Below are 44,543 nucleotides of genomic sequence, written 5' to 3'. Positions count from 1 at the left end.
CGCCCCGCCGCACCCCGCTCGAAGCACCGCCGCACCGGCGCCCGCCCGGACCTGACATAACGTGCCTTGTCGCTGAAAGCCGGGCACACATCACCTCCCCGCCCCCCCGTCGTCGCCCGGGCACGGCCGGACCGCCCGACCTCAACCCGGCTTCGTCGCGGTGACCAACCGGGTCGCGGCCCACGGCCCGCCGTACCACATCCGCCAACCCAGGCTGCGCCAACTCACCTCGGCCCAGCCGATTTCGCGTAACTGGGTGGCATGCCCCCGGATCCCCCACAGATCGGCGATCGCCAGCCGGCCACCGGGACGCAGCACCCGCGCGGCCTCGGTGAGCGCCTGGCGGCGCCCGTCGGCGCTCGCAATGTTGTGGATCGCCAGATTGGACACCACGACGTCGACGCTGGCGTCGGCCAGCGGCAGGGCGGTCATGTCGCCGGTGCGCACCTCGACTCGCTCGGCCACACCCTCGAGTGCGGCATTGGCCAGGGTGGCGGCCGCGGAGTTGCCCGTTTGGTCGGCCTGCCACAGGTCGACGCCGATCACCCGGCCGTCGGGCAGCCGCTTGGCCGCGGCGCACAGCACCGCACCGCGTCCGCAGCCCATGTCGAGCACCGTTTCGCTACCGCGCAGCCGCAGGCCGTCGAGGATGCGTTCCCAGACCGCGAACTTGCCGGCCCGGGTGGCGTGCCAGTACAGCCCGACCTGGGCGAGGATGCCGGCGTCGAGCACGATTGCCGCCACGGCAGCCCAGTGCGGTCCGCGGGCCAAGGCGAAGCCGGCGTAGATCGCCAGCGCAGCGCAGCCGAGCCCCAAGACGGCGAGCTGCCCGCCGAGCGGCACCCGGTGAAACGATCCGTCGATTCCGTAGTCGCCCCGACGCGTCGCCGACTCAGCCACGCTTAACCTCCTCATCGCCGAACCGGATGCCCATGTCGCGTGCGGTCTGGATCGAATCGCAGTCCGGCGGAACGGTTTTCTGCCGGCTGATGGCTTCAGCCAGCGGCACATAGTCCACCGTCGGCGGGTTGAGCGCCACCATCACCCCGCTGTGTCCCTCATCGAGGGCACGCACCGCAGCGGCCCCGAACCGTAGCCCCAGCAGTCGGTCCAGTGACGTCGGCGATCCGCCGCGCAGCAGGTGACCGAGCACCACCGCACGCGATTCCCGCCCGGTCAGCGCCTCGAGTTCGGCGGCCACCTTGGCGCCGATCCCGCCCAGCCGCTCGGCCTGACCCACCGCCTTGGCCGCCACCGTGCGCTGCCCGCCCACCGGTGTGGCGCCCTCGGCGACGCAGACGATCGAATACGTCGAACCGCGTTGTGCGCGTTGGTTGATCAGCTCGGCGACCGGTTCGAGGCGGTACGGGATCTCCGGGATCAAGATGGCGTGCACCCCGGAGGCCATGCCGGCGTGCAGGGCGATCCAGCCGGCGTAGCGGCCCATCACCTCCACCACGATGATCCGGCTGTGCGACGTGGCGGTGGAGAACAGCCGGTCGATGCACTCCGAAGCGAACCCGACGGCGCTGTCGAAACCGAACGTCGACGCGGTGCGGTCCAGGTCGTTGTCGATGGTCTTGGGCACCCCGACCAGCCGCAGCCCGGCCTTGTGCAGGTGGTTGCCGATCGTCAGGGACCCGTCGCCGCCGACGGTGACCAGCGCGTCGATCCCGCGGTCGGCGAGGCGCCCGAGCAGCTCCTCGGTGCGGTCGACCTCGGCCCAGGTGCCGTCGGCCTGCTGCACCGGGTAGGCGATCGGGTTGCCGCGATTGGTGCTGCCCAGGATGGTGCCGCCCTGATGGATGATGCCGCGCACCCGGTCGCGGGTCAGCTCGATCAGCCCGCCGTCGGGGTAGTCGTCGCTCAGCAGCATCCCGTTGAAGCCGTCGCGGATGCCGACGACGTCCCAGCCGCGGTTGCGGGCGGCCAAGGTGGTGGCGTAGATGACGGCGTTGAGGCCCGGAGCGTCGCCACCGCCGGTGCTGATCGCGATGCGTTTGATGCCGGAGGACACCTCGCCTAGCCTACGAGGCCGCACTGTCGGGGTGGCGGTTTATGGTGGCCGCGATGGGATTGCACCTGCACCGGGCCGAACGCACCGACGCCCTCGTCGTCGGATTGGGCGCGCTGCTGGCGACGCCGCCGGCGGACCCGTTCACCCAGGAACTGGTGCTGGTGCCGGCCCGCGGAGTGGAGCGCTGGCTGTCCCAGCGGTTGTCGCATGTGCTCGGCGCCGGTTGCGGCGGCGACGGAGTCTGCGCCGGGGTCCAGTTTCGCAACCCCGGGTCGTTGATCGCCGAGATCACCGGAACCGCCGAGGATGATCCGTGGTCACCGGAGGCGATGAGCTGGCCGCTGCTGTCGGTGATCGACGCCAGCCTCGACGAGCCCTGGTGTGCCACGCTGGCAACCCATCTGGGTCATTTCCACACCGGTGAGGACGCACAGGTGCGGCGCGGCCGCCGCTACGCGGTCGCCCGGCGGCTGGCCGGGCTGTTCGCCTCCTACGCCCGCGAGCGGCCCGGCATGCTGGCCGACTGGCTCGACGGCGGATCCGGTGACGGCGCCGGCGGGCAACTGGACTCCGATCTGGCCTGGCAGCCGCCGCTGTGGCGGGCGCTGGCCGCAGCGGTTCCGGCCGAACCCCCGCACCTGCGGCATCGCCAGGCCGTCGATCGGCTGCACAAGGCGGCGGCCGGGCTGCCGGCTCGGCTGTCGCTGTTCGGGCATACCCGGTTGTCGTACACCGACATCGAGTTGTTGGACGCGTTGGCCACCCACCACGAGCTGCATCTGTGGCTGCCGCATCCCTCCGATGTGCTGTGGCGGGCGCTGAGCGGGGTGCATGGCTCGGTACCGCGCGCCACCGACCAAAGCCGGCACCGCGCCCACCATCCGCTGCTGCAGACCCTGGGCCGCGATCTGCGCGAGCTGCAGCGCGCCCTGCCCGCAACCCCGGCCAGCGATCAATACCATGGCGCTGCACACCAATCCGACACGCTGCTGGGGTGGCTGCAGGCCGACATCGCCGCCAACGCGGTACGCCCGGACGGGCGCTCGGTAACACCAACGGACCGGTCGGTTCAGGTGCACGCCTGCCACGGCCCGGCTCGCCAGGTCGACGTGCTGCGCGAGGTGCTGCTCGGCCTGCTCGAAGACGACCCGACACTGCAACCGCGCGACATCGTAGTGATGTGCCCGGACATCGAAAGCTATGCGCCGCTGATCGTCGCCGGCTTCGGCCTCGGTGAGCTGGTCGGCGACAACCATCCGGCGCACCTGCTGCGAGTGCAGTTGGCCGACCGAGCACTCACCCAGACCAACCCGCTGCTGGGGGTCGCCGAGCAGCTGCTGGATATCGCCGACAGCCGCGCCACCGCCAGCGCGGTGCTCAATGTGGCGCAGGCCGCGCCGGTGCGGGCGCGGTTCACGTTCACCGACGACGACCTGGAGGACATCACCGCGTGGGTGCAGGAAGCCAACGTGCGGTGGAGTTTCGACGCGGCGCACCGGGAGCCGTACGGCCTCAACAGCATTCAGCACAACACCTGGCGATTCGGGTTGGACCGGATCCTGACCGGGGTGGTGATGTCCCAAGACTCCCGGGCGTGGCTGGGTACTGCGCTACCGCTCGATGATGTCGGCAGCAATCGGGTGGAGCTGGCCGGGCGGCTCGCCGAGTTCGTCGACCGGCTGCAGACGGCCGCCGACACGCTCAGCGGGGCGCGGCCGCTCTCCGAATGGATCACCGCCCTGATCGACGGGGTGACCGCCCTGACCCGGGTCGGCATCGACGACGGCTGGCAGGTCGGCCAGCTGCAGCGGGAGCTGTCGGAGGTGGTGGTCGAGGCAGGTTCGCACGCCGGCACCGCGCTGCAGCTCTCCGACGTGCGGGCCCTGCTCGCCGGGCGCCTGGCCGGCCGGCCCACCCGGGCGAACTTCCGCACCGGCGGGCTGACGGTGTGCACCATGGTGCCGATGCGTTCGGTGCCACATCGGGTGGTGTGTCTGGTCGGTCTCGACGACGGGGTGTTTCCCCGTGTCGATCACATCGACGGCGACGACGTGCTGTGCCGCCGCCCGCTGACCGGGGAACGCGACGTCCGTGCCCAAGACCGGCAACTGCTGCTCGATGCGGTGTGTGCGGCCACCGAGACACTGGTCATCACCTACGCCGGCGCCGACGAGAGCACCGGCAAGGTGCGCCCGCCGGCGGTGCCGCTCGCCGAGCTGCTCGACGCGCTCGACGCGACCACGCCTGAGCCGGTTCGCGACCACGTCGTGGTGCGGCACCCGTTGCAGCCCTTCGACATCCGTAACGTCCAGCCGGGCGAGCTGGGTGTACCCGGTCAGCCGTTCACGTTCGACCCGACGGCGCTGACCGCCGCCGAGGCCGCCGCCGGGAAACGCACCGACCCCACTGACACCTTCGCCGCGGTGCTGCCGCCGCCCCCGGCTTCCGACGTCGAACTCGATGAGCTGACGCGCTTCTTCAAGGATCCGGTCAAGGGCTACTTTCGGGCCTTGGACTACACCCTGCCGTGGGACGTCGAGGGGGTGGAGGACGCCATGCCCGTCGAGATCGACAGCCTCAAGCAGTGGACGGTCGGCGACCGGATGCTCGCCGACATGCTCGCCGGCATGCACCCTGACGACGCCGCGAACGCCGAATGGCGGCGCGGCACCCTGCCGCCCGGCCGGCTCGGCATGCGCACCGCCTGCGAGATCCGCGACCTGTCCCGCGCGCTCGCCGAGGCCGCGTTCGGTCACCGCGTCGGGGACCCGCAGGCCTACGATGTCGACGTCGACCTCCCGGGCCGGCGGCTGACCGGCACCGTGTCCGGGGTCTATCGCGGCCGCACCGTCACGGTGGTCTATTCGCGGCTGGCCGCAAAACATGTGCTGGCGTCCTGGATTCCGTTGCTGGCACTGGCCGCCCAACACCCCGGTACCCAATGGAGCGCGGTGTGCATCGGCCGGGGGGTGGGCCGCAACCACATCCGGCAGCGGCTTCTCGTCGCGCCCCCGGAGCCGGCCGCGGTGCTCGCTGCTCTGGTGGCGATCTACGACGCCGGCCGGCGCGAGCCATTACCGCTACCGCTGGCCACATCGTGCGCCTGGGCGTCGGCCCGGCGCGAGAACGAGGACCCGCTCGAGGCGGCCCGGCAGGTCTGGGGCGGCAAGTTCGGGGAGTGCACCGATGCCGCCCACATCAAGGTGTGGGGTCCGAACACCCCGCTGGACACGCTGCTCGGCGTCCCCCGCCCGGGCGAGGAGGTCACCGGGGAGGGCACCCGGTTGGGGGCGCTGGCGGTGCGGCTGTGGGCGCCGCTGCTCAGCGCGGAGGTGCTCTCGTGACGAATCGCTTCGATCTGTTGGGGCCGCTGCCCACCGCGCGGTCCACCGTGGTGCTGGAAGCCAGCGCCGGCACCGGCAAGACGTTCACCCTGGCCGGCCTGGTCACCCGCTATCTGGCCGAGGGCGTGGCGACGGTGGATCAGCTGCTGCTGATCACCTTCGGCCGGGTGGCCAGCCGGGAATTGCGCGAGCGGGTCCGCGACCAGATCGCTGACGCCCTGGCAGTGCTGGAGAGCCGCCGCGAGCCCACCAACGACCTGGAGTCGCACCTGCTGGACACCGGCGACGCGGCGCAGCGCTGCCTCCGATTGCGGGACGCGCTGGCCGATTTCGACGCCGCCACGATCGTGACCATCCACCAGTTCTGCGCGATGGTGCTGAAATCGCTGGGGGTCGCCGGTGACACCGCCTCATCGGCGACCCTGGTGGAAAGCCTCACCGATCTGGTCACCGAGATCGTCGACGATTACTACCTGGCCCATTTCGGCAACGACGAGAACCCCCCGCCGCTGACCCGCAAAGAAGCAATCGAGCTGGCCACCCAGGTCGTCGAAGATCCCGCCGCGCAACTGCGCCCCGCCGGCCCCGACCCGCGGTCCGAGGCGGGGGTTCGGCTGGCGTTCGCCGAGGCGGTGCTCGACGAGCTGGCGCACCGCAAGCGCCGGCGGGGCATCCTCGGCTACAACGATCTGCTGACCCGGCTGGCCGAAGCCCTGCAGCGCACCGGCTCCGACGCCGCGGACCGGATGCGCCGGCGCTGGCAGATCGTGATGGTCGACGAGTTCCAGGACACCGACCCGGTGCAGTGGCAGGTGATCGACCGGGCCTTCACCGGCCATTCCACGCTGGTACTGATCGGTGACCCCAAGCAGGCCATCTACGGCTTCCGCGGCGGCGACATCTACACCTACCTGGCCGCCGTCCGCGCCGCCGACCAGCGCACCCTGGCCACCAACTACCGCAGCGACAAGGTGCTCGTCGACAGCCTGCAGACCGTGCTGGCCGGCGCGCAGTTGGGCCACCCCGAGATCACCGTGCCGCCGGTCGAGGCCCACCGTGGCGGGCATCGCTTGAGCGGGGCGCCGCGCAACGCCCCGTTCCGGCTGCGGGTCGTCAAGCGGCCCACCCTGGGCCGGCAGGGCCTCGACAGCCTGCTGATCGGCCCACTGCGCAACCACATCCCGGCTGACCTGGCCGCCGACATCGGCGCCCTGCTGAACTCCGGCGCCCGCTATGACGACCGGCCGGTGCGCGCCGGGGACATCGCGGTCCTCGTCGAGCAGCACCAGGATGCGGCGTTGTGCCGCGACGCGCTGACCAAGCTCGGCATCCCGGTCGTCTACACCGGCGACACCGACGTGTTCGCCTCCCGGGCCGCCGAGGACTGGCTGTGCCTGCTGGAGGCGTTCGACCAGCCGGGCCGCACCGGGCTGGTCCGCGCGGCGGCCTGCACGATGTTCTTCGGCGAGACCGCCGAATCCCTGGCCCGCGGCGGTGACCAGCTCACCGACCGGGTCACCCAAACGCTGCGCGAGTGGGCCGACCACGTCCGGTTACGCGGCGTCGCCGCGGTGTTGGAGGCCGCCCAGCTCGCCGGGATGGGACGGCGGGTGCTCAGCCAGCGCGGCGGTGAGCGGCACATGACGGATCTGGCGCACATCGGTCAGCTGCTGCACGAAACTGCGCACGCCGATCGGCTCGGCCTGCCGGCGCTGCGGGACTGGCTGCGCCGCCAGCGTGAAGACCGCACCGGCGCCACCGAGCGCAACCGCCGCCTGGACAGTGACGCCGGTGCCGTGCAGATCATGACGGTGTTCGCCGCCAAGGGCCTGCAGTTCCCGATCGTCTACCTGCCCTTCATGTTTCGCCGCCACATCGGCGACAAGGGCAACCTGCTCTACCACGAAGTCGGGGCCGACGGCGCCGAGGTGCGCTGCCTGCACATCGGCGGCCGGCCGGACGCGCAGGTCAAAGAACTGCACCGGCTGGAAGAAGCGCTCGACCACATCCGCATCACCTATGTCGCGTTGACCCGGGCCCAGTCCCAGGTGATCGCCTGGTGGGCACCGGCCGGCGACGAGATCAACGGCGGTCTGTCGCGGTTGCTGCGCGGCCGGGCGCCGGGGCAGGCCGAGGTGCCCGACCGGTGCGCGGCGCGGATCTCCGACGACGACGCCGAGGTGATCTTTCAGAGCTGGCAGGCCGTGGGTGGGCCGGTGGTGGAGGAGTCGGTGATCGGGCCGCCGACGCCGGCGGTGCCCCGCGAGGTGCCCGGTGAACTGGCGGTCCGCCACTTCCACCGCCACATCGACACCGGGTGGCGGCGTACCTCCTATTCGGCGCTGATCCGCGGCGCCGATGAGGCCCGAACTGACGCCGGGGTGCACAGTGAGCCCGAGGCCCACACCCGCGACGACGAATCCGAAGACGTCACCGTCCTGCAGGCGGCCGCCGACACCGGCGTCGAGCTGCGCTCGCCGATGGCGGATCTGCCCGGCGGCACGACGTTCGGGTCGCTCGTGCACGCGGTGCTGGAGACCGCCGACCCGTTCGCCGGGGATCTGGCCGCTGAGCTGACACAACGGGTGCGGGTCCACGAACCGTGGTGGCCGATCGGAGTCGACGCCGAGGTGCTGGCGACGGCGCTGGTGCCGCTGCACGACACCCCGCTCGGGCCGCTGGCCGACGGCCTGACGCTGCGACAGATCGGAACGGCGGATCGGTTGCGGGAGTTGGATTTCGAGATCCCGTTGGCCGGTGGCGACTCCCCTGGGGCGGCGCCGCAGGTGCGGGTCGCCGATGTGGGGGCGTTGCTGCGCGAGCACCTGGCCCCCGAGGATCCGTTCGCCGGCTACGCCGATCGGCTGGAATCCGATGCCCTCGGTGGCCAGTCGCTGCGGGGGTATCTGTCCGGGTCGCTGGACGTGGTGCTGCGCCTGCCGGATCAGCGCTATCTGGTGGTCGACTACAAGACCAACAACCTGGGCGAGACGGCCGCCGACTACAGCTTTCCCCGGATGGCCGAGGCGATGCTGCACTCGGATTATCCGTTGCAGGCATTGCTGTATACCGCCGTGCTGCACCGGTTTTTGCGGTGGCGCCAGCCGGGCTATGACCCGCAGCGGCATCTGGGCGGGGTGCTGTATCTGTTCGTGCGCGGCATGTGCGGACCCGACACCCCGATTCTCGCTCGCCATCCCGCCGGGGTGTTCAGCTGGCAGCCGCCGGCCGCGCTGGTGATCGCCCTGTCGGACCTGCTGCATCAGGGAGTGGCCGCATGAGCCTGACCATCGATGATCCGTGGTCCTGCCGGGTGGCCCTCACTGCGACCGGCCTGCTGCGCGAGTTCAACGAGGCCGGCGTGCTCGACGCCGCGGATGTGCACACCGCCCGTCGGGTGTGCGCACTGGGCGGCGAGGCCGACGAAACCGTCGCGCTCGCAGTTGCATTGGCGGTGCGGGCGTTGCGCACCGGGTCGGTCTGCGTGGAGTTGGCCACGGTGGCGGCCGGCATCGACCTGCCGGAGCTGGCGTGGCCGGATCCGGTGACGTGGCTGGCAGCGGTGCGGAACAGCACTCTGGTGACCAAGCAGGTGCTGCGGCTGTACGCCGACCGGCTGCTGTATCTGGACCGGTATTGGCGCGAGGAGGAGCAGGTCTGCGCTGACCTGCTGGCGCTGTCCACGCCGCACGCCGAGCCGGCCGAGCCGGCGGCGTTCGCGCGGTTGTTCCCGCCGCAGTTCCGCGAACAACGCGGCGCCGCCGAGATCGCACTGACCCAGGCCGTCACGGTGCTGACCGGTGGCCCGGGCACCGGCAAGACCACCACGGTGGCCCGGCTGCTGGCGTTGCTGGCCGAGCAGGCCGAGGTGTCCGGACGCCCGGGTCTGCGGATCGCGCTGGCCGCACCGACGGGCAAGGCCGCGGCCCGGCTGACCGAGGCGGTCGCCGGGGAGGTGGCCGGGCTCGCCGAAGTGGACCGGGCCCGGCTGGCGGGGTTGCAGGCCAGCACCCTGCACTCGCTGCTGGGTGCGCGGCCGGGAAACGGGGCGCGGTTCAAGCACAATCGCGGCAACCGGCTGCCGCACGATGTGATCGTGGTCGACGAGACGTCGATGGTGTCGCTGACGATGATGGCCCGGTTGCTGGAGGCGGTGCGGCCGACCGCCCGGCTGATCCTGGTGGGCGACCCCGACCAGCTGGCGTCGGTGGAGGCCGGGGCGGTGCTGGCCGACCTGGTGGACGGTCTGGCCGCGCGGCCGGGCACCCGGGTGGCGACGTTGCTGACCGCGCACCGCTACAAGAAGCCGATCGGTGAGCTGGCGGCGGCAATCCGCGCCGGTGACGGCGACACGGTGATCTCGCTGCTGCGTTCCGGCGACGAGCACCGGGAATGGATCGACGCGGCAAGTCCGGCAGCGCTGGCCGATGCGTTGGCGGCGATCGCGGTGCCGCACGCTGTGCGGGTGCGCCAGGCGGCGCTGCTCGGCGACGCCCGCGAGGCGTTGCGCAATCTCGATGAGCACCGGCTGCTGTGCGCGCACCGCGACGGCCCGCACGGGGCGAATCACTGGAACCGTCAGCTGCGGCGCTGGGTCTCCGAGCAGACCGGGGATCCGGTGTGGGCGGATTGGTATGCCGGGCGGCCGCTGCTGATCACCGCCAACGACTACGGGCTGGGCGTGCGCAACGGCGACACCGGGGTGGTGGTGGCGCGCAATGAAGGGCTGCGCGCGGTGATCGCGACGGCGTCGGGCCCGGTGGATTTCGCCACCGGCCGGCTCTCCGACGTCGACAGCATGTATGCGATGACCATCCACAAGAGCCAGGGCAGCGAGGCGGACGTGGTGACCGTGCTGATGCCGCCGGTTGAGTCGCGGCTGCTGACCCGCGAGCTGTTCTACACCGCGGTGACCCGCGCCAAGCACAAGGTGCGGGTGGTCGGGTCCGAGGAGGAGATCCGGGCCGCGCTGGATCGCCGGGCGATGCGGGCGTCCGGGCTGGCCTTGCGGCTGCGGGAGGCCTGAGCTCGGCCTCGTACTGCGCGGCCGGCGCCGTTGGCCTGCCGACCGTATCCCCGGGCCGGTAGTTGCCCGCGATGTGTCACACCCCCGGATTACCGTCGCGAGCATGGGGAAACGCAGACAGTCCAACAGCGACGGAGCGGGGCTGGTCATCCTGGTGCTCATCGCGGTGCTGTGGTGGCTGCGCTGGATCATCCTCACCGCGGCGGTGATCGCCCTGGTGGTTGTTCTCGCGCGATGGTCGGTGCGCCTTTACCACGCGCACCGTAGCGCCGAGCGGGCCCGGTTGCGCGAGATCCGGCAGCGCGCCGACATTCAGAACGCGCAGGTGTTGCGCGGTGATCCGCACGGGTTCTACGGGCGCTATCCGCTGCCGGATCCGGAGTTGATTCCGCGCTGGTACCGGGCCGGGTAAGCGACGTCGCCGGCGGCGAACCATCAGGGCAGTCGCCCGCCTATCAGCGACAAATCTCGCTCCAGCCGCAACTTGTCGCTCATAGCCGGGCAACTCCCCCATCCCCCAAGCCGCCACGGCCGGGCCCACCCATACCCCACACTGGACCCATGACGGAATCCGGCGATACCCGGGTCGCGGTCTACCTCGACTTCGACAACATCGTGATCTCGCGCTACGACCAGCTCAACGGCCGCAGCTCTTTTCAGAAGGACAAGGCCAAGGGCCTCGACCAGCACCCGGACCGCCTCGCCCGGGCCACCGTCGATGTCGGGGCGATCATCGACTTCGCGTCGTCGTTCGGCACGCTGGTGCTCACCCGCGCCTACGCCGACTGGTCGGCCGAGGTCAACACCGGCTACCGCGAGCAACTGGTCGCCCGGGCGGTGGATCTGGTGCAGCTGTTCCCGGCCGCGGCCTACGGCAAGAACGGTGCCGATATCCGGTTAGCCGTCGACGCGGTCGAGGACATGTTCCGGCTGCCCGACCTGACGCATGTGGTGATCGTCGCCGGCGACTCCGACTACATTCCGCTGGCGCAGCGCTGTAAACGGTTGGGCCGCTATGTGGTCGGGATCGGGGTCGCCGGATCGACCAGCCGCGCACTGGCCGCGGCGTGCGACGACTTCGTCAACTACGACGCCCTGCCCGGGGTGCCGGCCGTCGAACCGGCGCGGCGCCGCACCGCCACAACGCAAGCCGACGAGCCGGCCCAGCACGACCCCCAGGCCGCCGCCACCCGGCTGCTGACCCGCGCGTTGCAGTTCGGCCTGGAAAAGGACGACGTCGAGTGGCTGCACAACTCGGCGGTCAAGGCGCAGATGAAGCGGATGGACCCGTCGTTCAGCGAAAAGTCGTTGGGCTTCAAGTCGTTCAGTGATTTTCTGCGGTCGCGCAGCGATCTGGTGGAGCTCGACGAGAGTTCGACGACGCGGATGGTGCGGCTGCGCGGATGAGGCCGGCTACCCCTCCGCGGCCACCAGGGACCGCAGCTGCACGTCGGGGTTGTCGCGTTGGAATCCCTGCAGCCGCCAACTGTTGGAGAACAGGGCCAGGTGCACACCGTCGGTGCGGGTCATGACTTCCGCCAACGACTGCCTGCCGACGAAGTCGACGTCGGCGGCGTCCACAATTCGCGCGACCTGATACGGCAGCGACTCCAACTCGATCGGCGCGCCGATCTCGGTGGCCATCCGGTGGGCAGCCACCTCGAACTGCATCGGTCCGACGGCGGCGAGCACCGGCGCCTGGTCGCCGCGGCGATCGGAGCGCAGCACCTGAACGACGCCCTCCTGATCCAACTGCTCGATGCCCCGACGGAATTGCTTGTGTTTGCTGGGATCGGCGTTGCGTGCCACCGCGAAGTGCTCGGGCGAGAAGCTCGGTATCGGCGGATACTGCACGGGTACATCGCAATACAGTGTGTCGCCCGGGCGTAGGGCGGCGGCGTTGGCCAGTCCGATCACATCACCGGGCCAGGCGGTGTCCAGCGTGGAACGCTGCTGGCCGAACACCGACTGGGCATACTTGGTGACAAAGGGCTTGCCGGTCGCGGCATGGGTGAGGACATCGCCGCGTTCGAAACTTCCCGAGTACACCCGCGCGAAAGCGATGCGATCGCGGTGGGCGGAGTCCATTCCGGCCTGCACCTTGAACACGAAGGCACTGAACGGCGCGTCGGTGGGGCGCCGGATGCCGGCGTCGTCGAGCGCCCCGCTGGGCGGCGGCGCCAACTCGGCGAGCACGTCGAGCAGCTGATTCACCCCGAAGTTCAACGCCGCCGAGGTGAACAGCACCGGCGAGGCGGTGCAGTCGAGGAACTGCTCGCGATCGAAGTCGGAGCCGTCGGCGCTCAGCAGCTCGCACTCTTCGACTGCGGTATCCCAGTCAGCGCCGGCCGCGTCGTGCGCGTCGGCGGCGGTGATGTGCTCTTCGGGTGCCGCTGTGGCGCCACCGGCGGTGCGGGTGAACCGGATGAAGTTCCCGGTTCTGCGGTCGAGCACCCCTTTGAAGTCCCCAGCGATGCCGACCGGCCAGGTCAGCGGGGTGGGGCGCAGCCCGATGCGGGTCGCGATCTCGTCCATCAGTTCCAGGGCATGCCGGCCGGGGCGGTCCCACTTGTTGATCACGGTGATGATCGGAATCCGACGGTGGCGGCATACCTGAAAGAGCTTGAGTGTTTGCGGCTCAAGACCTTTCGCGGCGTCGATGAGCATGACCGCGGAGTCGACGGCGGTCAACACCCGGTAGGTGTCTTCGGAGAAGTCCGCGTGGCCGGGGGTGTCGAGCAGGTTGATGACGCAGTCCTGCCCGCGCGCGGTGCGGTACGGGAACTGCAGGGCGGTCGACGTGATGGAGATGCCGCGGGCCTTCTCCATCTCCATCCAGTCCGACACGGTGGCGCGACGTCCGGCTTTACCGTGGACCGCGCCGGCTTCGGTGATGGCCTTGGCATGCAGCACCAGCGCCTCGGTCAAGGTGGATTTGCCGGCGTCGGGATGGCTGATGACGGCGAAGGTTCGGCGGCGGCCTGCTTCGAATTTCAGGGCGGTGTCGGTCATGGCGCCAGCGAGTGTATTGGGGATTGGCGCACCGTCAATACAGTGGCCCGCCGCCGAACAGTTCGCGGTGTGAGTCGGGCTGGTTGCCTTCGATGTCGGTGACGTGGTACTCCAGCGCGGCCTCGGCGGTGATCAGCGTGTGTCCGCTGCGGGCCGCGACATCGGGGTCACCCGCCAGCGCGACGATGACCCGGCCGATGAATTCCGGGGTCTCGGCGTTGGCGAGCGGGAAGCCCTGGAAGTTGTCCAGCCCCTTATCCATGAAGCCCTGCATCACTTCGTTTTTCACCAGCCCCGGCCACAGCGACACCGCGCTCACCCCGGTGCCGGCCAGTTCCACGGCCATGTCGGCGGCCATTTTGTCCAGCCCGGCCTTGGACATGCCGTAGAGCACCGAGTGCAGGTGGCCGCGGGTGCCGAACGACGAGATGTTGGCGATCAGGCCGCTGCCCCGGGCCACCATCAGCTGCGCGGCGTGCACCGCGGCGACGTAGTGGGCGCGCAGCCCCACCCCGATCAGGGTGTCCCAGTCGGACAGTGGCCGCTGCCAGAACTTCTCGGTGAACCCGGCGAACCCTTTGGGCGCGGCCCAGACATTGTTGACCAACAGGTCCAGCCGGCCGTCCTGCTCGGCGGCGATGCGGGTGAACAGCGCGGCGATCTGGGCGTCGTCGCGGTGGTCACACTGCGCCGCGATGCCATGGCCACCACGCTCGGTGACCAGCCGGGCCGTCTCGTCCAGCGGGCCCTCCCCCCGCGCGGTGACGTAGACCGTCCAGCCATCGGAGCCCAGCGCCAGGGCGATGCCCTTGCCGACGCTGCGGCTGGCTCCGGTGACCAGGGCGATGCGTGCGTCGGGCATCTCAGGCCTCCACCGCGGCGTCACCGAGTGGGCGCACCATCGACCACAGCTGGCGGAAATGGGAGCGTGACATTTTCCAGTCCCCGTCTTCGATGACGTACTCGTCGTCGTACTCGCCGGTGAGCAGCCGCTCGGTGCGCTCAATCAGGTTGAGCTGGCGGAACTTCAGCGTCCAACGTCCGGTTGCCCGACCGGGTCCGGTGATGGTGATCTCGGGGTGCATCCCGTGGTGCATGTCCAAGATGACGTGTTTGCCGTCCACGGTGTGCAGCGCGATGCGGCGGAATACCTCGGCCATCTGGTCGGCGTCGGTGAACCCGCCCAGCGGGCCGTAGTCGACATCGGCGCCCTCGGCGATGAAGCAGGCCCGGAAGGTGTCGGGATCCTTGGCGTCGCAGGCCCGGAGATAGCGGTGCTTGAGAGCCTTGATCGCCTCGATCTGCTCGAGGGCGGCCAGCCGGTCTTCGATGCTCACCGCTCGACCCTACGGTTTTGTCGGTGGCCGGTGAGAGGGTGGGCGCAACTGAGCAGAAGGAGCCCGCGATGCGCACGACCTTGCTGGCCGCACTGGCCGTGTTCGGGCTGGGCCTGGCGATGCCAGCGGCCGCGGTGGCCGAGGGCCCGCAGCCGCCGTGCGCGGCGTTCGACACCTGCCGCTATATGCCCAACCCTTGGTATGACGGCCCGCTGATGCCGACCTGGAATCTGCCGGGCATCTACGGTGGCCGCACCACGCTGCCGGTGATGTGTGATCCGGGGACGTATTCGTGCCGGACCTATGTTCCGGGGACGCGGTAGCTTCGGTTCAGATCGCCACGAAGCCAAGCAGTTCGGCCCTCGCCTGCCGCACGGGCCGCCGGGCGTCGGTGCAGTTCTTCGGGAACCCCAAGAAGTAGCCGGCCACCACGACGTCGCCGTCTTGCAACTGGTCGATCAGTGCTTGGTGGACGTGCCGTTCGGAGGGCTGGCGAATCGCGGGTTCTCAGACAGGGGGACGGGCACGCCGATGAGCGTGCCACGTCTGGTGACTATGACTGCTGCTGTTTGGACGATTCAGCAAATTCGGCCGGCGAAGAACGCCGACGAGACCAGGCCGACGCACAATGCCGCCGTCGGCTGCCCCATCAGGCCGGCGCCGATGGTCGCGGTGGCCGCGGTGATACCCAAGGCGCTCAAGAAAGCCGTCATGACCGTCCTCCTGTGGTCTATGTCACACTGAATGATCGACCGTGGTCTACACCACATCATACCTCTAAGGAAAATGCCAGCGCTGTCCCATTCAGCGGAAAGGCGCGGCGATTCAGCGGAGGTCGCCGATCTGCACCTTCAGGCCATGCCGGGGCTGCAGTGCCGCGTAGCCTCCGGCGCGTATGCGCTGGTCAGGAAGGTGCAGCCGGGTTCTGGTCAGCAGCCTGGCCAGCATCACCGTCAGCTCGGCCGTCGCGAAGGCCGAGCCGATGCAGCGATGCGTTCCGCCGCCAAACGGCAGGAACTCATACGGGGCGGGCCGGCGATACCCCGGGGAGGCCGGATCCCAGCGGCTCGGCTCGAAGCGCAGCGGGTCGGCCCACAGCTCGGGGAGTCGATGGGTGACATACGGGCTGAACACCAAGGTGCGCCCGGCGCGGATGCGGCGGCCGGCGAACGACAACTCGCAGGTGACCTTGCGGGCGGAGACCACCGCCGGCGGGTAGAGCCGCAGTGTTTCGTGCACGACGCCGTTGAGATAGGTCAGGTTCTTCAGGTCGGCGGCGTCGGGGGCGCGGCCGTGCAGAACATCGCGGACCTCGGTGGCGGCGGTCTCCCACACCCCGCGAGTGCTCAGCAGCGCATACACCGCCCAACCCATTGCGGCACTGGTGGTTTCATAGCCGGCGGCGATCAGCGACACGATCTGGTCGCGGATCTCGTCGTCACGCAATGCCTCGCCGTCCTCGGTGCGCCCGCCGACGAGGGCGGCCAGCACGTTGTCGTCGGCGCTGGGATCGGTTCGGGCGCGCGCGATCTCGGCGTAGATCAGCTGATCGACGCGGGCCCGGGCGGCCATGGCGCGCCGCCAGCCCGGGGAGCGCAGCCGTTGTTCGGCCTTGAGCACCTGGGGTAGCCGATGAGTGAGGTCCATCAGCGGCTGCAGGTGGTCGCCCAGCAAGTCGGCGTGGCCGGCCATCCGCTGGCCGAACAGGGACTCAATGGCGCTGCGCCGGATCGCCGAGCGCAGCTGGGCCGAGATGTCGATGGTTCGGCCGGGCCGCCAGGTGTCGATGACGGCATCGGCGTTGGCCGCCATGATCTGCAGGTAGGCCGCGAGGTGCCGGTGATGAAACGCTGGTTGCACTACGCTGCGGCGACGCCGGTGGTCGGCTCCGTCGCTGACGATCAGCGCGGTGGGGCCGTCCACGGGCACCAGCACTTGGAAGGCCTCCCACCAGTTGAAGGCGTCGGAGTTGGCGAAGACGAACTTGTTGGCCTGCGCACCGAAGAGGTAGACGTAGCCGTGCCGGCCTACGCCGGCGTCGACCATCGGGCCGCGGCGGCGGTGCAACGCCAGCAGCGCATCGCCGGGTCGGTAGCGTACGGGGTGGGTCATGTGCGCCTCAGGGTAGCGGGTTACTCGTCTGCCGCTTGGTGGATTCCGGTGGGTCGCCGGCCTTTCCGACGGTGCCGGTGGTTCGCAATTGGATGGCGCCGGCACTATCGCCTGGTTATGGGACCTGCACGTAGTTCTCGGGCCGGATCCAGCGCTCCCCGACCAGCGGTAGGCGGTCAGCGCGCCGCCCTTCGCAGCACTGAAGTCCACGCAAGCGGTGCGCTCGGTGAAGTTGTCGCCGGGTGCCGGCGAACCCTGTCGCCAATAGTGGCCGTAGAACACCGGGACGGGTCTGCTCGAGATTCTGGCGGCGCCCTACCGCTTCGCAGTCGCAGTCCCACCGTTCCGGATTCGGATGCGTCGGCGCAGCGCCCTTGGAAGCGGTGCCGTCCAATCCAGTTCGGCAGCGGTCGCCTGCAGCTTCGCCAGTTCCAATTCCGCCATGATCAGCACCCCTGTGCGTCGTAGTAGCGAAAGTGAGTCCCGAATTCTAGCGCGTGACGGCCAGGCCCCTTCCTTCCAGCTCGACGCGGCCATCATCATGTACCGCAACGATTTTCACCGGGATCACCGGCTGGCCGGGTTCACGAGACTTCTTCGCCTGGATCCAGTGGATCAACTGTCCGGATGCGTAGGATCCGCAGGCTTGCCGTGATGACATAGCAGCACTCCCGAGCTGTCGGGCCCCGTGCTGATAGTGGCGCTCTTGCCGGCACCGGTTGGTGCGGGCCGCGTCGTCATCCGAGCCACCCACGAGCGTGGGGTTGGCGTGCCGTCAAGTCGGAGCTTGGCGATGGCATCTCATGACGCACGGTCAGGATGGCGCGCGGCGCCGACAGGTCGGGGCCGGTTGTGGACGGCTTCCCCACCCCCGAAACCGGCGTACGCTGCCACCATGCAGCCTGACGACCTCGAGCCGCGCGTCACCGCGCTGGAGGGCCAGGTGCGCAACCTGCGCGAAGAGGTGCGGGCCACCAAAATCGACGTCGCCGCTCTTCGGGACCTCGCCAGTGCGGTCGCCCGCGACGTCAGTGCGATGCGCGGTTTCCGCCGGGCGACGACCGCGAGCATCAACGCCCTGCGCGAGGACATGGTCGACATGCGAGGCGAGATCGTCGACATGCGAGGCGAGATGTCGAGCATGCGCCAGGAGATGCGCACCAAGTTCGACTTGGCCGCGGCCGGACAGCAGCGCATCGTCGCGCTGCTTCAGCAGGTCCTCGGCACGCCAGGCGGCGGTACCGCCCCGGCCTGAGGCGCGACCTCTGGCTGTAGCTAGCGCCCAGCGGTGCTGCCGGCCGGCGCGCTCCCGGAGCGCATCGCGGCGCCGGGCGGTGAGGGCCTGCTGTTCTTCGACCCGCAGCGCCGGGACGTAGCCGGCGAATGCCAGCGTGGCCACGGATGGCGATCATGACGGCCCAGCCGGTCGATCCAGCCAGCAACCGCAGCTCTGCCATTTGGCGAAGGCACACAGCAGATCCACTCGGTCGGCGCTGGCCAGCTCGGCGGCCAGTGTGGGCTCGTCGAGGCGGGTGATCTTGCCGGGGGTCAGTACGGTGTAGCGCCGCCCCATCGGTGACGGCCTCCGGCAACACCGCGAGGATGCGCTGTGTCATTGCGGCACGGTCCTCGACGGTGCGGGCCGACCGCAGTGAGCGATCGATGAGCGGCTCCGGATAGCCGGTGATGGCCCGGGCCTGCTCGGCGCCATCGACGGTGGCGAAGTCGGGGTGCACGTCGGCACGGTGTTCAAGCTGGCGTGTGCAGGTGCTCGGCGAGCAAAGATTCACAGACGCCGAGGTCCATGGCCCCCAGGGCAGCCGATAAGGCCGACGCTGCCTACACGCGCTCGACGGCTCCCGGCTCGAACCGCATCGCCCGAGCACCGTTGGCGCGCAACGACAGCCACCATGGCCCATCGGGGTGACGTTGCACCTGTCTCTCGATGGCCTCCCATCGCGACACCAGACGCACCAGCTGCTCCCAAGCGGACCGCTCACCCAAACCATGCAGGTGCACCGCCTTGAGCTTGTGTGTCACTGCAAGCCCTGCCTCGGCGGGTCGGGTTCGCAGCCGTCGGTCGCTGGTGATCACTGCCCAGCCGCGATCACCCACCACCGGTATCCATTCGGTGTCGAGAATTCCGGCGGGCAGCAACTCCTCGACCGGCGCGAAGCTGAAGACCGCGGTGTCGCGGCGAACGCCGACAATGCCCTTGGCCATACGAAGCAGATTCTCGTCGATGACAAACCGAACATCGTCCAGGGTCGTCATCGGAAACCGGCCCTACGCCGCTGCCAGCCTGTGCTTCTCGGCGTAGGTGATCGCCGCGCGCACCTGCGCCAGGCTCAGTCCGTAGTCGGCGGCCAAGTCTTCGGGCCGGTCCCCATTGAGAGCCATTCCGGCGATGGTTGCTACCGATACGCGACGGCCAACGAACGTTGGCTGTCCGCTGAACCGGCCGGGGCTGATGATGATGCCGGGGAATTCCAGGTCGGGCGTCAACTCGGCGACGAATTTCTCGCCTGCATCATCGTCCGCCAATGTCGCATGGTCGATCACCGATTTACCCGCAGCGCCCAGCAGCATCTGTCGAGTGCGCACCACCATCCGCGATTCATCGGCAGCGGTCTCGTCGTACGGGCGCCGCGGCTCGAATGCATCAATGTCGGCGACCTCGGCGGGCATGGTCAGGTCCCGGTATTGCACGGTGAGGTACGGGCGCAGGTAAGCGAGCGGGTAGCGCACTCGGTACAGCTGTCGCAGACTGTCAACCGCTGCCCTCAACCGCGGTGTGGGTACGTCCTGTTCGCGGTACTCCGCCAGGATGCGGGTCTCAACAAGCTCGCCCCATGTCACCCATTCGGTATCGCGGGCCGACTCCCGCAGAATCGGGTCATAGGACCGACCACTGCGTCGATAGCCGTTTATCCACCGCCGCGCCGTCCCCGCGTTGAGCCCGACAAGCCGGTCTACCTCGGCGTAGAGGTAGACCTCGCGATCAAGCATCGAGGCGGCCGGCATGGACGACAGCATGACACATGCGTACCGGATAACACCGACACATTTCAGCGGGCCGCGGCGGGTGTCGGTGACTTCCGCTTGGGGCCGGAAACTCGCTGCGAAAAATCGGTGTCGCTTCCACGTGATATCGGGATCGTCATCAGCGTTAACGCCCATGCAGCGCCGCCCTCAAACCCCAGGGCGACCACCTGACCGGTCCAGTCAAAGCGTCCAGCGGTTGGTCACATCGACGCCCGCGATTGGTCGACCACTCTGCTCCGGGCAGCCTCGATCTCGCCGTAGCGACGAGCGGCGGTCGTCCCGAACGCCAGGATCCCGTCGTCGACTTCACCGAACACCCGAGAGGCAGCATCCGCCAGGCGATCTTTACGGCGTCCGTCTGGAAGCCGCGCGATGCCGTACTCGATCTCGCGAGGGTGATCGCCGTGGTGTGCAGGCGCCCCACCGTGTCGGCCCACGCAAGGACGCTCGGATTCGGCTCATCTCGCATCATCTCCGCGTCGACGCCTGCGTCGATGACGATTACGGCAACCGTGCCGCACGCGGTATCTCGGATCGCAGTGGAATGTCGAGGTCAATACCGCCGGCCGTGGTGAAAAGCCTCCCGGATTATCAGTCGAGCGGCAACGTCATTATCCAAGCCATGCACACTGATTGCTGCCATCTCAGACGCCATTTCGCAGATTCCGAGCCTTCAGCGGCGTGCACGTCGGCACGCTGATGTCGGTGCTTCGGCAACCGCGGACAACGCCAGCGCGGTCATGTTCGGAGTACCGGCCACCTCCAAGGGGGCCGAAGCGGGCCTGCCGACCGCATCCCGCCCTCCTCCGGTGCATGCTTACACGCCCGCTAGCAGCGGATGCGCCTGGTCGTAGGCGGCCAGGTGGACGATGCGCCAGAACTCGCCATCGATCGAGCGGACCGGTTCCGGCAGCGCGATCCCGCTGAGGTGCAGCGAACGCCGATCGGCCGCGAGCGTCACCACGGAGGCCGACTCGCGGGCCACGTCGAGGTGCGCGCACTCGACCTTGACGGCGAAGTCGCGGGCCCGCTGTCCGGACGTCGCCGCCTCCGGCGCGCGGTCGGCGTCGAAGCGAGCCGCCTCGAGGATGCCGGTCCAGCGCTTGGCGAGCGCGTTGGGCGTTGCCAGCAGCTCCATACCTAGCACCCGGCCGCCTATGCCGATGATCACGCCGCGCTGGCCTGCCAGCGGCTTGGCCGGAAGCGGCCGCTCGGTGCGCCGACTGCGTTCGCGGGCAACACGATCGAGGTGGTCGGCGAAGGAACTGGTAGCCGTCCTAACGTTCGTTTCATAGCGGGAGGCGATCCCGTGCCATACCTCGTGCTGGGGATCGTCGCCCCGGCGACAGGCGCGGTCACGGGCGGCCCGAAGCGAGGCGGAGACCCGCCGGCCGGCGGCACGGTGGCCGCGGTTGCCGCTGGACTCCCAGCGGCCCTGTTCTACGCAGAGCGCCGCGAGATTCGTTGTCTCATGCGGGCCGAGGATGGTCGAGCGGGCGATCATCCTTGTCTGCCAACCACCTTCGAGCAGATCGCCTTCGAGCAGAACGACCGGCTTGTCGCCGGAGTTGATCGCGGCCAGCGAATTCACCTGTCCGCCACCGTCGTGTTCGGCGACGTCCAGGGCGCCCAGGTCCCATTCGAGGCCGGTGGCGGCGCCGCCGTCGGCCCACACCGGAAAGAGCGTCAGGGCGCCGTACTGGGCGCCCCTGCCCACGTGAAGAAGGGGAAGGGTCGGGTTTGCAGTTGGGCTCATCATGTCTCCTATGCTTTACGCATATATATTTCGGTGCTGTCAGCATAGCTAAACTGAGCGACGTGCGCATCTGAAGCTTTGCCAGTGGCATAACGGTTGGTACTTTGGGGCTATGAGAGAACGCGCCCGGCCCTACCCCAGCGGGGGCAACTCCCGCCGCCGGGGTGACGCGGGCGTCGGCGAGAGGATCAAGCGCCGGCGCGAAGAGCTCGGCATGGACCGCAACGCGCTCGCAGAAGCGGCAGGCATCTCCTACCCCTACATCTCGCAGCTCGAGACCGGATACCGCAACGCCTCGCACCCCAAGCAGCTCGCCATCGCCAGCGCACTCGGTGTCGGCCTCGATGACCTGTTCGCCACCGAAGAGCTACGCGACTCGCTACCGAGCAGCAAACCCGACGCCGGCGGGGCCGCCCTGGCCACGACAGTCGGCCTGTCCGCCTCGGCGCGGCCGACACTGAGCGAAGTTGTCGCCATCGCCGTGAACGCGATCGAGAATTTGCCGCGCGGGGTGCGCCTGGATGCGCTCAATCAGATCCAGCGCCGCGTCATGGACTCGTTGACCGGCAGTCGTATCGAGCGGCTGGCGCCCCACGAGGTGTTCGTCTTCGGGTCGAACGCGCACGGAATGCACGACGGCGGGGCCGCCCGCGACGCCTTCCAGAAGTTCGGTGCGGTCTGGGGCGAGGGGCACGGCCACCACGGCCAGTCCTATGCCATCGACACCATGAGCGGCTTTGCCACCCTCGCCGCCGAAGTGGACACCTTCTTGGACTATGCGCGAGCCCACCCCGAGTTGCGCTTTCAGGTCACACCGATCGGAACCGGCATCGCCGGCTACCGCATCGACCAGATCGCGCCACTTTTTGCCGACAGACCCGAAAACGTGGTCCTGCCTGTGGAGTTCAGCTCGTGGCTGGAGAACGAGTCGACATGACTGATCCGATTGACCTGAAAGAGTTCAACGGCTGGGTGCCGTTCGCGAAGCTACCGGACGCGGACGTGCCGACACAGCCAGGCGTCTACATTGTCCTGCGGCCGAGTGACGAAGCCCCGAGTTTCCCGGGGCGTGTCGCCTGCGGGGCATTTCAAGGGAAAGGACCCGACTGTCCCGGTCACTGAGTTGGCTGCGCTGTGGGTGCCCGACGAACGGATCGTATACATCGGCAAGGCCAATCTCGGCGGCGACGGCAATCGCCACCTGCGCAAGAGGCTCGACGAGTTCCGCAAGTTCGGCGCCGGCGTGCCGATCGGTCACTCAGGCGGCAAGCGCATCTGGCAACTCGCCGATCACGATGAACTGCTCGTCGGCTGGCGAGTCACCGATGACGCGGACGCGGCGAACACCGAGACGAAAATGCTCGCTGACTTCCGCGCCCACTACGGGCGCCTTCCGTTCGCGAACATGCGCGGCTGAGTGCAGGAACAGCCACTGTACTGAAACATCGAATTACGTTCGGTCAAAAGACGTTTGAAGCGACCTAGTCACCCTCTCGCGGCGCTCCCGGGCGTGCCCGCGGGAACGTCTCGACTAAGAGCGCTGCCAGTTGGCGTGCGATCTCTTCATCGATCTGGATCGACTGACTGCTCTTCGGCGCCGATGCCCGGTTGTCTGAGCCGAACGTGCTCAGGTGGAGCAACTGACGCCCATCTTCATCGTCCAGAACCTGGAAGTAGCAATCGACCTCAGAGCTGTGCGGTCTTACATCTTGCGTCCCGCGTTCCAACTTGCGCACCCTTGCCATGCGGCAATGTTAAATCAACGGTTCCGGCCGACGTCGATGTGCTGCAAGCTGGCTCAACTCCGTACTGCTGCATGCAAATCGATCTCGACGGCCGGTCCGCCTCGCATGGCATCTTCCCGAGGCAGCATTCATCTTGAACGTATGCGCTGATCCGCTCAATTCTCGTCGGAATGTTTCTCCAGCTTCTCGGCGACCAATTTGGCAGCGGTGCGCGACAGCCGGGTGGCCGCATCTGCAGTCCACTTGGTTGCCTTCAATGCGCGCTTACGCGCCGCCGCCTTGGTTTCCGCGCTCAACAGCGGTCGCTTCACCTCCGCCGCGTTCTCCGCCGGCGGCAAGGTCGGTCCCTTCAATACAGCATCGGAGGCTTCCTTCGCCTCCACATACCCGGCCTGGATGGATGTCACTCGGTCCTCGATCACGAAGCTATCAATCTTGTCCTTTGAATTCGCTTGCGCGGTAGCCTGCTCCAGCCTGTCCAGCGCCATCTGGCGGCGTTGCGCCGACTCGGCGCGCGCTCGTTCTCGTTTCGCCGCGGCGGCTTGCTCTCGGGCCGGCTGCTCCAGGTGGTTCGACAGGGTTTCGGCGCTGGTAGCGGTTCGAGCCAATGCGGCCTCCACCTGCTGCAGGTAGGTGCGAATCTCCTGCTGCCTGCGGTGCGCCGCCTCCAGCGCAGCGCGGTCGTCTGGGCCGCAGTCAATCTCGAGGTCTCGAATCGCTGCCGTCAGCTCCGCGCTCGTGACCGCGTGGGTAGCCGCAGAGTAGACGAGCTGCTCCAGCGGCATGTCACCGAAAATTCCTGTCTGGTACGCGGTCCCGCCGCGCATCGCTCGCGCCGAGCTATAGATGCGGCGCATAGCTTTCTTGATGTGCCGTGGGGCGTCGGCGTAGCTCGCTTCGCAGATAACGTAGCCGGTCTGGCGACGCAGGGCTTCGGCACGATCCCAGAGGCAGACCGCCAGCGCGGCAATCCCGAGCAGCAAGGCGGCATCAGCTACAAACAGCAGTAGCAATTGCGGCATGACGCCGATGATGCTCACCACCGCGATGTTGACCCCCGCGATTACCGCCACCAGCGCCGGGCAACCCCACTTCAACAGCATGGTGAGGTGCCGGGCCGGATCCTCGCCACCGGGGTCGACGGCACGACGGCGGAATCGCTGAACCAGATAGATCGCAACGGCGCCGAGGCCTAACCAGGTCAACCAATCATCCACAGAATCTTTCCTCCCGTAACCGGCTGACGGCCTGAATTTGTCACTGCCGGATTTGCCTTATGCGTTCCGGTGGCTCAACGGCAAAGATGAATCCACGGCGCCGAGGACCGCAGCCAACGTGCCACTGTCGACGTCGCCCAGCTGGAAAACGCTGAAGCCCTCTGCGCCTAGCGATGTATCCCGTTCGTCGTCCCGTCCATCGACGACGACAACTTTCTCCCGCCGCCACACGGCTTCGATGGGCCAGTAGTGCTCGCCCAGCTCGACGCCGACCTCAGGCTCCGGCTTGCCCTGGGTCGCCAGTTCTGCGAGCAACGCTTCCAGTCGATCCGGGGCAAGGTCGAGCGCGACCCCCCATTCGTCACTCATGCCGCTCCGTAGCCCATCGATGCCCAAAGACTCAAGAATCTGCAGCGCTCCCGATCGCGACAGCTTGTCGTGATAGCGCCCGTTCCGGTAGGACCGCAGGCAGCCGTAGCAAGAGGTTTCGGGCCCGCAGTCGCAGGTGTTCACGCGTTCGAGAGCCGTCTTCAAAACCAGCTCGACATTCTCGGCAATCTTCATCGCCGCTCCGGCCCCGCCCGGGACGGTGTCGAACAAGATGATGCTGCGCAGCCCCTCTTTGCTCCACGCGAGCGCACCGTCGATGTCGTCGCGGGTGATCTCCAGCGCTTCAGAGGCACCTCCGAGCAGCGCGTACAGCGTCGAGAGCCAGCTCTCTTCCGAGATGCCCAGGAACCGCGGGTCTTTGAAGGTGAACTCGGCTACGTCGGTTTGGTATTGATGCCCAAGGGAGAGCACCGAAAGCGGGCCAGTGCATTCTTGGCCGGTCGTCGGGCGTTCATGCTTGCGCTTGACCTTGGAACGTTCAAAGACGTTGGCCCACCCGCACCAGTCGCAGACGTGGAAACCGCCAGTGCCGCCATCGGAGATGACAGCCATGGTGGCGCGCTTGCCCGCCCGCGCGACGACCTCGATACCCGATGGCGCCCGTAAGGTCTCGGTCATGATTTCGTCACCAACATCGACGACATAGCTGGCCCCCGACCAGTTCCGCGCAGGTGGTTCGGTACCGACGTCGTGGGTCTGCGAGTCGGCAACAAACCCGAACTCCGGGATGACATACTTGCGTACTGTCCCGAACTTCTCACCGCAGCCTGGGCAGGGATCGCCGGCGTCAAGTACGCGAGCCGATTGAAACCGCTTGCACAGCTTACAAATCCGATACTGAAACTCTTCGAGCTCGCGACCCGGTATCCGATGCAGACCGCGAGAGGTAAAGATTTTCCCGCCGGCCACCACTTCGTTGCCCGGCGCGTACTCGTAGATTGCCAGGCTCAGGTCACGGTCCAATTCGAGCTTCGCCCCGGACCTATCGGCGCAGTGCACGGTGCGCAGCTCGACGGTATCCACTGGGAATCCATACTTCGGCAGAACGTTCCGGTTCGCCAGGAAGCCAAGGAGCTGGCGCCTTTCGACGGTAGCGCGAGTCTTCTTCAGCCGCTCCATCAACCAACCGTTCTTGGATTCAGCGGCTTTGTCGATGGCCTCGGTGAGCTCTTTGATGTCCGAGCTCACGCCATCGCGCACTCGATCCAGCAGGTCGCACAGCTTCGGCACCCACGCGTCGTCGGCAACGCCCAGCTCGTCGGCAATCGGCTTCGGTAGTGCCTGTTGCAGTGCGGCCTTGATCTCGGCCGGGACCGGGGTCAGGAAGGCTCGCACCCGCGAGGCCGGCGCCTCTTGGCCGTCTTCAGGGGAGAAGAACTCGCCGGCGTACTTCCACTGCATGCCATGAGATTCGAAAGCATCCCGGAAGAATGCAGCCAGCGCAACGGAATGTGCGTGGCGCCTCGCGATTCGCACATTGTCGATCGGCACCCAAGGCACCCGCATCTGCCCGTTGATCATCGACTCGGGCTGTTGATACTTCGCAAGGTCGTGCGAGGTGCGCCTGGCATAGGTCAACACCAATGCGGCGGAGGCAGCTCGGCGGCCAGCCCGGCCGGCACGCTGAATGTAGTTGGCGGTCTTGGGCGGCATGTTGCGCATGACCACCGATTGCAGCTCGCCAACGTCGACGCCGAGCTCAAACGTGGTCGAGCACGACAGCACGTTGACCTGGCCGCGGATGAATTCATCCTGGATGGTGGCCGCTTCCCGTGCGCTCCACTGCGCGGTGTGTTCGCGCGCGGACAGTGGTGCAGTGGTCATCGTCTGATAAATCACCCGGTAGTGGTTGGTGTCTGATGCAGCATCCGGGATGGTGCGTTCGGACAGCTTCCCGTCACAGGTGTTGTTGGGGCAGACGCCACGCACCGAGAACGCGGTGGTGCGCCGGCACACGTCGCAGCGATACCAGGTGCAGTCCAAGCCGTTGCGGACCAGCAGCTTTTCGTGGTTGACCTGGTAGACGTCGCTGGATGTTTTGTCGGGTACGACCGTGATATAGCCCTTGTCGCAGAGGAACTTCCAACAGCCGTCGAGCACCTTGCGGGGATCGGCACTCGATGCTGCGACCGCGAGCACCTTCTTGGTGAAGGTAATGCGCCGGTTGGTGGTGCCCGAGTGGCCGCTGGGTAGCCAGCTGAGTACCTTCTTCGCGGCATCCGAACCGGCGGAGCGAATTCGGACGGTGACGTTGCGTGGCTCGAACCGCTCGGACTTGATGTCGACTTCATCGAGCAGAGTCATCGCACCCTGCATTCGAGCAGACTTCACCAGCTCATCCAGCAGCGCCCAGCCTTCATCCTCGCTAAGCCCGAGCGAGGTCAGGCCGCGCGGCAGTGACTCGCCGCGCGGGCGCTTGAGGGCGACCCGCATCAGCCCAAGGCCTTCCAGGGATTGGCGGGCGTCCATGGTTAGCAGCTCGCCGACAACCCATTCGTTGGCGGTCTTTTCCTCGGCGATCTTTCCGATATCTTCTCGGAAATGGCCGGCGGCACGGGCCTTCTTACGGGCGACGATAGCCAAATCTTCGACGGTCAGATCCTCGTCGGCGTATTTCGGATCCTGCAGCGCCTGAGTCAGGTAGCGCCGTTCCAACAGCCTGCCGTAGGTGCGATCCAGGTACGGTGCCGCGAAGGCCGCTGCTTGACGGGAGTCGGAGAACATCAGCAGCTTCCGGCCACCGCCAACATGATCAGCTGATTCATCTTCTGCTTCGGGCAGTTCCTGATACAGCGCGGTGGTGATGACCGCTGGTGCGGCATTGGTGTCGGTGCGCAGCCGGCGAATCACCTGCCGGGCCAGTGCGCCGCATTCGGTGCATTTGCTCATCACGCTCGTGGTGTTCGGGTGTTCACGAACGAGTTTCATCGGCCCACCGGGACAGCTCCCCCCCGAGCAGGCGGTCTCCCCCGGCTTGGTCAAGTATCCGCAGCCCACACAGAGCGAACGCAGCGTGGCATCGCCTGCGAAGCGCTGGTCGCCGAGGGTTGCTTCGTCTTCGTCGATGACAGTGTCACCGGCGCCGTCGACGAGGACCAGCCATTTCACCGCTCCTTCGGTCTTGGTGGACGGCCGGAAGTACTGACGCCCCTCGTCATCTTCGACATCACCGGCCAAGTGCACCGCACCGCACCGCTGACAGGTGCCGAACTCGAATACCGCCCGGCGGTTGTCGGGATCAATCTCATGGCGGCCCAGGAATATTCGTGGACCATTATCGGCGAAGCTGACGAACGCGCCTTCGGTGGCCCGGACGAACATGTGGTAGCGAGCCGAGAGCACCGGGTTACCGGCCGAATCCTGCACCCGGCTGCCCAGTGCGACGAGTGCGGCCAGCTTCTCCGCCGACTGCGGGTCCTCGGGCCACAGCCGAGATTCCAAGTCACGCACAGCCCGCGGTCCACCCGCCAAGGCGGCCTTCAGATCCGCTGTCAAAGTCTCGGCGTGCAGCGCTTCGGCCGGGTCATCAACCCCAGCCAGCGCCGCCAACTCGGACTCATCCCCAGTCCCAAGCCGGAGCAGCTGCTCCCCAGTCAGCGACCAGGTCGGCCTGGACCGCCGCGGCTCACGGGTTGCGGTCACCAGGTCCTGGCGCCCCGGTTCGGAGTCGACATGCTCGAACGGCGCGTCAAACAGATCCCGGGCGAACTTCATCGCCTCGGCGGGCGCGTTCGCCGACGACGTTCCAGTCAGGGACGCCGATGTGGCAATGCACTGCAACGCTTTTCCACCTGCTACCCGTTGACGCAACCGCCGGAGCAACATCGCCACTTCGGAGCCTTGCGCCCCGTCGTAGACGTGCGCCTCGTCGAGCACCAGAAACCGCCAGGTGCCGGCGTGCGCACCGCTGAACAAGTCGATGTCTTCCGGCCGCAGCAGCAAGTATTCGAGCATGGCGTAGTTGGTCAGCAGAATGTGCGGCGGGGTTCGGCGCATCTCGTCGCGGCTGATCAGCTCATTGGGCAAGCGCTGTTTGCCGCGGTTAACCGCGTTGAACTCCGCAAGCGCATCACCCTCAGTACGCTTGGTCTCGCCGGTATACCGCCCGAAGGTGATCTCCGGGGTGCTCTTCAACACTTCACGCAGGCGCTTGAGTTGGTCGTTGGCCAACGCGTTCATCGGGTACAGCAGCAGCGCCCGCACACCCGGTCGCAAAGTGCCAGCAGCCTCCTCGGCCACCAACGAGTTCAGGATCGGCAGCAGGAAGCTTTCGGTCTTACCCGAGCCGGTTCCGGTGCTCACCACCAGGTTTCGGCCAGTCAACACCTTGCGGATCGCTGTTTCCTGGTGGACGTAGAGCGGCTGGTCTTCGGGGAAGTTGATCCGCCGCAGCCCCGGATGCAGCAGCCCCTCGCCGATGAGCTGGTTGATCGACGATTTCCGCGCGTACGGCGGGGTCAGCTCCAGCAGCGGTCCCTTGGTCAGCAGCTGCGAGCCGTCCACCTCGGCATCGAAAGCACGCGCCAAGTCCGGATCCCGTGGGGAAAGAAGGGTTTTCAGATAGCGCTTGTAGGTTTCCTCGATCTGTCGCCCAACGGCAAGCGCATCAAGGGCTTTGGTCACGATTCGTCTCCAATGAGGTCGCCATGGCAGTAGTGCACAACCAGGGCTTCGGCGATCAACAGGTCGGTGGACACCAGTCGGGGGGCCAGCTCAGCCAGCCGGGTCCAGGTCGCGAGCAGCCCGGAGTTCAGGTACTGCCCGGTGATGCGGCCGTGGGCTTCCAGCCGGGCCAGCACCGCCAGCGTCAGCGATTGCAGGGTCAGCAACATCCAGGGACACTGCTGGAGGTCCAGACCATCGAGCAGCGAGTTGCGCAACCCGATCACCTGGTAGGCCGGCGGGCAGGTACGGCGGATCGGGGTCAGCACGTGGGAAAGTTGGGCGGCGAAACTATCCGACCATCCGGATACCGTCCACTCGGCACGGTGTTGGAACGCCTCGACGGCAGCCGCCATCCGGGCACCTGAACCCAGCAGGGCTCCCGGCACCAGCCGCAGCTCGTCAAGGATCGCGTCAACCTGTTCGATCGGCATGCTGTCCATCGCCATGACATTCCTGGCAAAACTGCCTTCGCGGACGTAGTCGAACTTGCCGGTCCGCAGGCTCTCGATCAGCCTCCGACCACCCTTATCTTTCAAGTACGCGAGGGTCTCGGCGCGTTCGGCACGCTTCTTGTCCCGTGCACGGTGCAGCGCCGCCAAATCGGAGAGCTCCACCATGCAGCCGAACCACGGGTCAGCATGCAGTTCGTTCAAGGTGAAGTCTGCGGCGAACGAGCAGTTGACCAGCTCGGTGCGGATCAGCAGCGCCATCTTGTCTTCCAACGCAATGGTGCTGTTGCCCAGCGCTTCCAATGCCGCCCGGGGCTCCGTGCGCAAGATTCTGGTCAATGCGGATTCGATGCGCTGACTGCTGACGTCGCCGGTAGCCGGGAAGCGCAGCGCCGACCACACTTCGGGCATTGCGCTCACCGCGTCGGGGGCCGGGCCCTCACCGGCAAGGAACCGGGAAAGCTTGGCCGACGCACCTTCGGAAACCCAGCCCGGCTGGTCGACGCGGACCGCGCTGGGGCCAGGCCAGCGAGGTGGTTCAACCGCGGTCCACGGGTCATCAGCGAAGACCTCGCACACCAGTGGACCGGCCTCGATCAACTCGGCCGGCAGCACCGCACGGTCGCCAACCAACGGGATGGCCCGCGGCTCCAGCCACGGCGCGGTGGCACACCAAATGTTGACGGCCAGATCGTCGGCGGCGAGCAAGTTGTGGAAGACCAGCTCACCATCGGCCAGGTGCGCTCCCGAGCAGAACGTGGGCGGGCGAACCGCAACAACGGTGACGTCGACCTGCTTACCTTCATCGTTGATGATGCGGGCAATCAGGCGGCCGGTACCAGAATTCCGGGCGGTATCAACGAAACGCCTCGTCGAAACCTCATACACGTCACCGGCTTTGCGACGCGGCTGCGTCTCGGTTTGGGTAACAGCCCCGACCGAGTTCAGGAACACGAACTGCACCGAGGAGATCCCGGGGGCCTGGATCGCAACGAAGCGGTCTTCGCCCAGCCCGTCTGGGGTGTAGGCCTCGGCGCTGCTGCGCCACGGTGCCGGCTGGCCCACCAGACCGGTGCGGATCTCGACGCTCGGCGGCTGGATCACCAGGTCGACGGAGTCCGCGCCGTCGCCCACACTGATGGTCCTGCTGCGATCACCACGATCGAACTCCAACCAGGAGTCAGAGACCGTCAGCTCGAACTGCGAGCTGATCATTGCCGCGCTCGGTGAGAGTCCGCCGGCCACCGGAAAGCGTGGCGGGTTGTCGAAGTCGACGCTCAGCCCCTCGGCGATGAAAACGACCGCGCGGATGTCGGCGCCGAGTGGCCCGCTGACCACGATCTCAAACAAACCGAGCTGGGTGTCGGCTGAGTCGTCGAACGGGTCGACGCAGGTGGGCTCCTCGGCTGAGTCCCACGAGTCGTCGACGATCCAGTCAGTGCCGTCGAATCGCCGGGTCCGAATCCGCCAGGACGTGGGCTCCGGCGACATGTCCACCGGAAGCATGACCCACGGCCGGCTTGAGTACACCTTGCGGCCGTCGACAGTCAGGCATCCCGCGATCAACTCGCCCAACTCGAACGTCGGCGTGGTATCCCGCCGCACCGAGCGTGCCCGACCAACGAGCTCGCCGGCCCGGCGCAGCTGGATTGAGTCAACGGTTTCCAGATCGACCAGTGCACTGCACCAGCCCCGCCAGCCAGCCGGGGTTCCAGTCACCGCCGTGGCCACCGGTTGACCCGAGCGCGGGTCGACCAGTTCGCCAGACGAGGGGTAGATCGCCCATACGGTACCGCGTTTGAGCAGTTCACGTTTGGGGATCCACGCACCGTCGGCGCTGAACACCAGCAGCGGGTCGGCTTTGTCGACCGTCGACAGGGTGAAGCTCTGCTCACTGCCCGAATGCCAGAGCAGGATCTCGCGCACCGGCTCGGGGATCGACACCAGGGTGGGCGGCTGGTCGTCGGAGGTGACGCCCCAGCCGCGCTGGGCATACACCTCACGGACCTTGCCGTCGAACGACATCCGCCATGGTGACTCCGGGCCGGTCCGCGGGTACGGGATGGCGACCAGCAGCTGGTCGTCGTCCGCCGCGTAGTGCAACACTGGACGACGTTGCACACCGGCCCGAGTGGCGCGCCGCCCCTGCCAGCCCAGCGGGTTATCGCGCAGCTGTTGAACCAATTCGTCGACGATGACATCGGGCAGCCCGGTGGTTGATGAATCCAAGCCGCTGTCTAACAGTTCGGGGTTGGTCAGCGTGGCGTCGACGACTTCGATGATCCGGTCGAGGATGTCGACGGCGAAGGTGCCGCCGTAGTGGATGAAGTTGCGCACCGGCACGTCGAGGGAGAACGTGCGGTGTTCCTTGCCGGGTTCGTCGAGCCATTCGATCAGGGCGGCGCCGCTGGCGTCGCGCCCCTGGGTCAGGTGCTCGTCGACGACACGTAGCAAGTCGGCCAGGCAGTGCACCGGGATGCCGGCATGCATGGCGAACGTCATCACGTACTGGTGCTGGTCTTCCAGGGTGGGGAACCGGGCCAGCTTGAATTTGTCGAGCAGACCACCCAGCGCGTGCCGCAGGGCGTTCTCGAAGTTCAGATCTCGCTGGCGGCCCAGTTCGGCGAAGAACTCGTCCCAGTACTTGCCCTGGTCGTAGGCCAGTGCAGCATGTCCGACCAAGGCCGTCAGCGTCAGTGCCGGGTATTTCTTGATGATGTCCCGGTGAGAATAGCCGCGTCCCAGGAGGGCGGTTGCTGCCTGGCCGTAGCGGTACTGGATTTGGCTGATCTCATCAGCGCTGAAGTTGGTCTCCACGACCAGCGACACCGGCGCAAGTGCCTGGCGAAGTCGGTGTTCTTCGTCGCTCATCCACTCGGACAACGATCGTTGACCGGCCACCATCAGCAGCTCCTACGTCCACCATTCACGGCACCGTTGCCGCAGTAGGTGAAATTTAGAGCACGACCCCGACAGCCCGTCGCCGTTCCTACCCCAAAAGTTCAGACCGTGTTCCACTCCACGTAACCACCAGGGCGTCGCGAGCACGGCTGCTGGCCACATACAGCAGAGAGCGCTCCCGCAGTAGCGCCTCGTCGCGCTCCTCATCGGGGATCGCGCGCACCGCGGCCGGTAGCGGGACGTGCTTGTCGTCGACCCCGGCCAGGATCACCCGGGAGAACTCCATGCCCTTGGCCCGGTGCATGGTCAACACCAGCGGGTGGCCTGTCCCGGCGACCGCCTTGTCCAGGGCCCGGGCGGAGACACCTCGCTCGCCGAGGCCGCGCACGAACCGGTCACGGTCGTCCTGGCTGCGCGTCAAAACGGCGATGTTCTCCGGCTGCACATCCCCGTCGGCTAGCCACGACTTGATCTTGTCGGCGACCTTGCCCAGCTCATCAACCTGGTCGGTGCAAGCGATCAGCTCCGGGGCGGGTCCGGTGCGCGCCGATCGGTATTCGCTGGTGTCTTCGACTCCCTGTTCCAGATCGGTGTATTCGGCACCGGAGAGCACCCCGACCGCGAAGTGCAGGTTCTGGGCGGTGGTGCGGTAGTTCAGCGTCAACCGGCGCGATCGGCCGACAATCTTGATGCCGAAGCGGCTCAACACCACTGGGCTGCCGTAAATCCGCTGGTGCGAATCCTCGGCAATGAACAGGTCGTTCGGGCCTTCGGCGACCAGGGCCCGCAGCAGCGCCCAATGGGTGGCGTGTAGGTCTTGCCCTTCGTCGACGACGACGTGGTCCACGAGGTGCGTTCCGGTGTTCTCGGTCTGGATGGCCAGTGCCTCGGCCGCCAACGCCAGCACTTCCGGGAAGCTGATGGTTTCATCCATCTGGCTTTGCCGCCGGAACGCCTCCACCAGTTTCCAGACCGCGATGCGCTGCGGCCGATTCAGTCGCACCCCACGGCCGGCCCGAGCTACCTTGGCGTACTGCTCCAGGGCAGTGATCCGGTTGGCCAGCACCACTGCGACGTATTCGCCTTCCAGGAAGGTCGGGGTGGCCAGCTTGGCATCGAGTCCGGAGTCGACGGTGCCGATGACCTCTCGCCACACCGCATCGGCGGAGGTGCGTTTGTGGCCGAAGTCGACGCGCCGGCCGAAGATTCGTTCGGCGGCAAGGGATGCCGTCTCCCCTGATCGATCAAGCACCGCCTTGCCCAACGCGTCGAGGCCGCCGACGTAAACGCCACGGTCGCCGGGCTTGTCGGCGATGAGTAGGTCGGGGTCGAGCACCGCCAGGTCGGCGCGCAAGCCTTGTGCGAGTGTGGCATTGAACGTGGTGAGGATGATCCGGGCGTCGGGATTGTCGTGGGCGAGCCTTCGGGCCCGGTGGATGGAGACGACGGTCTTGCCGGTGCCGGCACCGCCGGAGAGCCGGAACGCGCCGTTGTAGTTCTGCTCCACATACTTGCGCTGTTCGGGGTGCAGGAAGGTGCGCCAGGCGGCGAAGTCGCCGCCTTCGATGACGCGGCGCAATTCCTCGTTGCCTTCGATGAACGCGAACTGCATCTTCGAAGCCGGGCGTTCCAGCGCTTCGATGATCTGCTGGTCTTCATCGAGGTTGGTGTCGACGGGCTGCTCGGTGAAGCCGTGCTTTTCACGGATGGTGTCGATATCGATGCCGGTCGCCAGGTCCAGCAGGGCACTGGCTTCCCAATCTAGTCCGCCTTCGGCGGCATCCAGCAGCGCAGCCTCATCGCGGGCCGCCATGGCTCGGGCGGCAACGGCGGCACCCAAACCCAGCCGGTCCGTGAGGTCCTCCAGCGTGTAGCCCACGCCTGCCAGGTAGGAAAGCTGCGGTGCTTCAACAGTTGTCTCGACCGTCGCCGGTTTGTCGACGAACTCGGCAGGCTCACCGATCAACCCCTCCAACGTCCCGTTGATTGGGTTGACCCGCAGGGTGGCGCGTTCGGCGAGCTTGTTCGCCTCGTCGTGCGCCCAGGTGCCCATGTAGATGTAGGTGCGCTCGTTGGATTTGTCGTCGACGCGGAACAGCACGGCACGGTAGTTCTGGTCGACCCGACCGGTGCGCACCCGCGGATCGATCGCCAGCTTCAGCGGTTCGATGTGCAAGCCGGGGGCGGTGTCGTCCGCGGTGAGCTTCTCGAAGAAGTCGTACACCTTGTTTTTGACCGAGCCGTCCAGCTTGGACATCGCCTTGCTGTTCGACGCGATGACCAGGTTAGCCACCTACATCACTCCGTTCGTTTTCAGTGCAGCGATGATCTCACCGGCATCGGGCGGGCACAGTGTCCAACCTGGCAAAGCAGGAGCAGAGTCGAAGACCACCCCGATCTGCGCACCGCTCCACGCGAAGTCGAGCACATCGCCACTGTCGGTTTCAAAGCCCAGCATCGGTACCGCAGCACCCGCATCGGCGAGAGCGCGGATCAAGTTACGTTCGGCGTCGCTGACCGCTTCGTCGTAGAGCACTTGCCAGTCGCCGGCCAGCTCGCTCTCCACCATCGACTCAACTTCAACCGGCGCAGCCGACAGCAGACTGCGCGTGCTGATTCGGTGCCGGCCGCAGATGCCCAACCAGTTCGACAGCCGCAGCCAGATCTTCCAAGCTTTGCCGTCGAGGATTTCCAGCCGATCATCCCGGTCATCGACGGCGAGCACCGTGCGCGGCGGATCAGATACAGCATGAACGCCAGCGGTCACCGCCACCCCGCCATCGGCGAACGCCCAGCACATGTCGACACCCGACGCCGGGAATGGCACACCCCCATCCAGTGCTGCAAGAGCAGCCGCACCTACTGTCTCCAGGTCGGACTTCGCCCGGTTGCTGCCAGTGACGAACAGGTACGGCAGCCAGGTACTGAAATGCTCCCAAGCGTCGAAATCCGGGTCGAGCATGAACTCCAGCAGCTGCGACACCGGATCTTTCGACAGCAGGCGAACCAGCCCGGGTTGCACGTTGAACTGACCAGTGACGATGTCGGCCGCTGTCTTATCGAACCACACCGGATCAGCTACGTCCCCAGCTTTAAACCGTTGCAGGTCATCGTGCCCAAACGACCACACCAGATAGCCAATCGCACGCAACTTCTCGCGTTTCTCGGCATCATCGGCAAGCCGGTTGCAGCCTGGCACCGCGTGGAAGGTACGCCCATCCGTGAAGATCGCGATCTTCGGCACGTCGGGGTCCGCGGTCTGCAACTCGAAGTCGGGCTGGACGAAGCCGAGCGCTACCTGCGGGCGCAGCGACCATTTCCGCGGCTTGACGCCCGGAACGGTGATAGTCGCAGATGGCCCGTACACGCCAGGTTTCTCGACGACCGTGGCGCCAATACCCTTGAGTCGCTCCAGGAACACGGTGTAGAACTCGCGTTCCAGGAAGGATTCACCGCTGGTCGCCGGCGGTGGCGGCGCGGTTTCGGTGATGCCAGCAGTCCAGTCAGCCAGGTTCGGGCTAGCGCCTTGCGGCACACCGAGAATTTCATCGAGCAGTTTCAACGCAGTCGCTCGGGCCACCTTGTCCAGCTCATGCGGTGAGGCGAACGGCAGCAGGCAGCGGTGGCAGGCCAGCCGGTCCTCATGCTGGCATGGGCAATCCACGACAACAGCACGGGCTGCGGCCAACGCCGCCCAAATCTTGGCGTGGTCGGCAAATTCGGCCAGATAGCCGGTGCCGCCAGGCACGGTGTCGTGCAGCAACAGGGCCCGCCGGTCGGGTGCGCGCAACGCATCGGGTATGACGACAGCAGCCAGGTGTTCCGGTGAACCGCCAATCACCTGCCGCAACCCCAGCAGCAGTGCCGCAGCCAGGCTGGGATAGCCGAAGCTGTCGTATTCCAGCTGCGGAGGCAGGTGCAGCAGCACCGCTTGGGTGCGCAACGTGCGCGCCAGCGCAATCTCCCGCACATCCTCAGTTGGTGCATCCCGTAACCGGCACCAGGGCCGGTGTTCGTAGCGGGTGTTGCGGCCGGCCAGAGTGTCGAGCTGCCCGCACGATGCGCAGACCCGAAACAGCCCGGTCGCCGATTCCTGTCCGGCGATGGTCCGCGGCTTGCCCTGCGAGGTCCGCTTGCCCAGGTTGAGCCAGCGGATGTCGACGCGGCGCAGGTATTGCGCACCGAATTCCGCGTCTGGGCGAAACCAGGTGTGGCCGACGTGGGCCGGGTCGATGTCGGCGGCGGTAACCACGGTGAAGGGTTCGCGTTTGCGGTCGTCGCGGTTGTCGTTGATGGTGGCCTCGTCGCGGCGCACCTCCGCCGAGACCCGAGTCATCTCGACAACCGGCAGGTGTTGGCTGACATCGGAGATGGCGGTGTTGTTGCAGCGTGGGCAGCTGGTCACCGGCTGTGCGGCGATCTTCGATGGGCTGATCGCCGCCCAGCCGCATTGCGGGCACAGCTGCCAGGAGTAGATGTTGGATTCGCCGGTCCCCAAGTCGACAGCGTCGATGGTGACGGCCAACCCTTGCGCGTAGAAGGTAGCCCCGGGTGCGAGCTCGGTCAGCGCAACTCGCGAGCCCCGCTGGTAGCTCAGCGAATCCCCTTGGTAGGCACCGCTGTCCGGGTCCATCCACGTCACGCCGGCATCGAGGGTCACCGAATCATCGAGCAAGGTGTAGTTAGGCAGCACACCGTAGCGTTCCAGCACCGCAATCCAATAGTCGGTGGTGATCGAGGTGATCTGCTTGCCCAGTAGTTTCCGGGAGCCTTTGGCAATCCGCAGGGCGCGCCGGTCGTCATCGGTTGCCGCGGGTGATTCGGCGCGCCGCTCGAATTCCGGCAGCTCATCCTCGACCGACTTCAACCGCTGGGTGAGTTCGTCGAGGTCGATCCGCCACTGGTGGGCTGCAGCGTTCAGATGCGCGGTGAGTCCACTGACCCCACCCTGCGGCGGCGGGCTGGCCCAGGCTCGCAAACCCCCGGCAGCGGGATCGGAAATCTGCTCACCGAACTGCCGCAGGAACTCATCCAACAGCGAATCGGCGTGAGTAACCGCGAGGTCGAGAAGCGTGGCCAGCCACCCGTCGTCGCTGGTATCCCCGAATACTGCCCGAGCATCCTTGGGGACGACGGTGTTCGGGTCGCGGGCCAGCCGGTCGATGATGTGGGCGAGGTATTGGCGTTGCAGGATTTCTTCGGCGTTGAGCAGGGTCGCCGGTGGGCGCACGTCGCCCTGGATCACCGAGAGTGGTTCGAAGAGTTTCGGCAAGTGCTCGCCACGGCCGCGAACGTAGGCCAGTGCCAGCGAGTTTCCAGTGAGTCGTCCGGCTCGACCGACGCGCTGCAGATACGACGCCACCGAGCGGGGCAGCGATCCAAGCATCACCGTGGATAGGTCACCGATGTCGATGCCCATCTCCAAGGTGGGGGTGGCGACCAGGACGTTGGGTGCTTGCGGATCGGTGCCGCCGGCTTTGAACGCTTTCTCGTAGCCGAGGCGGACCTTGGGGTCCAGCAGTGAAGTGTGTTCGCGCGCCACCACCCGTTTCATCTCGCCGGAGTTATAGAGCCGCCGGTAGAAGTTGTCGAACCGCTCGGCACGCTGCAGGTAACCGGGGCAGCGGATCAGCAGGCAGGGTGCACCGTCGAGTTCGTCGACGGTGGTGGCACTGCCCGGCACCGGGGTTTGGCAGACGTCGCAGCTCAACAGATGCCGGCCAGCGCGCAACGCATCCAGGGTCGGTGTGCTCACCATGATGGTGGTGGGAGCCAACCCGTAAGCGATGGTGCCGGTCTCGGTGGTGATGGCACTAAGCACCAGCTCGGTGGCCAGTTCAGCGAACAAGGCCTTGGCCAGGAATGCGGCGTCGTGGGGGCTGACACCCAGGCACTGCGACGCCCACTTCGCGTACCACGATGTAGACGGGGTGATCGCGTCGAATCCTTCGGGCAATGCATGGTTGCCGGATTTGAGTGCAGGGAATGCCGGTGCGGGTCGGCCTTTCGGGAAGGCGGGCATGCCTTTTCCGCGGGGGCGGCCGCCCCAGATGTGGTAGCGCTTAGCGTTCTTCTCGACGTAGCGGCGCAACCAGTCGTGGTGGATGCCGCCCTGGGTCCGGATACGTTCGACGGTGCCGCGCACCCACCGGGCCAGGGCGGCATCGTCGACCCCAGACAATGGGATCTGCGTAGCAACGCTGTCGGCGGCATGGCTGCCGATGATTGCCGCCCGCCCGGGTGCTCCCAGGTACACCTCTGCGGCGACACTGCCGGTGAGTTCCAGGGTGCGCCCGGTGCGCGATTGCAACCCGAATTCCAGGTCGATGTCGAATTGCAGCCGCTGCTTGGCTCGGTTCTCCGCGGCCCGACGGGTGTTGGGATGCGCGCCAGCTTGCCAGAACGCGACGAACGCGTCCTGGTCGACGATGTCGGGTGGCAGCAACTGGTAGCGCAACACCGGGTCGGTGCCAGCGCGAGTCACAACAGCCTGGGCGAGTTCGGTGAGGTTGAGTTCACCGTCGCCGAGTGCGCCGCGCAACGCGGTGCGCAGGCTCAAGCTGTGGGAGCGTGCTTGCACGAACCCGGCCCGGTGCGCCGCGTCTTGGACACTGTCGGTGAACATCAGCGCTTTTTTCTCGGCGTTGTCGAGGTTCTTGTCGCCGAACAGGTTGGACAGGGTCACCGACAGTTGGGTGGCCACTGCGCCGCCGAGGAACCGGATGCCGTCGACGCCGCCGCAGGCTGGGCAGACGTCTTTGGTGGATTCGTCGTCGGCATCCGGGCCGACGAGGGTGAGCACCGGCAGGATCCGACCGTTGACCCGGTCGGGGTCATCCGGATCGGGTGCGCTGGTCTGTAGTTCGCGGTGGTCGAGGTGAAACCAGACCAGGCCCTCCACCGGCTCGGTGATGTGGGCTTCGGCAGGTGCGGAGATCAACGCCCGGAATCGGGATGCACCAGCCGCATGGTCGGCACGGATAGCTTCATCGGTGACATCGAGGGCGCTGCCAGTTGGAGCCAAGCGGGCTCCCCAGCCGGAGCGTCCGCAATGCCGGCAGAACACCGCTGGCAGATACAGCTCAGATTCATCGGCAGCGGTGCCATCATCGGACCAGCGGTAGGCGGCAGTCGCTCGCACCGCACGGTCGACGCGGCTGAGTTCGCGGATCCACAGGTGCACATCGACACCAAGTGCGGCGCGGCCGGCTTCGGCCCGAATGTGGGACAGCAAGGCGAGAACGTACTGCAGGAACCGCACCGGAGCGGCTTGGATGCGCCCAGCATCAAGCCCACCGACCACCGGTGGAAATACGCGCACGGCAAGATCGGCGATCGAGATCGCATCGACCGCGTTGCGCAACACAGCCTTGATGAGGTCGTGACGTTTGATCTGGTCGAGCATGTCGGCGGTGCCGACAGCTCCCCCAGTTGAATCGAACAGCGCGCCGAACACCGCAGCGGCGATGGCAGTGTTGTCGCCGCTCTCCTCCCGAGCTTGCTCGATCGGTTCCAATGCTTCGGGCAGCACCGGGCTCAGCGGAGTCAACTCGTTGTCGCGCAGCCCGGTTCGCTCAGCAAACCATTCTTCGGCATCCAGGCGGGTCTCCCCGATCACCGCATCATCGCCGAACTTCTCGCCGAACACGGTGTGGGCGAAGTCGACCATCGCGGTCGGCGCACCACCGGACCCCAGTGTCGCCGAAGTGGCGACCGGGGTGATCTTGCCCAGCGGGCGGCGCCGGTCGGCTTCGGTCTCCTTCGAAGCGGAAGTCCAATGGGCTTTGAGGGTGAGGCCAAGGCGGCGCAGCAGCATCGCCACGTCGGTGCCCTGCGCACCGTCATAGGTGTGGAATTCGTCGAGCACCAGATAGCACAACGAGTCCGCGGAGCGCCGCCACATCTCGGCGCGACCGGGGTGCAGCAGCAGGTGGTCGAGCATCTTGTAGTTGGTCAGCAAGATGTCCGGCGGGGCGTCGTGCATCAAGGCGCGGTCGGTGATGAGCCCGTGTTCGGAGACTCGGGTGCGGCCGCCGCTGGTCTGTTCGCCGGTGTAGAGCCCGGCGGTGACGGCTTCCAGGCGCGGATCGCCGGTGATCAGCTTGGCCAGGCGCTGCTCCTGGTCGTTGGCCAGCGCGTTCATCGGGTACAGGATCAGCGCCTTCATCCCGGTGACGCCGGCCTTCTTGGCTCGCAGCACATGATCGAGGATCGGGATCAAGAACGCCTCGGTCTTGCCCGAGCCGGTCCCGGTAGTAACCAACGTCGGTTGCGGCCGGTCCCGATACTTCGTGGACAGTCGCTCGAACGCGGCCGCTTGATGCCCGTACGGAGTGAAACCCTCCGGCCACCAGTCGAGGTGATCGTTCCAATCACCACCGGCGGGGGCGAATGGCAGCCGCAGCCGCACGTACGGGCCTTTGAACATGCCGGCGTCGGGGTCGCCGATGAAGTCCGTGAGCGCGGCTTGGGCGTCCGGATCGGTCAGTGCGAATGTGGTGGCCAGGTAGTCGGTCAGGCCTTCGCGCAGGTGATCGGCTTGCAGTGTGGGGAGTAAGGCACCCATACGCGGACCTACCTGCCTACAGAAATATCGGTAGACAATATGCCCGCGCCTGGGACACAATTCGTCATCTTCACAGCAGGTTTCACTCGGAGAGCCACGCTCGTCCCGATTCTGACTCGGCCAGCCGCAACGCGATTGCCCGCTCGATCAGTGCACGGTTCGTAGGTGAGGCGTTGTCCACGAACACGCGGCGGCGATACTCAAGCTCACCCATGTCACTGGCGAGCTTCGCCAGCACCTCGTCAGCAAAACTAGATGAGACTACTCCGACACCCTTGAAATCAAGTGTCACATACTGCGCGCCAGCGCTCATGTAATTCTCCAAACGAGTGCGAATCTCGGACCCCAGTTTTCGGGAGCCAAGAGATTCTTCAATCTCACTCACAGAGATACGATACATACCTTCATCGTCTTCGATGGTCTCCAGAAAATCATTTATCGGCGAGCCACCGAGCGCTTCGTCAATGCGAACCTTTTGAGCGCAATTCAATTGCCAGTCAACCAGAGTTGACAGATGATTGTTTCTGTCAGGCAATTCACGCGATCGATCCGTATTTCGTCGAACTTGATCGTTCTGAAATGTCCAATGCCCCCAACCCGAAGTCACGTTTAAGACTCCCCCGTTGACCTCGACCGCTCGCCGCAGGCCATAGAGACCGTTCCCTTGGTGTGCCCCACCCTTGCTTGTTGCGCCTTGTTCAAGCGCAAACTCGATCAAAGCAGAGTGGTCCTGCAAGACTTCCCTTGGCGGATCCATTGCCGGGGCGATGGATCGCGGAATCCCGATCCCAGTATCGGCGACTGCAATCACGCACCGTCGTTCAGCCCTATGGAGCTGCATCATGACGTAACCAGAACTCGCATGACTGTGAGCAAAGACGTTGTCCATCACTTCGTAGAGGCACCATGTGATCGAGTCAATCACGCCCTCTTCGCACTGAACCTGGTCAGTAAGCGCCTCCATATACATATTTGTCAATTTTTGAGCATCTGACTCGGTGTCGTACCTCCAAACCGAGTGCGTGAGAGTATCACCACCCCACCGATCGTAACTTTCGACGGTCAAGGGGTCATCAATGTGATGGAGGCGGGAATCGTCTGGCATGCGAACGGTGATCCGTTGGCTCGTGGTTGCACGCAGAAAAGCAAGATTCGCAGCGAACGGAACCGCCCCATTCGGAAACACGCTACCGACGCGGGACAGATCGAGGATCAGCTCACGGTCCAAGTGAGCGCGAGCAGTCTCAAGGAGCTGCGTAGCCCGTTTAGGACTGCTCAGATCACGAATTCTCCAAACCCATGGTCCCCAAGGAGCTAACATAAGCATTCCTCACGCAATTTTTGGTGTCGCAATTAATCGTATCGGCCGATGCAATACCTCAGACCCAATAACAACGTTATTCTAAACTCCTCATCGTGTTACTAAAGTGGTTGTGCGCAAGTTCCATGTCGCGTTCGCGGTCGACACTGACAAAGGGTTCGACGTAGGTGACCCCGTCGACGGTCAGCTCGTCGGCCTTGAGCGCGCCGTTCTTTCGGTACTGCGCAGCGAGCTTGCCGGGCAGTTGGCGTCCGGTGGCGTCGTAGAGGGCGTCGCGCTCGCATTTCTGCAGCACCGGGAACTGGGTGCGGTAGATCGTGGTGAGTTCCTCGGCGGTGATGCCCAGCATGATCGCGACGATGGCGTCGATCTCCACCAACGCTTGCCGGCGGTCGACGGCGCGGCGCAGCGGGGTCGCCCACTCCCATTTCGGGCCGACCTCACCCAACGGGGTCCGGTCGGCATAGTCGACGCCGATGTGCGGTACCCACGAATCCTGCTGCCATGCACCCTCGTAAAGCTCCCCCCAGAGCGGGGCGTACGGGTGGACAAGGCAATTTAGGCGGAGTATGCGCAGTATGAGTTGGTGTTCAAGGGGGTGGTTCCGGATGTGGGGGATCTTTCCCAATGATGAGGTTTTGACGTGGCCGACCCCCATGACCTTGATCAGAAAGTCCGCGACGATTGACGCCGTGAACCCTGCCATAACCGCAAGGTCTGAGGGTTCGTTGGTCGACAATGACAGCAGACCACCGACGTGGCTGGGGCCAACGGGCAGCAGTGCCGGATGTAAGGTTCGGACCATCGCCGTATCGCACATCTCACGCCAGGCGAGCCGGAAGTAAGCCGAACTGGGTACGCCATGCCATTTCGGGTAGGCGGCGACGTACTCAGAGTACGGCTTCGCGATCTGGTAGTTGGTACGCGGTATAAGATCCTCACCGATCGCGTCTAGGTCAATCGTCGAGTAGTCCTTGCTGTGGCGCATCGGTGCATTGGGTTGCTGATTCAGCGGTGTGGCAACGGTTAAGTGGGGACCCTGGAGAATGGCATCCTCCCAACGATCAGGAAGCGTCGACGCAGATCTGAAGAACCCCCGCTTTCGATCAGTCGTCTCGTTCCAGCCGTACGTCCAGTCGAAGTTGATGTCCCCGAGGCGAGGTGCAGCCGCAATCTTATCGAGCACAGTCGCGCTGGCCCGGTTGACCGGATACAGCATGCGAGCCTCACCAGGCGGCGTGCCAGGTTCGTCGATGAGGGCTGCCCAGGTCTCAAGTTGTGGTTCGCCGACTTCGATGATCCGCTGAGCGTGAGGGCGGAGATCCCATCCACTGTCTTCGTCCTTCACTCCGGGCGCCGAGCCAGAGCCGTCGTGATGGAAGGAGCGTCTCACGGTATCCGGGTGGTATAACCACGCTCCTTGCAGAAACCGGATCTCAGATCGACCGCCATACACGTGGACGCCGTACTCGCGTGTGTGTCCGATCTCGAATAACCTTAGTTCGTTACGGAACTGCCAGTGCCGACGCAGCCTTCGATATGTCTCGCGGCGAAGGTCCTTCGGGGTGAGTCCCCTGGGGTGGTGGGGTTTCGGGGGTCGGGGCAGACGGTGCTGGACTTGGTATCGGGTGTGTCGCTGA

The 44,543-nt window shown here is 66.5% G+C and carries 28 protein-coding genes and 1 riboswitch; of the genes, 9 read left to right on the top strand and 19 right to left on the bottom strand.

Going from position 1 to position 44,543, the window contains the following annotated elements; all coding sequences use genetic code 11:
* Positions 1-141 precede the first annotated feature (141 nt).
* Both A5694_RS06415 and A5694_RS06410 read right to left on the bottom strand, forming a co-directional pair.
* A complete protein-coding gene (locus tag A5694_RS06415) occupies positions 142-915 on the bottom strand; it encodes a class I SAM-dependent methyltransferase (protein WP_064921004.1) in 774 nt (257 codons plus the stop codon).
* Entirely contained in the window at positions 893-2,017 is a 1,125-nt protein-coding gene (locus A5694_RS06410) for a 6-phosphofructokinase (protein WP_064921003.1), read from the bottom strand. Before A5694_RS06410 ends, A5694_RS06415 begins: the two co-directional genes overlap by 23 nt.
* 53 nt (positions 2,018-2,070) lie before the next feature.
* Here A5694_RS06410 and recC point away from each other — a divergent pair, with 53 nt between their 5' ends.
* The 5 genes from recC to A5694_RS06385 all read left to right on the top strand — a co-directional run bounded on the left by recC (position 2,071) and on the right by A5694_RS06385 (position 11,794).
* Positions 2,071-5,361: an exodeoxyribonuclease V subunit gamma gene (recC, locus tag A5694_RS06405; protein ID WP_064921007.1), complete on the top strand. Its 3,291-nt coding sequence runs from the start codon at positions 2,071-2,073 to the stop codon at positions 5,359-5,361.
* Complete coding sequence (gene recB / locus A5694_RS06400; RefSeq protein WP_064921002.1) at positions 5,358-8,642, top strand: exodeoxyribonuclease V subunit beta; 3,285 nt, start codon at positions 5,358-5,360, stop codon at positions 8,640-8,642. The genes recC and recB overlap by 4 nt, the downstream gene beginning before the upstream one ends.
* Positions 8,639-10,387 (top strand): exodeoxyribonuclease V subunit alpha, encoded by a 1,749-nt coding sequence (gene recD, locus A5694_RS06395; protein ID WP_064921001.1) that lies wholly within the window; start codon positions 8,639-8,641, stop codon positions 10,385-10,387. Before recB ends, recD begins: the two co-directional genes overlap by 4 nt.
* Before the next feature lie 103 nt (positions 10,388-10,490).
* Complete coding sequence (locus A5694_RS06390) at positions 10,491-10,799, top strand: hypothetical protein (protein ID WP_064921000.1); 309 nt, start codon at positions 10,491-10,493, stop codon at positions 10,797-10,799.
* A gap of 149 nt (positions 10,800-10,948) precedes the next feature.
* Complete coding sequence (locus tag A5694_RS06385; RefSeq protein WP_064920999.1) at positions 10,949-11,794, top strand: NYN domain-containing protein; 846 nt, start codon at positions 10,949-10,951, stop codon at positions 11,792-11,794.
* Between the two features lie 6 nt (positions 11,795-11,800).
* On the opposite strand, the gene A5694_RS06380 is transcribed toward A5694_RS06385, so the two are convergent.
* From A5694_RS06380 to A5694_RS06370, 3 genes are read right to left on the bottom strand one after another with little or no spacing between them, the layout of a single operon-like run.
* Positions 11,801-13,399, bottom strand: a complete 1,599-nt coding sequence (locus A5694_RS06380) for a peptide chain release factor 3 (RefSeq protein WP_064920998.1) — start codon at positions 13,397-13,399, stop codon at positions 11,801-11,803.
* A gap of 34 nt (positions 13,400-13,433) precedes the next feature.
* Positions 13,434-14,261, bottom strand: coding sequence for an SDR family NAD(P)-dependent oxidoreductase (locus A5694_RS06375; RefSeq protein WP_064920997.1), 828 nt, complete (start codon positions 14,259-14,261; stop codon positions 13,434-13,436).
* Position 14,262: 1 nt separating this feature from the next.
* Complete coding sequence (locus tag A5694_RS06370) at positions 14,263-14,736, bottom strand: nuclear transport factor 2 family protein (protein WP_064920996.1); 474 nt, start codon at positions 14,734-14,736, stop codon at positions 14,263-14,265.
* Positions 14,737-14,804: 68 nt separating this feature from the next.
* Here A5694_RS06370 and A5694_RS06365 point away from each other — a divergent pair, with 68 nt between their 5' ends.
* Positions 14,805-15,059, top strand: a complete 255-nt coding sequence (locus tag A5694_RS06365) for a hypothetical protein (protein WP_064921006.1) — start codon at positions 14,805-14,807, stop codon at positions 15,057-15,059.
* A 255-nt stretch (positions 15,060-15,314) separates the two neighbouring features.
* Here A5694_RS06365 and A5694_RS24915 read toward each other — a convergent pair whose 3' ends face one another.
* Together A5694_RS24915 and A5694_RS06360 are read right to left on the bottom strand one after the other, a co-directional pair.
* A complete protein-coding gene (locus tag A5694_RS24915; RefSeq protein ID WP_267887740.1) occupies positions 15,315-15,449 on the bottom strand; it encodes a hypothetical protein in 135 nt (44 codons plus the stop codon).
* 112 nt (positions 15,450-15,561) lie between these two features.
* Positions 15,562-16,848, bottom strand: a complete 1,287-nt coding sequence (locus tag A5694_RS06360; RefSeq protein WP_064920995.1) for a cytochrome P450 — start codon at positions 16,846-16,848, stop codon at positions 15,562-15,564.
* A gap of 697 nt (positions 16,849-17,545) precedes the next feature.
* Positions 17,546-17,657, bottom strand: a riboswitch (SAM riboswitch).
* An 86-nt stretch (positions 17,658-17,743) separates the two neighbouring features.
* Between A5694_RS06360 and A5694_RS06355 the strand changes: the two genes are divergently transcribed.
* Entirely contained in the window at positions 17,744-18,103 is a 360-nt protein-coding gene (locus A5694_RS06355) for a hypothetical protein (protein WP_064920994.1), read from the top strand.
* A 153-nt stretch (positions 18,104-18,256) separates the two neighbouring features.
* On the opposite strand, the gene A5694_RS23970 is transcribed toward A5694_RS06355, so the two are convergent.
* The 5 genes from A5694_RS23970 to A5694_RS06340 form a co-directional block, all read right to left on the bottom strand.
* The gene (locus A5694_RS23970) at positions 18,257-18,421 is read right to left on the bottom strand and encodes a hypothetical protein (protein WP_165604373.1); all 165 of its coding nucleotides are present in this window, start codon (positions 18,419-18,421) and stop codon (positions 18,257-18,259) included.
* A gap of 266 nt (positions 18,422-18,687) precedes the next feature.
* Positions 18,688-19,122, bottom strand: coding sequence for a hypothetical protein (locus A5694_RS23135; RefSeq protein ID WP_064920993.1), 435 nt, complete (start codon positions 19,120-19,122; stop codon positions 18,688-18,690).
* Between the two features lie 12 nt (positions 19,123-19,134).
* The gene (locus A5694_RS06345) at positions 19,135-19,884 is read right to left on the bottom strand and encodes a DUF433 domain-containing protein (RefSeq protein ID WP_064920992.1); all 750 of its coding nucleotides are present in this window, start codon (positions 19,882-19,884) and stop codon (positions 19,135-19,137) included.
* Positions 19,885-20,093: 209 nt separating this feature from the next.
* Positions 20,094-20,330, bottom strand: coding sequence for a hypothetical protein (locus tag A5694_RS23615; protein WP_131809533.1), 237 nt, complete (start codon positions 20,328-20,330; stop codon positions 20,094-20,096).
* Positions 20,331-20,710: 380 nt separating this feature from the next.
* Positions 20,711-21,649: an ARPP-1 family domain-containing protein gene (locus tag A5694_RS06340; protein WP_342710439.1), complete on the bottom strand. Its 939-nt coding sequence runs from the start codon at positions 21,647-21,649 to the stop codon at positions 20,711-20,713.
* Positions 21,650-21,761: 112 nt separating this feature from the next.
* Here A5694_RS06340 and A5694_RS22430 point away from each other — a divergent pair, with 112 nt between their 5' ends.
* Complete coding sequence (locus tag A5694_RS22430; protein WP_082952546.1) at positions 21,762-22,586, top strand: A1S_2505 family phage non-structural protein; 825 nt, start codon at positions 21,762-21,764, stop codon at positions 22,584-22,586.
* 186 nt (positions 22,587-22,772) lie between these two features.
* Positions 22,773-23,066: a hypothetical protein gene (locus A5694_RS24275; RefSeq protein WP_234786544.1), complete on the top strand. Its 294-nt coding sequence runs from the start codon at positions 22,773-22,775 to the stop codon at positions 23,064-23,066.
* Between the two features lie 483 nt (positions 23,067-23,549).
* On the opposite strand, the gene A5694_RS06320 is transcribed toward A5694_RS24275, so the two are convergent.
* From A5694_RS06320 to A5694_RS06295, 7 genes are all read right to left on the bottom strand, one after another.
* The gene (locus A5694_RS06320) at positions 23,550-24,611 is read right to left on the bottom strand and encodes a hypothetical protein (protein ID WP_065019434.1); all 1,062 of its coding nucleotides are present in this window, start codon (positions 24,609-24,611) and stop codon (positions 23,550-23,552) included.
* 57 nt (positions 24,612-24,668) lie between these two features.
* Positions 24,669-29,624: a DEAD/DEAH box helicase gene (locus A5694_RS06315; protein ID WP_064920988.1), complete on the bottom strand. Its 4,956-nt coding sequence runs from the start codon at positions 29,622-29,624 to the stop codon at positions 24,669-24,671.
* The gene (locus A5694_RS06310) at positions 29,621-33,019 is read right to left on the bottom strand and encodes a hypothetical protein (RefSeq protein ID WP_064920987.1); all 3,399 of its coding nucleotides are present in this window, start codon (positions 33,017-33,019) and stop codon (positions 29,621-29,623) included. Before A5694_RS06310 ends, A5694_RS06315 begins: the two co-directional genes overlap by 4 nt.
* 85 nt (positions 33,020-33,104) lie before the next feature.
* Complete coding sequence (locus tag A5694_RS06305) at positions 33,105-35,309, bottom strand: 3'-5' exonuclease (protein WP_064920986.1); 2,205 nt, start codon at positions 35,307-35,309, stop codon at positions 33,105-33,107.
* Positions 35,310-41,582 carry a DEAD/DEAH box helicase gene (locus A5694_RS06300; protein WP_064920985.1) on the bottom strand — a complete coding sequence of 2,091 codons (6,273 nt, stop codon included), beginning with the start codon at positions 41,580-41,582 and terminating at the stop codon, positions 35,310-35,312.
* A gap of 82 nt (positions 41,583-41,664) precedes the next feature.
* The gene (locus A5694_RS22425) at positions 41,665-42,810 is read right to left on the bottom strand and encodes an STAS-like domain-containing protein (RefSeq protein ID WP_165605190.1); all 1,146 of its coding nucleotides are present in this window, start codon (positions 42,808-42,810) and stop codon (positions 41,665-41,667) included.
* 169 nt (positions 42,811-42,979) lie between these two features.
* Complete coding sequence (locus A5694_RS06295; RefSeq protein WP_207515934.1) at positions 42,980-44,251, bottom strand: hypothetical protein; 1,272 nt, start codon at positions 44,249-44,251, stop codon at positions 42,980-42,982.
* Positions 44,252-44,543: the final 292 nt, after the last annotated feature.

The organism is Mycolicibacter sinensis (genome assembly GCF_001667945.1).
Taxonomy (GTDB): domain Bacteria; phylum Actinomycetota; class Actinomycetes; order Mycobacteriales; family Mycobacteriaceae; genus Mycobacterium; species Mycobacterium sinense_B.
Note: the sequence above shows the minus strand (reverse complement) of the source record. Positions and strands in the feature narration are given on the sequence as shown.

Coding starts and splice junctions, on each gene's coding strand:
- recC (WP_064921007.1), top strand. CDS start 2,071: ATGGGATTGCACCTGCACCGGGCCGAACGCACCGACGCCCTCGTCGTC.
- A5694_RS06385 (WP_064920999.1), top strand. CDS start 10,949: ATGACGGAATCCGGCGATACCCGGGTCGCGGTCTACCTCGACTTCGAC.
- A5694_RS06365 (WP_064921006.1), top strand. CDS start 14,805: ATGCGCACGACCTTGCTGGCCGCACTGGCCGTGTTCGGGCTGGGCCTG.
- A5694_RS06355 (WP_064920994.1), top strand. CDS start 17,744: ATGCAGCCTGACGACCTCGAGCCGCGCGTCACCGCGCTGGAGGGCCAG.
- A5694_RS06300 (WP_064920985.1), bottom strand. CDS start 41,582: ATGGGTGCCTTACTCCCCACACTGCAAGCCGATCACCTGCGCGAAGGC.
- A5694_RS06340 (WP_342710439.1), bottom strand. CDS start 21,649: ATGAGCCCAACTGCAAACCCGACCCTTCCCCTTCTTCACGTGGGCAGG.
- A5694_RS06375 (WP_064920997.1), bottom strand. CDS start 14,261: ATGCCCGACGCACGCATCGCCCTGGTCACCGGAGCCAGCCGCAGCGTC.
- A5694_RS23970 (WP_165604373.1), bottom strand. CDS start 18,421: ATGGGGCGGCGCTACACCGTACTGACCCCCGGCAAGATCACCCGCCTC.
- A5694_RS23135 (WP_064920993.1), bottom strand. CDS start 19,122: ATGACGACCCTGGACGATGTTCGGTTTGTCATCGACGAGAATCTGCTT.
- recD (WP_064921001.1), top strand. CDS start 8,639: ATGAGCCTGACCATCGATGATCCGTGGTCCTGCCGGGTGGCCCTCACT.
- A5694_RS06415 (WP_064921004.1), bottom strand. CDS start 915: ATGAGGAGGTTAAGCGTGGCTGAGTCGGCGACGCGTCGGGGCGACTAC.
- A5694_RS06360 (WP_064920995.1), bottom strand. CDS start 16,848: ATGACCCACCCCGTACGCTACCGACCCGGCGATGCGCTGCTGGCGTTG.
- A5694_RS06390 (WP_064921000.1), top strand. CDS start 10,491: ATGGGGAAACGCAGACAGTCCAACAGCGACGGAGCGGGGCTGGTCATC.
- A5694_RS06310 (WP_064920987.1), bottom strand. CDS start 33,019: ATGGTGGCCGGTCAACGATCGTTGTCCGAGTGGATGAGCGACGAAGAA.
- A5694_RS22430 (WP_082952546.1), top strand. CDS start 21,762: ATGAGAGAACGCGCCCGGCCCTACCCCAGCGGGGGCAACTCCCGCCGC.
- A5694_RS06345 (WP_064920992.1), bottom strand. CDS start 19,884: ATGCTGTCGTCCATGCCGGCCGCCTCGATGCTTGATCGCGAGGTCTAC.
- A5694_RS24915 (WP_267887740.1), bottom strand. CDS start 15,449: ATGACGGCTTTCTTGAGCGCCTTGGGTATCACCGCGGCCACCGCGACC.
- A5694_RS06380 (WP_064920998.1), bottom strand. CDS start 13,399: ATGACCGACACCGCCCTGAAATTCGAAGCAGGCCGCCGCCGAACCTTC.